Annotated in this window: 51 protein-coding genes (2 of these 51 only partly in view); 25 read left to right on the top strand and 26 right to left on the bottom strand. The window is 75.5% G+C overall.

The features are described from left to right. The 3 genes from AC067J_RS30995 to AC067J_RS30985 form a co-directional block, all read left to right on the top strand. A protein-coding gene (locus AC067J_RS30995) for an ATP-binding cassette domain-containing protein (RefSeq protein WP_478304796.1) crosses the window boundary here: on the top strand, positions 1–319 show its final stretch. 647 nt of this gene lie to the left of the window's left edge; only the last 319 of its 966 coding nucleotides appear in the window; its start codon lies off the left edge, out of view; its stop codon occupies positions 317–319. Positions 320–345: 26 nt separating this feature from the next. Further along, positions 346–1,110, top strand: coding sequence for an ABC transporter permease (locus tag AC067J_RS30990; RefSeq protein ID WP_478304794.1), 765 nt, complete (start codon positions 346–348; stop codon positions 1,108–1,110). A gap of 191 nt (positions 1,111–1,301) precedes the next feature. Next, the gene (locus tag AC067J_RS30985) at positions 1,302–1,697 is read left to right on the top strand and encodes a hypothetical protein (protein WP_478304793.1); all 396 of its coding nucleotides are present in this window, start codon (positions 1,302–1,304) and stop codon (positions 1,695–1,697) included. Between the two features lie 139 nt (positions 1,698–1,836). Here the strand turns inward: AC067J_RS30985 and AC067J_RS30980 are convergent, their stop codons facing one another. The 4 genes from AC067J_RS30980 to AC067J_RS30965 form a co-directional block, all read right to left on the bottom strand. After that, a complete protein-coding gene (locus AC067J_RS30980) occupies positions 1,837–3,192 on the bottom strand; it encodes an aminotransferase-like domain-containing protein (RefSeq protein ID WP_478304791.1) in 1,356 nt (451 codons plus the stop codon). After that, positions 3,189–4,130: an alpha/beta hydrolase gene (locus AC067J_RS30975; RefSeq protein WP_478304789.1), complete on the bottom strand. Its 942-nt coding sequence runs from the start codon at positions 4,128–4,130 to the stop codon at positions 3,189–3,191. The genes AC067J_RS30980 and AC067J_RS30975 overlap by 4 nt, the downstream gene beginning before the upstream one ends. Positions 4,131–4,274: 144 nt before the next feature. Continuing rightward, a complete protein-coding gene (locus AC067J_RS30970) occupies positions 4,275–5,048 on the bottom strand; it encodes a methyltransferase domain-containing protein (protein ID WP_478304787.1) in 774 nt (257 codons plus the stop codon). 207 nt (positions 5,049–5,255) lie between these two features. After that, positions 5,256–6,350, bottom strand: a complete 1,095-nt coding sequence (locus AC067J_RS30965; protein WP_478304785.1) for an alpha-hydroxy acid oxidase — start codon at positions 6,348–6,350, stop codon at positions 5,256–5,258. Positions 6,351–6,538: 188 nt separating this feature from the next. On the opposite strand from AC067J_RS30965, the gene AC067J_RS30960 reads away from it, so the two are divergent. The 11 genes from AC067J_RS30960 (at position 6,539) to AC067J_RS30910 (ending at position 17,592) form a co-directional block, all read left to right on the top strand. Next, positions 6,539–7,963, top strand: a complete 1,425-nt coding sequence (locus tag AC067J_RS30960) for a class I adenylate-forming enzyme family protein (protein WP_478304783.1) — start codon at positions 6,539–6,541, stop codon at positions 7,961–7,963. 254 nt (positions 7,964–8,217) lie between these two features. Beyond that, positions 8,218–8,505 (top strand): phosphopantetheine-binding protein, encoded by a 288-nt coding sequence (locus AC067J_RS30955; RefSeq protein ID WP_478304781.1) that lies wholly within the window; start codon positions 8,218–8,220, stop codon positions 8,503–8,505. Then, positions 8,502–8,834: an acyl carrier protein gene (locus tag AC067J_RS30950; RefSeq protein ID WP_478304780.1), complete on the top strand. Its 333-nt coding sequence runs from the start codon at positions 8,502–8,504 to the stop codon at positions 8,832–8,834. Before AC067J_RS30955 ends, AC067J_RS30950 begins: the two co-directional genes overlap by 4 nt. After that, positions 8,831–9,952, top strand: coding sequence for a beta-ketoacyl synthase N-terminal-like domain-containing protein (locus AC067J_RS30945; protein ID WP_478304778.1), 1,122 nt, complete (start codon positions 8,831–8,833; stop codon positions 9,950–9,952). Before AC067J_RS30950 ends, AC067J_RS30945 begins: the two co-directional genes overlap by 4 nt. Then, positions 9,949–10,464, top strand: coding sequence for a beta-ketoacyl synthase chain length factor (locus AC067J_RS30940; RefSeq protein ID WP_478304776.1), 516 nt, complete (start codon positions 9,949–9,951; stop codon positions 10,462–10,464). The genes AC067J_RS30945 and AC067J_RS30940 overlap by 4 nt, the downstream gene beginning before the upstream one ends. A gap of 165 nt (positions 10,465–10,629) precedes the next feature. Beyond that, complete coding sequence (locus AC067J_RS30935; protein ID WP_478304775.1) at positions 10,630–12,273, top strand: class I adenylate-forming enzyme family protein; 1,644 nt, start codon at positions 10,630–10,632, stop codon at positions 12,271–12,273. After that, entirely contained in the window at positions 12,270–13,586 is a 1,317-nt protein-coding gene (locus AC067J_RS30930; protein WP_478304774.1) for a beta-ketoacyl-[acyl-carrier-protein] synthase family protein, read from the top strand. Before AC067J_RS30935 ends, AC067J_RS30930 begins: the two co-directional genes overlap by 4 nt. A 97-nt stretch (positions 13,587–13,683) precedes the next feature. Continuing rightward, positions 13,684–14,691: a 4-hydroxyphenylpyruvate dioxygenase gene (gene hppD / locus AC067J_RS30925; protein WP_478304772.1), complete on the top strand. Its 1,008-nt coding sequence runs from the start codon at positions 13,684–13,686 to the stop codon at positions 14,689–14,691. A 44-nt stretch (positions 14,692–14,735) separates the two neighbouring features. Beyond that, entirely contained in the window at positions 14,736–15,650 is a 915-nt protein-coding gene (locus AC067J_RS30920) for a phytanoyl-CoA dioxygenase family protein (RefSeq protein WP_478304770.1), read from the top strand. Continuing rightward, positions 15,647–16,633: a thiamine pyrophosphate-dependent dehydrogenase E1 component subunit alpha gene (locus AC067J_RS30915; RefSeq protein ID WP_478304768.1), complete on the top strand. Its 987-nt coding sequence runs from the start codon at positions 15,647–15,649 to the stop codon at positions 16,631–16,633. The genes AC067J_RS30920 and AC067J_RS30915 overlap by 4 nt, the downstream gene beginning before the upstream one ends. Beyond that, entirely contained in the window at positions 16,630–17,592 is a 963-nt protein-coding gene (locus tag AC067J_RS30910; protein ID WP_478304766.1) for an alpha-ketoacid dehydrogenase subunit beta, read from the top strand. The genes AC067J_RS30915 and AC067J_RS30910 overlap by 4 nt, the downstream gene beginning before the upstream one ends. A 144-nt stretch (positions 17,593–17,736) precedes the next feature. Here AC067J_RS30910 and AC067J_RS30905 read toward each other — a convergent pair whose 3' ends face one another. Beyond that, positions 17,737–19,086, bottom strand: a complete 1,350-nt coding sequence (locus AC067J_RS30905; RefSeq protein ID WP_478304764.1) for an acyltransferase — start codon at positions 19,084–19,086, stop codon at positions 17,737–17,739. Positions 19,087–19,352: 266 nt separating this feature from the next. Between AC067J_RS30905 and AC067J_RS30900 the strand changes: the two genes are divergently transcribed. From AC067J_RS30900 to AC067J_RS30890, 3 genes are all read left to right on the top strand, one after another. Then, complete coding sequence (locus tag AC067J_RS30900) at positions 19,353–21,716, top strand: FHA domain-containing protein (protein WP_478304762.1); 2,364 nt, start codon at positions 19,353–19,355, stop codon at positions 21,714–21,716. A 156-nt stretch (positions 21,717–21,872) separates the two neighbouring features. Then, positions 21,873–22,421, top strand: a complete 549-nt coding sequence (locus AC067J_RS30895; protein ID WP_478304761.1) for a hypothetical protein — start codon at positions 21,873–21,875, stop codon at positions 22,419–22,421. Positions 22,422–22,900: 479 nt separating this feature from the next. Further along, entirely contained in the window at positions 22,901–23,923 is a 1,023-nt protein-coding gene (locus AC067J_RS30890) for a serine/threonine-protein kinase (RefSeq protein WP_478304759.1), read from the top strand. Positions 23,924–24,009: 86 nt separating this feature from the next. Here AC067J_RS30890 and AC067J_RS30885 read toward each other — a convergent pair whose 3' ends face one another. Further along, positions 24,010–25,377, bottom strand: coding sequence for a streptophobe family protein (locus tag AC067J_RS30885; RefSeq protein ID WP_478304757.1), 1,368 nt, complete (start codon positions 25,375–25,377; stop codon positions 24,010–24,012). A 324-nt stretch (positions 25,378–25,701) separates the two neighbouring features. On the opposite strand from AC067J_RS30885, the gene AC067J_RS30880 reads away from it, so the two are divergent. Next, complete coding sequence (locus AC067J_RS30880) at positions 25,702–27,297, top strand: DUF6777 domain-containing protein (protein ID WP_478304755.1); 1,596 nt, start codon at positions 25,702–25,704, stop codon at positions 27,295–27,297. A gap of 127 nt (positions 27,298–27,424) precedes the next feature. Here the strand turns inward: AC067J_RS30880 and AC067J_RS30875 are convergent, their stop codons facing one another. Beyond that, positions 27,425–27,868 (bottom strand): winged helix-turn-helix transcriptional regulator, encoded by a 444-nt coding sequence (locus AC067J_RS30875; RefSeq protein ID WP_478304753.1) that lies wholly within the window; start codon positions 27,866–27,868, stop codon positions 27,425–27,427. Between the two features lie 196 nt (positions 27,869–28,064). Between AC067J_RS30875 and AC067J_RS30870 the strand changes: the two genes are divergently transcribed. Next, positions 28,065–29,348 carry an MFS transporter gene (locus tag AC067J_RS30870; RefSeq protein ID WP_478304752.1) on the top strand — a complete coding sequence of 428 codons (1,284 nt, stop codon included), beginning with the start codon at positions 28,065–28,067 and terminating at the stop codon, positions 29,346–29,348. Here AC067J_RS30870 and AC067J_RS30865 read toward each other — a convergent pair. From AC067J_RS30865 to AC067J_RS30855, 3 genes are all read right to left on the bottom strand, one after another. Continuing rightward, positions 29,338–30,324 carry an endonuclease/exonuclease/phosphatase family protein gene (locus AC067J_RS30865; protein WP_478304750.1) on the bottom strand — a complete coding sequence of 329 codons (987 nt, stop codon included), beginning with the start codon at positions 30,322–30,324 and terminating at the stop codon, positions 29,338–29,340. The two genes, AC067J_RS30870 and AC067J_RS30865, sit on opposite strands and share 11 nt — an antisense overlap. Positions 30,325–30,430: 106 nt before the next feature. Then, positions 30,431–32,056 (bottom strand): LCP family protein, encoded by a 1,626-nt coding sequence (locus AC067J_RS30860; RefSeq protein WP_478304749.1) that lies wholly within the window; start codon positions 32,054–32,056, stop codon positions 30,431–30,433. After that, positions 32,049–32,963, bottom strand: a complete 915-nt coding sequence (locus AC067J_RS30855; protein WP_478304747.1) for a DUF6542 domain-containing protein — start codon at positions 32,961–32,963, stop codon at positions 32,049–32,051. The genes AC067J_RS30860 and AC067J_RS30855 overlap by 8 nt, the downstream gene beginning before the upstream one ends. Positions 32,964–33,151: 188 nt before the next feature. Between AC067J_RS30855 and AC067J_RS30850 the strand changes: the two genes are divergently transcribed. Continuing rightward, positions 33,152–33,358: an antitoxin gene (locus AC067J_RS30850; RefSeq protein ID WP_478304746.1), complete on the top strand. Its 207-nt coding sequence runs from the start codon at positions 33,152–33,154 to the stop codon at positions 33,356–33,358. Positions 33,359–33,453: 95 nt separating this feature from the next. Here the strand turns inward: AC067J_RS30850 and galE are convergent, their stop codons facing one another. The 5 genes from galE to AC067J_RS30825 form a co-directional block, all read right to left on the bottom strand. Continuing rightward, positions 33,454–34,470 carry a UDP-glucose 4-epimerase GalE gene (gene galE, locus AC067J_RS30845; RefSeq protein ID WP_478304744.1) on the bottom strand — a complete coding sequence of 339 codons (1,017 nt, stop codon included), beginning with the start codon at positions 34,468–34,470 and terminating at the stop codon, positions 33,454–33,456. 165 nt (positions 34,471–34,635) lie between these two features. After that, entirely contained in the window at positions 34,636–35,367 is a 732-nt protein-coding gene (locus AC067J_RS30840) for a hypothetical protein (RefSeq protein WP_478304742.1), read from the bottom strand. A gap of 188 nt (positions 35,368–35,555) precedes the next feature. Beyond that, on the bottom strand, positions 35,556–37,964 hold the full coding sequence (locus AC067J_RS30835) for an RICIN domain-containing protein (protein WP_478304741.1): 2,409 nt from the start codon (positions 37,962–37,964) through the stop codon (positions 35,556–35,558). Positions 37,965–38,902: 938 nt separating this feature from the next. After that, a complete protein-coding gene (locus AC067J_RS30830; protein ID WP_478304739.1) occupies positions 38,903–39,553 on the bottom strand; it encodes a hypothetical protein in 651 nt (216 codons plus the stop codon). A 79-nt stretch (positions 39,554–39,632) separates the two neighbouring features. Then, complete coding sequence (locus tag AC067J_RS30825; RefSeq protein WP_478304737.1) at positions 39,633–40,412, bottom strand: sigma 54 modulation/S30EA ribosomal C-terminal domain-containing protein; 780 nt, start codon at positions 40,410–40,412, stop codon at positions 39,633–39,635. Positions 40,413–40,830: 418 nt separating this feature from the next. On the opposite strand from AC067J_RS30825, the gene AC067J_RS30820 reads away from it, so the two are divergent. Then, positions 40,831–43,695 (top strand): cytochrome P450, encoded by a 2,865-nt coding sequence (locus tag AC067J_RS30820; protein WP_478304735.1) that lies wholly within the window; start codon positions 40,831–40,833, stop codon positions 43,693–43,695. 111 nt (positions 43,696–43,806) lie between these two features. Here the strand turns inward: AC067J_RS30820 and AC067J_RS30815 are convergent, their stop codons facing one another. From AC067J_RS30815 to AC067J_RS30795, 5 genes are all read right to left on the bottom strand, one after another. Next, positions 43,807–43,950, bottom strand: coding sequence for a DUF6126 family protein (locus tag AC067J_RS30815; RefSeq protein ID WP_478304733.1), 144 nt, complete (start codon positions 43,948–43,950; stop codon positions 43,807–43,809). Positions 43,951–44,003: 53 nt separating this feature from the next. Further along, positions 44,004–44,360, bottom strand: coding sequence for an ArsR/SmtB family transcription factor (locus AC067J_RS30810; protein WP_478304732.1), 357 nt, complete (start codon positions 44,358–44,360; stop codon positions 44,004–44,006). Between the two features lie 155 nt (positions 44,361–44,515). Further along, entirely contained in the window at positions 44,516–45,544 is a 1,029-nt protein-coding gene (locus AC067J_RS30805; RefSeq protein WP_478304730.1) for a hypothetical protein, read from the bottom strand. Positions 45,545–45,655: 111 nt separating this feature from the next. Continuing rightward, positions 45,656–46,120: a hypothetical protein gene (locus AC067J_RS30800; protein ID WP_478304729.1), complete on the bottom strand. Its 465-nt coding sequence runs from the start codon at positions 46,118–46,120 to the stop codon at positions 45,656–45,658. Between the two features lie 306 nt (positions 46,121–46,426). Further along, positions 46,427–47,269 (bottom strand): nucleotidyltransferase domain-containing protein, encoded by an 843-nt coding sequence (locus AC067J_RS30795; protein WP_478304727.1) that lies wholly within the window; start codon positions 47,267–47,269, stop codon positions 46,427–46,429. Between the two features lie 75 nt (positions 47,270–47,344). Between AC067J_RS30795 and AC067J_RS30790 the strand changes: the two genes are divergently transcribed. After that, positions 47,345–48,100 (top strand): polysaccharide deacetylase family protein, encoded by a 756-nt coding sequence (locus tag AC067J_RS30790; protein WP_478304726.1) that lies wholly within the window; start codon positions 47,345–47,347, stop codon positions 48,098–48,100. Between the two features lie 190 nt (positions 48,101–48,290). On the opposite strand, the gene AC067J_RS30785 is transcribed toward AC067J_RS30790, so the two are convergent. Together AC067J_RS30785 and AC067J_RS30780 are read right to left on the bottom strand one after the other, a co-directional pair. Further along, positions 48,291–49,310, bottom strand: coding sequence for a glycoside hydrolase family 3 N-terminal domain-containing protein (locus AC067J_RS30785; RefSeq protein WP_478304724.1), 1,020 nt, complete (start codon positions 49,308–49,310; stop codon positions 48,291–48,293). A 517-nt stretch (positions 49,311–49,827) separates the two neighbouring features. Next, positions 49,828–51,504 carry an aminotransferase-like domain-containing protein gene (locus AC067J_RS30780; protein WP_478304722.1) on the bottom strand — a complete coding sequence of 559 codons (1,677 nt, stop codon included), beginning with the start codon at positions 51,502–51,504 and terminating at the stop codon, positions 49,828–49,830. A gap of 28 nt (positions 51,505–51,532) precedes the next feature. Here AC067J_RS30780 and AC067J_RS30775 point away from each other — a divergent pair, with 28 nt between their 5' ends. Beyond that, positions 51,533–52,417, top strand: coding sequence for a methyltransferase domain-containing protein (locus AC067J_RS30775; protein WP_478304720.1), 885 nt, complete (start codon positions 51,533–51,535; stop codon positions 52,415–52,417). A gap of 119 nt (positions 52,418–52,536) precedes the next feature. On the opposite strand, the gene AC067J_RS30770 is transcribed toward AC067J_RS30775, so the two are convergent. Further along, positions 52,537–53,070: a MarR family winged helix-turn-helix transcriptional regulator gene (locus tag AC067J_RS30770; protein WP_478304718.1), complete on the bottom strand. Its 534-nt coding sequence runs from the start codon at positions 53,068–53,070 to the stop codon at positions 52,537–52,539. Between the two features lie 99 nt (positions 53,071–53,169). On the opposite strand from AC067J_RS30770, the gene AC067J_RS30765 reads away from it, so the two are divergent. Further along, on the top strand, positions 53,170–54,153 hold the full coding sequence (locus tag AC067J_RS30765; protein ID WP_478304716.1) for an EamA family transporter: 984 nt from the start codon (positions 53,170–53,172) through the stop codon (positions 54,151–54,153). A gap of 100 nt (positions 54,154–54,253) precedes the next feature. After that, entirely contained in the window at positions 54,254–54,892 is a 639-nt protein-coding gene (locus AC067J_RS30760) for an NAD(P)-dependent oxidoreductase (RefSeq protein ID WP_478304714.1), read from the top strand. 149 nt (positions 54,893–55,041) lie between these two features. On the opposite strand, the gene AC067J_RS30755 is transcribed toward AC067J_RS30760, so the two are convergent. From AC067J_RS30755 to ypfJ, 3 genes are all read right to left on the bottom strand, one after another. Continuing rightward, positions 55,042–55,773, bottom strand: a complete 732-nt coding sequence (locus AC067J_RS30755; RefSeq protein WP_478304712.1) for an SAVMC3_10250 family protein — start codon at positions 55,771–55,773, stop codon at positions 55,042–55,044. 163 nt (positions 55,774–55,936) lie between these two features. After that, positions 55,937–56,302: a hypothetical protein gene (locus AC067J_RS30750; RefSeq protein ID WP_478304710.1), complete on the bottom strand. Its 366-nt coding sequence runs from the start codon at positions 56,300–56,302 to the stop codon at positions 55,937–55,939. Between the two features lie 150 nt (positions 56,303–56,452). Next, positions 56,453–57,047: the 3' portion of a KPN_02809 family neutral zinc metallopeptidase gene (gene ypfJ, locus AC067J_RS30745; protein WP_478304708.1), read on the bottom strand. 299 nt of this gene lie beyond the right edge of the window; only the last 595 of its 894 coding nucleotides appear in the window; the start codon falls outside the window, past its right edge; the stop codon is at positions 56,453–56,455.

Raw genomic sequence — 57,047 nt, 5'->3', positions numbered from 1 at the left:
GATCGTCGCCGAAGGCACGCCCGAGACCCTCAAGCGCGAGATCTCCGGCGACGTCGTCCTGCTCGGCCTGGCCGCCGGGGAGGCCGAGCAGGCCGCCACGGCGCTGCGCGAACAGCCCGACCTGCCGGTCCTGCACCGGCTGGAGCTGCGCGGCGACGACGGCCTCCGGCTCTACCTGGACGACGGCGCGGCGGCCATCCCCCGGCTGCTGCGCGCGCTCGACGCGGCCGGTGTGGCCTCCGGCACCGTGCAGCTGCAACGCCCCAGCCTGGACGACGTGTTCCTGGCCCGCACCGGCCGCTCCATCGAGCAGTCCTGACCTCAGATCCCCGAGGAGGGGCTCCCATGAAGCTCGCCCGCGACACCTGGCTGGTCTTCCAGCGCCAGCTGCTGCTGATGTGGCGAACGCCGGTCTGGATCGCCGTCGGAGTGATCCAGCCGATCTTCTACCTGCTGCTGTTCGCGCCGCTGCTCAAGAAGGTCCTGGAACCGATGGGCGCGAACACCTACGCCCAGGCCTACCAGATATACGTGCCGGGCCTGTTGGCGGTGCTCTGCATCTTCGGCGGCCTGTACACGGGCTTCAGCCTGCTCGGCGAACTGAAGGCCGGCATCATCGAACGGGCCCGGGTGACGCCGGTCAGCCGGCTGGCCCTGCTGCTCGGCCGGGCCCTGCGCGAGACGGTGGCACTGCTCGTCCAGGCGGTGATCATCACGCTGATCGCGCTGCCGTTCGGCCTGCGGGTGGGCCCGGTGAACCTGCTGCTCGCCTACCTGCTGCTCGGCCTGCTGGCCCTGATGACCTCGGCCATCTCCTACGGCATCGCCCTGCTGCTGCCAGCCGACGAGGCGATGGCCCCGGTGGTGAACACCCTCGCGCAGCCGATCGCGCTGCTCTCCGGGGTGCTGCTGCCGCTGGCGCTGGCGCCGATGTGGCTCCAGTCGATGGCCAAGTGGAACCCCTTCTACTGGGCCGTGGAGGGCATGCGGGCGCTGTTCTCGGGCCACGTCGGGGACAGCGTGGTCTGGCAGGGACTGCTGGTCGTCGTGGTGATGACGGTGGCCGCCGTGTACTGGTCGGCGCGGCTGTTCTCGACCCGGGTGCGCTGAGGCCGCGGCGGTTGCCGGAGCGGTGGGGGTGGGACGTGCGGACGTGTCCGCACGTCCCACCCCCGGTTCCCGGCGCGGGTCACCGGTGTGGCGTCAAACCGCTTGTGGGGCCGGACGGTTGGTTGTCCGCCCAACGCGACGGCCCTATCGTCGGGGGCAGTCGACCGACTCCGCACGCCGAGGGGAACCCCATGAGCGCTCGCTCCGAGAACACACCGGCCACCGACCGGGACGGTGCCGTGCCCGCGCGCGGGCGGCGCACCCGCCTGGCCCTCGCGGGCGGGGCGATCGCCGCGCTGCCCGTGGTCGGCCTGCTCGGCGCGGGTCAGGCCTCCGCCGAACCCGCCGCCGCCGTCCAGGTGGTGGGCAAGAAGCCGCCGGCCAAGGTGGTCGCGGCGAAGCCCCCGGCCAAGGTGGCGGCCGCCAAGCCCCCGGTCAAGGCCGTCGCGGAGAAGCCCCCCGTCAAGGCCGTCGCCGCGAAGCCCCCCGTCAAGGTCACCGCGGCCAAGCCCCCCGTCAAGGCCGTCGCCGCCAAGCCGCCGATGAAGGCCACCGCCGCCGATCCGCGGGCGCACGGCGCACGCTGACACCCGTCACACCGAGCGCTGAGCACCGCACACCGAGCACCGCAGACCGAGCACCGCAGACCGAGCACCGTACGACGACGGCGGCGCCCCTCCGCAGGGGCGCCGCCGTCGTCCGTCCTGGCGCTGTCGGCCGGCGGGCCTACCGCGCGCTCTCCGCACGGACATCCTCCGCGCGGGCACCCTCCGCGCGGACGAAGGCGGCCAGCTGCGCGACGCCGTCCACGATCTGGGCGGCCGTCAGCGAGGAGATGGAGAGCCTGAGACGGCGCTCTCCCCCGCCCGCCGGGTAGAACGGCGCCATGGGCGTCCAGAGCACGCCGTGGTCCCGGGCGCAGCGCTCCATGGCGGCGTCGTCCGCCGCGAACGGCACGTCCAGGACGGCGAAGAAACCGCCCTCCGGGACGTTCCAGGACAGGCCCAGGCGGGCCCGTTCGGCCGCCGGGAACCGCCGCTCCAGCTCGGCCAGCAGGGTGGCCATGCCGGCCGCGTAGTGGGCCGTGGCGGGGGCGTTGGCGGCCCGGAGCCGGCAGTCGTGGGTCAGCAGCATGCCGCCGATCACGGCCTGGCTGAGCGCCGGCGTGTTGACCGTCGTCATGCTCTTCAGCTTGGCCAGTTGGTCGGCGAGCAGGGTGCGCCGCCCGTCCGGGCCGGTCACCTCCTGGTCGGCGACGACGTAGCCGAGCCGGGCGCCGGGGAAGCAGGTCTTCGCGAAGGAGCCCAGGTAGACGACCTGGCGGTGGCGGTCCAGCGCCTTGAGGGTGGGCCGCTCGCCGGGGTCGCGGGCGAAGAACCCGTACGGGTTGTCCTCGATGACCAGCAGCCCCTCCTCGGCGGCCGTCTCCAGCAGCCGGGCGCGGGCCGGTACGGGCATCGAGGTGCCGGAGGGGTTGGCGAAGTCCGGGACGACGTACAGGGCGCGCGGGCGCCGCCCGTCGGCGCGGACGGCCCGGGCGGCGGCGCGGACGGCCGCCGGGTCGGGGCCGCCGTCCGCGCCCTCGGGGACGGGGACGGTGGTCAGGTCGAGCAGCCTGGCGGCGCCGGTGACGCCGACGTAGCAGGGCGAGCTGACCAGCACCACGTCGTCCGGGCCGGCGCAGAGGGCGCGCAGCGTCAGCAGCATGCCCTCCTGGGCGCCGACGGTCAGCACCAGGGACTCGGGCGCGACGGTGAGTCCCTCGTCGTTGGCGAGGGTGCGGGCCACCAGGTCGGCGATGACGCCCTTGGTGGGCCCGTACTGGAAGAGCGTGGTGCGGATCGCGTCGCGGCCCAGGCCGCGGGCGGCCAGGTGGTCGAGGTACGCGTCCAGGTAGGTGGCGACGTCCTCGGGTTCGAAGAAGCCCTCGTAGGGGCGGCCGGGGGCGAAGGAGACGGCGCCGGGGTAGCGGGTGGTGACCTCGTTCAGGAAGGTCATCGCGTCCAGCAGCGGGTCGGAGAGCGAGCCGTGCAGGTCGGCGAGGTCCAGGGACACGGCCGGGGCGGCCGTCGGCGCGCTCACCGGAGGGCCTCGCGCAGCCGGTCGGCGGCGTACTGCTGCGCCTCGGCGGCGGCGTCCAGGGTGCCCGTCATCGCGAAGAAGCCGTGCGGGACGCCGTCGAAGCGGCGGGTCTCGGCCGGGACGCCGGCGGCCCGCAGTGCGTCGGCGTACTGCTCGCCCTCGTCGCGCAGCGGGTCGTACTCGGCGGTGAGGACGGTGGCGGGCGGCAGGCCGGCCAGGCTGGGGGCGCGCAGCGGGGAGGCGTGCGGGTGGTCGCCGTCGTCCGGTCCGGCCAGGTAGTGGCCCCGGTACCAGGCGACCGAGCGGCGGTTGAACAGCGCCGGGTCGTCGTGCTCGCGCAGCGAGGCGGTGTCCGCGCGCTGGTCGGTGTTGGGGTAGACGAGCAGCTGGTGGCGGATGGCCGGGCCGCCCTCGTCGCGGGCGATCAGGGTGAGCGCGGCGGCCAGGTTGCCCCCGGCGCTGTCTCCGCCGACGGCGAGCCGGTCCGGGTCGAGGCCGAGGGTGTCGGCCTCCGCGGCCAGCCAGCGGGCGGCGGCGCGGGAGTCGTGGACGGCGGCGGGGAAGGGGTGCTCGGGGGCGAGGCGGTAGCCGACCGAGGCCGTGACGCAGCCGACCGCGTTGGTCAGGGCGCGGCAGATGGCGTCGCTGGTGTCGGGCGAGCCGAGCGTCCAGCCGCCGCCGAACAGGTAGAGCAGGACGGGCAGCCGGTGGCCGGGCGCCTGCGGCTCGGGCCGGTAGAGGCGGAGCGGGAGCTCGCCGCCGGGGCCGGGGATGCGGTGCTCCTCGACGGCGGCGACGGGCTCGGGCGTGCCGGCGGCGGCGCGGATGTCGGCGAGGTCGGCGGCGCGGGCCTCGGCGAGGGTGAGGGTGTAGAGCGGGGGTGTGCCGGAGCTCGCGCGGCGGTCGCGCAGCGCCTGGGCCTGGGGGTGCAGTGGCATCGGGTGTCCCGGGGGTCTGGGGTCCGGTCTCTGTGGTCGCTGGGGTCCGGGCCCGGTGGTCGCTGAGGTCCGGACTCAGTGGTCGCTGGGGTCCGGGCCCGGTGGTCGCTGAGGTCCGGACTCAGTGGTCGCTGGGGTCCGGACTCAGCGGTCGGCCTCGACGTAGACGGTCTCGTCGGTGCGGAAGGCGGTGTCGAGGTCGGCTACGTCGGCGCGTACGCCCTGACGGTAGGCGCAGGGGCGGATCTGCCCGGGTTCGAAGCCGGCCCGGGTGAGGACGTGCCGCAGCTCGTCGAGGTCGTAGATCCACTGGTGACCGTAGTAGCGGAAGATCTGGTTGACCAGGAAGGCGGGGCGCTGCGGCATCGGGGGGCCGAAGCCGAGGGTGGTGAGCCGGCGGCGGTGCTTGGCCAGGAAGCCGTCGTCGGTGGCGTAGCCGTTCAGGTAGCGGGCGAGGTCGGGGGTGGTGATCCGCAGGACGCCGCCGGGGCGCAGCACGCGCCGGGCCTCGCGCAGCCAGCCGACCGCGACCGGCATGGTGACGTGCTCGATCAGGTGCTCGGCGTAGACCCAGTCGACGCTGGCGTCGGCGAAGGGCAGCGGCTTCGAGATGTCGAGCTGGGTGAACCAGCGGTCGCCGTCGACCCGGTAGAGGGTGCCGGGTTCGGTGCCGGTCGCGGGGCTGCGCAGCGCGGTGAGGTCGGTGCCGAGGCCGGCCGGGTGGGCGGTGCGGAAGGCGGCGAACTCGATGCCGGTGAGGCCGAGGCCGGTGAAGTCCTGGTGGTCGTACGGGAGTCCGCCGGGGGACGGTTCGAGCGTGCGGCAGGTGGCGACGTCGGCGCTGAACCGGTCGAGCTGCTCGTCGAGGCCGTCGGGGTCGTCCCAGTCCCAGCCGGGGAAGGCGTCCTGCTCGGTCATGGTGTCGGTCTTTCCGTCGTTCTTGTCGGGGCTGTCGAGGAGGTGTGCGGGGGTGTGCGGGGGTGTGTCGAAAAGGGCTCGGGTGGTTGCCCGATGGTGCCGTTGCCGGGGGCCGGGTGACTGCGTCAAAGGGCGGTTCACGGGGGTGTCAAACGGCCACGGGTGCGTCGGACGGTCCCCGTGCGGGCCGCGGCGCGGGGGCCGGGGTCAGCCGGCGGGCCAGGGGGCGAGGGCGGTGCGGTCCAGGTCCGCGAGCCGGGGGCGGCCCAGCAGGGCCATGGTGTGCTCCAGTTCGTCGCGCAGCAGGTCGAGGACCCGGGTGACGCCCTCCGCGCCGCCGGTGGCGAGTCCCCAGAACGCCGGGCGGCCGACCAGGACGGCCCGGGCGCCGAGGGCGAGGGCCACGGCGATGTCGGCGCCGCCGCGCACACCGCCGTCGAGCAGGGCGGGGATGTCCGGCGGGAGGGCGTCGACCACCTCGGGCAGGGCGGCGAGCGCGGGCAGGGCGCCGTCCAGTTGACGGCCGCCGTGGTTGGAGACGACGACGGCGTCGACGCCGTGCTCGGCGGCGAGCCGGGCGTCCTCGGCGGTCAGGATGCCCTTGAGGACCAGCGGCAGCCGGCTGCGTTCGCGCAGCCAGGCCAGGTCGGCCCAGGTCAGGGTGGGGTCGAACTGCTCGCGGGCGTGGTCGGCGATGCCCGAACTGCCTTCGGCCGCACGGTGGCTGGCGGCCATCAGGGCAGGGTCGAGGTTGACCGCGCGGATCTCCGGCGGGACGGCGAAGCCGTTGCGCAGGTCGCGCAGGCGGCGGCCGATCCGGGGGGCGTCGACGGTGAGCATCAGGGCGGTGAAACCGGCCGCCTCGGCCCGTTCGACCAGGGCGGCGAGGGCGTCGCGGCGGCGCAGCCAGTACAGCTGGAGCCAGAGCGGGCCGGTCGCGGCGGCGGCGATCTCCTCCAGGGTGCGGCTGGCGAAGATTCCGGCGACCAGCAGGGCGCCGGCCTCTCCGGCCGCCCGGGCGGTCGCGGTCTCACCGTCCGGATGGACCAGTCGGTGGTAGGCCATCGGGGCAATTCCGAGCGGCAGTCGGAGCGGTGAGCCGAGCAGCTTGACGGCCGTCGAGCAGTCGGAGACGTCGACCATCGTCCGGGGGCGGAACGCGTGGTGTCCGAACAATTCCCGGTTGGCCGCGGCGGTGCGTTCGGCACCGCTGCCACCCTCGATGAAGTCCCAGATTTCTGGGGTGAGTTGCTCGCGCGCCGCGCGTTCGATCCCGGCCAGCGTGAGTGGTGCCACGGGCATCCTCGTTCCCGGACGGCCGCGCTCGGACCAGTCCACGGGTCGGCAGCGTAGGAGGTCTGGACCTGATTGGTATAGACCTTGATTTGACCAAACGTCTGTGCAATGGTCTGGCAACGGAATTGACCGTATTGCTTGTGATTACCTGCACACGGCGTTCATGACAAATCTCCTCACTGTGTGGAGTGGCGTTGACCCGCATTTCCCCTTCTGTACCGCCGCCCTCTTCACCCCCGCACGCCGATGCCCCCGACGACTGGGTCGAACGGGTGCTGCTGGCCGGCCCCGGGGGTGAGGAGTGCCTCCGCTTCGGCACACCCGTCGACCGCGACGCCCTGCGCGCGCTGGTCGCCGAGCAGGCCGAACGGCTCACCGCCGCCGGCCTCGGCCCGGGCGGCACCGCCGCGCTGCGCCTGCCGCCCTCGCTGGGCTTCGTCGCCGCGCTCCTGGCCTGCTGGCAACTGCGGGCCCAGGTGGCCCTGCTGGACCACCGGCTGACCGACCACGAGATCGAGCGGGCGGTCGAACGGCTGGCCCCGCAGGTGCTGGTGGGCTCCGCCCAGCGGTCCTCGGCGGCCGCGCTGCGCGGCTACTCCGTGGTCGACCCGGTCGCCGTCCGGCTGCCCGCCGGCCGACCGGCCCGGACCGGGCACGCCCTGGTCCAGCTCAGCTCCGGGTCCACCGGCCCGGCCAAGGTCATCGCCCGCACCGCGGGCGACCTGATCCGTGAACTCGACTGCTACCGAGGGCTCGCGGGCTTCCCCGGCGAGGGCGAGCGGGTCGTCCTGCTCTCCTCCGTGGTGCACGTCCTCGGCCTGGTCGGCGGGCTGCTCAACAGCCTGCACGCCCACGCCCCGCTGACCGTGCCGGACCGGATGACGGCGGCGGGTATCCTCGCCACCGTCGCCGACGACGACCGCCCGACCACGGTGATCGGGGTCCCGTTCCACGCCGAACTGCTGGCCGGCTCGGCCGGACCGCCGGCGCTGCCCCAGCTGCGCCGGATGGTCGTGGCCGGCGAACTGGTCCGCCCGGGCCTGCCCGCCGCGTTCACCGCACGGTACGGCGTCCCGCTCGGCACCATGTACGGAATGACCGAACTCGGGGTGATCGCCACCGATCTGGACGGCACCCTGCACCCGGCCAAGCAACCCGTCGAGGGCATGGAACTGCGCCTCGTCAACGGTGAGTTGCAGCTCCGCACGGCCGCCTCGCCGTACCCCGGACTGGACGACCCGACCCGCTGGGCGGACGGCTGGCTGCACACCCGCGACGCCGCCGTGCTCGACGGGGACACCGGTCTCGTCACCGTGCTCGGCCGACGGGACTCGCAGGTCTCGATCGGCGGGCTCAAGGTCGACCTCACCGAGGTCGAGCAGACCCTCGCCGCTCTGCCGCAGGTCCGGGAGGCCGTCGTCGTCTTCGACGAGGGCTCCATCGAGGCCTACCTCTCCGCGGAGGAGGGCGCCGACCAGGCCCTCGTCCGGGACGGGCTCGCCCGGGAGCTCGCCGCCTACAAGCGGCCGCGCCGGCTCGCCTTCCTCCCGCAACTCCCCCGCACCGCCACCGGAAAGCTGCTGCGCGACCCGGTCGCGCTGCGCGCCGCCGCCGGCTGAACCGGACCCGGGGCCCTCCCCGGCCGGACGATCCACCGCACCACCCCGAACCGCAGGACCTCGCAGCACCACCGCATGACCACGCAGCACCACCCGCAGGACCACGCACCGCCGGACCGCCCCACGGCCCCCGCCGGGCCCCGACAGGCAGCCACCACCGCCCCGTCGGCCCCGGCCCGACCGCCGGACGGGCCGTGTCCGATCCCCCGACGACCCCGCGCGCACCGCATGCGCCCGGGCACAAGGAGCACACCATGCAGGACCGCATCCGCGAGTTCGTCCTCGCCGCACTGGCCGAGATGCAGTACGACGTCTCCGAGGTCACCGGCGACACCGACCTCGGCCCGGCCGGCCTGGACCTCGAATCGCTCGCCCTCGCCGACCTCTCGGTCCAGGTCGAGGACGAGTACGGGGTCAAGTTCGACCTCGACGAGATGGAGACCACCGCGCTGATGACGCTCGACCAGTTCACCGCCGACGTCGCCGCCCGGATCGCCGCCGCCGGCACCGCCGCCACCGCCACCTCGGGCAGCCCGGCGTGACCCAGCTCGCCGGCCCCGACCGGGCCGAGGTCCTGGAGATGCTGGCGGCGTTCGGGCAGCGCGCCGTCGAGAGCGTCCCCGAAGAGCTGGGCTCACTCGAACTCACCTGGCTGATAGCCGAGTTCGAGCAGCGCTACGGCATCGAGCCGGACCTCGACGACGACCACTTCGAGGCCGTCCGGACGGTGGACGACGCCGTCGCGGTGTTCCGAGCGGCGGTCCTCGCGGCCGCCGCCGACGGCTCCCTCCCGACCGGCAGCACCGCCACGACCGCCGACAGCGCCACGACCGCCGGCACCGCGACGACCGTCGGAGCCCTGCGGCCATGACCCGCCACGCCCCACCCGCCGTCCGCCCCGTGGTGACCGGCGTCGGCGTGCTCAGTGCGGCCGGCACCGGACCGGCCGCACTCGCCGAGGCCACCGCCCACGGCAAGGCCGCCTTCGCCGCCGTCACCCGGTTCGACGTCTCCGCACGCCGCACCACCCGCGCCGCGCTGCTGCCCGAACCGCGCCCGCTCGCCGACGCGGTGCTCGCCGCCGTCGACCAGGCCTGCCGCCAGGCGGGCCTGCCGCCGGCACCCGGCGACGGAGGCCCACCGGTGCTGCTCGCCCTCCACAGCGACCTGCACACCCGGACCGCCGTCACCGCGGTCGCCGCCGGGACGGCCGCCGGCTGGGGCACCGACGGAGTCACCCGCACCTACACCGGCGCCTGCGTCGCGGCCGGCACCGCCGTGGCGGACGCCGCCGCACTGGTCGCCGCGGGTCGGCACCCCCGGGTCCTGGTGGCGGCCGGCCACCTGGTCGAGCCGGGCGTCTTCGCGGCCTTCGACGCCGGCCGGGCGCTGGCCCGCGACGGCGAGCTGCGCCCGTTCAGCGCCGGGCGGACCGGCACCCTGCTCGGCGACGCGGCGGCCGCCGTGCTCGTCGAGGCCGAGCCGGAGGCCGAACGGCGCGGCGCACCCGTGCTAGCCCGGCTGGCCGGCTGGGGCCGGACCGGGGACGCCCACCACGTCTGCCGCCCCGAACCGGAGGGCGAGGGCGCGGCCCGCGCGATCGAGGCGGCGCTCGGCAGGGCCGGGGTCGCCCCGGCCGAGATCGGCTACGTCAACGCCAACGGCACCGGCTCGCCACTGGCCGACCGGGCCGAGGCGAGCGCGCTGCGCAAGGTCTTCGGCGAGCACGCCGCACGCCTGCCGGTCAGCTCCAGCAAGGCCGTCCACGGGCACGCCCTGGAGGCCTCCGCCCTGCTCGAACTCGTCGTCACCATCGGCGCGTTGAACGAGGGTCTGCTCCCGGTCAACGCCGGCTGGCTGGGCCCGGACCCGGACCTCGGACTGGACCTCGTCCTGGACGGACCGCGCGCCGCCCGGCCGGACTACGCGCTCACCCTCAACTCCGCCTTCGGCGGCGCCAACACCGCACTCCTGGTGGCCGCCCGATGACCGCGCTGCGCATCCTCGCCGAGGCCGCCTGGCCCGACCCGCAGGCCGGGACGCCCGAGCCGCTCCCCCCGCTGCCCGGCTTCTCCGCCTCCACGTTCAACCCGCTGGTCGCCGAGACGGCCGAGCGCTGCCTGCGCGCCCGCCACGGAGCGGCCCCGGCCCCCGGCCGGACCGCCCTGCTGCTGGCCAGCACCGGCGGCGACCGCGCCACCGCCCGCGCGATCGACGAGGCCGCCGCCTCCGGGCGGCGGATGCCCCCGCTGCTCTTCTTCCAGTCCAACCCGAACGCCGTCCTCGGCCACATCGCCGCCCGCTGGGGCCTCACCGGCCCGGTGGTGGCGATCAGCCCGGCCGAGACCCCACCCGGCGAGGTCCCGCAGGACGCGCTCGACCTGGCCGGGCTGCTCCTCGCGGACGGCGACGCCGAGCAGGTCCTCGTCATCGCCGCCGAACAGGCCGACGGCCCGGGCGGGACGGACCGAGCGGTGGCGCTGCTGGTCACCGGCGCCTGAGCACGCCCCCTGGCACACCCCCGCACCCGCCCCTCGAACCCGTCCCCCGCACCCACCCCCGCACGCCTGCGCTCCACCGGCGCGAACGGTCCCCCACCCGCCGCGTCCCGCCGCAGCACGCCCAGCACGTTCAGCACGCCCAGCACCTCGGGAGGGATCCACCCCGTGAGCATCCGCAGTATTCGCACCCTTCTGGCGGACGACCCGGCCGTCGGCGCCGGCAACGTCCTCACCAGCCGGCTCGCCCTCGGCCTCGGCCTGGACGAGCCGCTGCTGACCTTCGACACCCCGGTGGACGACCACGCCGCCTGGCAGCCCTTCAGCGTCGCCGAGCTGGACCGCGCCGTCCGCGCCCGGGCCGCCGCCCTGCACGCGCTCGGCGTCGGCCGGCGCGACCCGGTGGTGGTGTACGCGAGCGACGCCGCCGACCACGTGCTCTCCTTCCTCGCGCTGGCGCGGCTCGGCGCCGTCCCCGCGCTGCTCAACCCCAACCTTCCCGGCGAGCGGGCCGCCCGCTACATCGCCAAGCTGGGCCCGGTCGGCATCCTCGCCGACGAGCCGCACCTCGCCGCACTGGCCGGCCACGACCCGGGCGCGCCCGCGTTCCCGGAGATCTCCACCCTCGGGAGCGGCGACCCGCAGGCCGCCCCGGCGCCGTACCGGCACTGGGCCGGCGACCCGGTGGCGATCACGCACTCGTCCGGCACCACCGGCATGCCGAAGGCCGTCGTCCACTCGCACGCGAGCCTGTACGCGGCGATCCGCCACCGCGCCCGGCTGCCCCGCCCGCAGGGCCAGGAGCGGATGCTGAGCGCACTGCCCGCCCCGCACGCCGCCACGCTGATCGCGGTCAACCTCGCGCTCGCCTCGCACACCCAACTCGCCGTGCTCTCCAGCCAGTCCGGCGCCGGGGTGCTGGACGCGATCGAGAGCTGGCGGCCCAGCGGCGTCGTCGGCTTCGCCGCGACCTGGGCCGATCTCGCCCACCACGACCTGTCCGCACGGGAGTTGGACTCGGTCGCGCTCTGGTGGAACACCGGCGACTGCGCCCACGAGGTGCACATCCGCCGGCTCGTCGCCACCGGCAGCCGCGAGTCGGTGACCCGCGAGGGACGGGTCCGGGTGCCCGGTTCGCTGTTCGTGGACGGCCTCGGCTCCACCGAGATGGGCCACTCGCACTTCTTCATCACCCACGGTCCCGGCACCGAGCGGTACGGCCGCTGCGTCGGCCGCCCGCACGCCTTCGTCGACTGCGAGCTGGTCGGCCCGGACGGCGAGCCGCTCGGCCCCGGCGAGGTCGGCGAACTCGCCACCACCTCACCGACCCTGGCGCTCGGCTACTGGAACGACTCCGCCACCACCTACCGCACCCGGCTGCGCGGCCGGTTCCTCACCGGCGATCTGATGTACCGGGACGAGGAGGGCTACTACTACCACGTCGACCGGGCCGTCGACTCGGTCGAACTCGGCGACGGCAAGCGGCTGTTCACCGCCATGTCGGAGGAGCGGGTGCTGGCCGCCTGCCCCGACGTGCTGGACTGCACCGTGGTCGCGGTCCGCGACGGCGGGCAGGTCGTCACCGACGTGCTGCTGATCCTGGCCGCCGGCGCCGACCCGGACGCCGACCGGACCAAGGCCGTCACCGCCGCCCTCGACGAGGCCGCCGCGGCCACCGTCCGCCAGGTCGTGGTGGTCGCCGGCGACGCCATCCCGCTCGGCCCGACCGGCAAGGTCCGCAAGGTGCTGCTGCGCCAGCGCTACCTCGACTCGGTCGCGGCCGCCGCCCCGGCAGAGGCGAGCGCCCGATGAGCGCCGGCGACACGGACCGCACCGCCGCCCGCACCGCCGCCCGCACCGGCGGCCGCACCGGCGGCCGCCCGGGCGCCGTGGTCACCGGCATCGGCCTGGTCACCCCCGTCGGCCGCAAGCCCGCCGAGGTCTTCGACGCGCTCACCGCCGGCCGCTCCGGCATCCGCGCGCTCCCCGAGGGCCACGCCGCGCACGGCTGGCTGAGCGCCGCCGGCGTCGCCCCGGCCATCGACGGCCGGGAGGTGCTGCCGCCCACCGAGACCCGCTGCGTGGACCGGTTCGTGCTGCTCGCCCTCGCCGCCGCCGACGACGCGCTCGCCGACGCCGGCCTGGTCGTCGGCCAGGACTCCGACCCGCACCGCACCGCCGTGGTGCTGGCCACCGGCGGCGGCGGACTGGAGACCTTCGAGCAGCAGTCGCACCGCCGCCTCGACCGCGGCCGGCCCGGCGTCAGCCCGTACCTGCTGCCCGGCATGCTCTCCAACATGGCCACCGCCCGGATCGCCATCAAGCACGGCATCCGGGGCTTCAGTTCGGCCATCGTGACGGCGTGCGCGGCCGGCGCCCAGGCCGTCGCCGAGGGGCTGCGGCTGATCCGAGCCGGCGACGCGGACGTGGTGGTGTGCGGCGGCAGTGAGTCCTCACTGCACCCGACCATCGCCGCCGCGTTCACCAACGCCCGCGCCCTGGCGTCCGGTTGGGAAGATCCGGGGCAGGCCAGCCGGCCGTTCGACAGCCGCCGCAACGGCTTCGTGCTCGGCGAGGGCAGCGCCGTCCTGGTGCTGGAGAGCGCCGAGCACGCGAACGCCCGCGGCGCGGCCGGCTACGCCGACCTCACCGGGTGGGGGGCCTCCACCGACGCCCACCACCCGACCATGCCGCGTCCGGACGGCGCCGGCGCCGCCGACGCGATGCGCGCCGCAATCGCCAACGCGGGCCTGGCGCCGTCCGACATCGGCTACGTCAACGCCCACGGCACCGGCACCAAGCTGGGCGACGTCGCCGAGACCGCCGCGCTGCGCGCCGTCTTCGGCGAGCAGGGCCCCGCGGTCAGCTCCACCAAGGGCGCCACCGGCCATCTGCTGGGCGCCGCGGGCGCGTTGGAGGCAGCGGTCACCGCACTCGCGGTGGCCCGGGGGACGCTGCCGCCGACCGTCAACCTCGCCGAGCCGGACCCCGCCTGCGCACTGGACCACGTCCGGGGCGCGGCCCGCGCCGTCCCGCTCGGCGCCGCCCTGAGCAACGCCTTCGCCTTCGGCGGGCACAACCTCAGCCTGGTGTTCGAGCCCGCCTCCACCCGGTCCGCCCGGTAGGGCCTGTCAGACGAGCCCTGACGCGGCAGCGTCGCCGCGCCGCCCGACCCGCGCCGGACCACTCGCCAACTCGCCACCCCCCGGGGGGAGATCCCGAATGTCCATCCAGTCCATCACCCACGTCGAGTACCACTGCGCCGACGCCGACGCCACCGCGGCCGGCTTCTGCGCCGACTACGGCTTCACCAGCGTCCCGCCCGAGCCCGAACACCTCGCGACCGCCGAGTCCCAGGGCGCCCGCACCGTCCTGATCCGCCAGGGCAGCATCCGCTTCCTGCTGCGCTCCGCCACCGACCCGGCCCACCCGGTCGCCCGGTACGTGGACCGGCACGGCGAGGGCGTCGCGGTCCTCGCGCTGGGCTGCACCGACCCGCAGGCCGCCCTGGAGCGCGCCGAGCGCCACGGCGCCCGCGTCCTGGACCGGGCCGGCGGCCTGGTGGCCGGCTTCGGCGACACCGCCCTGCGGTTCGTGCCGGAGTCCGCGACCGACCCCGACGAGCCCGCCGGGCGGCTGCTGGACGCCCTCGACCACGCCGCGATCTGCGTCCCGGCCGGCGAACTGGCCCCCGCGGTGCGGTTCTGCGAGGCCGCCCTCGGCATGCACCGGATCTTCGGCGAGTACATCGAGGTCGGCGAGCAGGCGATGGACTCCAGCGTGGTGCAGAGCGCCTCCGGCGAGGTCACCTTCACCCTGATCGAACCCGACACCAGCCGCCGCCCCGGCCAGATCGACACCTTCCTGGCCGACCACGAGGGCGCCGGCGTCCAGCACCTGGCCTTCCGCACCGGGGACATCGCCACCGCCGTGCGGACCGTCCGGGGCCGGGGCGTCGAGTTCCTCACCACCCCCGGCACCTACTACGACGCGCTCGCCGAACGGCTCGGCGGCACCGCCATCCCGGTCGACACCCTGCGCGAACTCGACATCCTCGTCGACCAGGACCACGGCGGGCAGCTGTTCCAGCTCTTCGCCCGCTCCACCCACCCGCGCCGGACGTTCTTCCTGGAGCTGATCGAGCGCCAGGGCGCCGGCACGTTCGGCACCGCCAACATCAAGGCCCTGTACGAGGCCGTCGAACGGCAGCGCGCCGCCGCCTCCGTCTGAATCCGTACGAGCAGCCGACACGAGAGAAAGAGGAGGCCCGAACCGTGACCACCGCACCCGAGTTCCACCTCACCGAGGCCGAACGCGCGCTGCTGCCCACCCCCGAGGAGGTGGCCGGCTACCTGGAGCACGGCTGGTACCTGTCCCGCCGGCTGTTCAGCGACGAGGAGCTGGACACCCTGCAGGACGCCACCGAGAAGTACTACGAGGGCCACCGCGACCGCGCCCTCCCGGTCCGCCCGCCGAAGCTCGCCTCCTGGGAGCCCTCGCACGGGCCCGTCCAGCGGCACAACGACTACGTGCACTTCGAGAGCGACGCGATCGGCGCCGTCCTGCGCAAGCCGCTGCTCGGCGCCGTCGCCGCGCTGCTCGCCCAGGCCGAGGAGGTCCGGGTCTTCCAGGCCACCCTGATCTACAAGCCCCCGGTGCCGGGCGAGCCCAGCAACCAGGTGCCGTGGCACTTCGACAAGCACTACTGGCAGACCTCGACCTCCGACCGGATGCTCACCGCCTTCCTGCCGTTCCACGACTGCGGCGAGGAGAACGGCACCATCACCATGGTCGACGGCAGCCACCGCTGGCAGGAGCTGCCCTCCGGCGAGGACTCCACCCGGCACTTCGCCGACCGCGACCGCTCCGAGCTTGACGCGATCCTCGACGCCAACGCCGCCCACAACGGGCAGACGGTGCGCAAGGTCCCGATGGTCATCCCGCGCGGGCACGTCAGCTTCCACCACTGCCGCACCTACCACGGCAGCGGCCCCAACCTGGCCTCCTTCCCGCGCCGGGCCGTCTCGCTGCACCTCCAGGACGGCGGCAACGAGTACCGCGCCGCCACCAAGCCGGACGGCGGCACCGTGGTCTACAACCACGACGTGGTGGTCCGCCGGACCCCCGACGGCCGGCCCGACTACGCCGACCCGGACATCTGCCCGACGGTCTGGCGGGGAGACCTGTGACGGAGACCGCCGCCCTCGACACCCCCGAGCAGCGGTACCGGATGCTGCGCCTGATCCGCTCCTTCGAGGAGCAGGCGCTCGGTCTGGTGAAGTCCGGCGTGATCACCGGCGGCATCCACCCGTACATCGGACAGGAGGCCGTCGCGGTCGGCGTCTGCGCCGCGCTGACGCCCGGCGACCGGCTCACCTCGACCCACCGCGGCCACGGCCACGTGCTGGCCCGGGGCCTCGACCCGGCCCGGCTGCTGGCCGAACTGGCCGGCCGGGTGGGCGGGTCGAACCGGGGCCGGGGCGGCTCGATGCACGCCGCCGACCTGCGGCTCGGCATCCTCGGTGCCAACGGCATCGTCGGCGCCGGGGCCCCGATCGCGGTCGGCGCGGCCTGGGCCGCCCGGCAGGCCGGCGAGCCGACGGTGGCGGTCGCCTTCTTCGGCGACGGCGCGCTCAACCAGGGTGTGCTGCTGGAGTCGTTCAACCTGGCCGCGATGTGGCGCCTGCCGGTGCTCTTCGTGTGCGAGAACAACGGCTACGCCACCACCCTGCCCGCCGAGACCGCGGTGGCCGGCAGTGCGACCGGCCGGGCCGCCGCCTTCGGCATCCCGGCCGCCGAGGTGGACGGCATGGACACCGAGGCGGTCCGGACAGCCGCCGAACAGGCCGTGGCCCGGGCCCGGGAGGGCGGCGGACCGGGGTTCCTGGAGTGCCGCACCTACCGGTTCGAGGGCCACCACACCATGGAACGCCGGATGAAGCTGAACTACCGCTCCGCCGAGGAGGTCGCCGCCTGGCGCGAACGCGACCCGGTCCCCCGGGCCGCCGCCGCGATCGGCGCCGACCGGGCGGCCGCGCTGGACGCCGAGGTGGCCGCCGAACTGGCGGCGGCCGAGCGGTTCGCGCTCGCCTCGCCGCACCCGGACCCGGCCGGCGCGACCGACCACCTGTACGCCTCCGGGCTGCGTCCGCGGGCGGGGGCGGTCGCATGACCCGGCTCTCCTACACCAAGGCGCTCAACCGGGCGCTGGCCGACGAGTTGGCCGGGGACCCGGCGGTCTGCGTGTTCGGCGAGGACATCGGCGCCGGGATGGCCGGACCGACCCTCGGGCTGCTGGACCGGTTCGGACCGGAGCGGATCGTCGACACCCCGCTCTCCGAACAGGCGTTCACCGCGATGGCGGTCGGCGCGGCACTGGCCGGGCGGCGGCCGGTGCTGGAGTTCCAGATCCCCTCGCTGCTGTTCCTGGTCTTCGAGCAGATCGTCAACCAGGCCCACAAGTTCTCGCTGATGTCCGGCGGCCAGGCGGGTGTCCCGCTGACCTGCCTGGTCCCCGGCTCCGGCTCCCGGGACGGCTGGGCCGGCCAGCACTCGGACCACCCGTACAGCCTGTTCGCGCACGCCGGGGTGAAGACCGTGGTGCCCGCCACCCCGACCGACGCCTACGGGCTGCTGCGTTCGGCGGTCCGGGACCCGGACCCGGTGGTGGTCTTCGCGCCCGCCGCCGCCCTGCCGGTCCGGGAGACCGTCACCTGGGAGCTGGCGCCGATCCCGCTCGGCAGCGCCCGGGTGCACCGGCCCGGCACGGACGTCACCCTGGTCGCCGTCGGCCACCTGGTGCACGACGCGCTGGCGGTCGCCGAGGAACTGTCCGACGAGATCTCGGTCGAGGTCCTCGACCCGCGCACGCTGTACCCCTTCGACTGGCCCGCGCTGGGCGAGTCGCTGGAGCGCACCGGGCGGCTGGTCGTGATCGACGACTCCAACCGCAGCTGCGGCATCGGCGCGGAGGTCCTGGCCACCGCCGCCGAGGAGTTCAGGCTGATCGCCCCGCCGCGCCGGGTCACCCGCCCGGACGGCACCGTGCTGCCGTTCGCCCCCGCCCTCGACCGGGCCCTCCAGCCCGGCCGCGAGCAGCTGCGGCACGCGCTGCGGGCCGTCATGAAGTAGCCCGGACGGGCGGGACCGGACCTCCGGGACCGGAACAGGCACAACAGGAAGAGCCGGCGGGACCGGCAGGACAGGCAGGACAGGCAGGACAGGCAGGACCAGGCAGGACCAGCGGGGGCGGCCAGGGCGGCCGCCCCCGCTTCGTCACAGCACCTTGGGCACCGCCGCGAGCAGCGCCGGCAGCTCGTCCGCCGGGTCGCGGAAGCGGTGCAGCGCGGCCCGCCCGGCGGCGCCGCGCAGCTTCGCGGCCAGCCGGGCCGGGACCACCGCCGTGGTGAGCAGCCCGGTGCCCTCGAACCCCTCCACGCTCCAGGAGACCCACGGCAGCGGGTAGTTGGCCGTCGGACTGAAGAACACCGGCCGCTGCCCCTGGAACCTCGCCTCGTACAGGCCGAAGCGGCTCCAGTTCGAGAAGCTGAAGCGGCGGTGCTCGGGGTCGAAGCCGAGCGGGACGCACTCGCCCAGCCGGGGGCGGCCCAGCTCCTCCAGGAAGCGCAGGTTGGACCGCAGGTTGAGGTGGCCGTCGGCGTAGTCCAGCACGGCCGTGCGCAGCGCCCCGGCGAGCACCGCCGGGCCGTCCGCGGGCGCGTACGGCAGGTGGATGTCCCCGAGCAGGTTGCCGATCAGGCTGTCCGGCAGGCCGAGCGGCCGCCGCACGTTGACCGGGACGGTCAGCCAGCGGCGCTCCTCGTCCCCGTCCAACTCCCGTACGGTGTGCAGGACCTGGGCGCAGACGGCGTCGCCGGCCGAGACCCGGACGCCGGCCGCGACGCTGAACTCCGCGCGCATCCGGGCGATCTCGGCGTCGCCGAAGTACAGCTGGACGGTGCGGTTGGCACGCGGCCCGGCCGCCACCTCGCGGGCCAGCAGCTCGCGTTCGGCCGGGTCGGGCAGCCGGAAGCCGGGCCGTCCGCAGTCCTCGGCGGGCAGCACCTTGTCGAGCAACGCGTCCTGGTCCTCGACCAGTTCGGCGAGGGGCAGGTCGTCGCCCTCGACCGCCGCCGACCAGGCTCGCAGGAGCAGTGCGAAGCTCTGCAGGTCGCCGATCGCGTGGTGCCAGGAGCAGCCGAGCACCGTGCCGCCGTCGGCGGTCCGGGTGACCCGGACGGTCAGCAGCGGCCCGGCGCCGGTGCGGGCGGCCGGGGCGTCGACCGGGTCGGCCAGGTCGGCGCCGGGCGAGGCGACCCGGCCCATCGCCTCGGCGAGCGTGCCGTCGACGCGGTAACTCTCCAGGGGGACACCGGAGTCGTCGCAGACCGCCGTCAACACGCCGTCGACGGTGCGGAGTCGGCCCGCGAAGACCGGGATCCGCGCCAGCGCGCGGGCCAGTCCGGCGGCGAGCCGGTCCTCGTCCAGCGCCCGTTCGAAGAAGAAGACGACGGAGACCGAGAGGTCGGCGAGCATGGTGTCGGCCAGTCCGCAGCGCAGCACCGTGCCGGGGGCCGAACCGGCTCTGACCAGACGGGAGTCGCGCAACTGCGGCCAGACGCTCATGGGTCCATCCCGGGGCTCGCTGGGACAGCCGTGCGGACCACCCGGACGACCGTGCAGATCACCCCGAACGATAGGGCAGCGCCCCGCTGCCGATCCAGTGGTCCAGTCCAATTGGTGATACCGCGCCCGGTCCGTCCGGGGCCGGCGCCCGCACGCGGGGACCGTGGGGACGGGGAGGCCGGGGCGACCGGGGCGACGGGGAGTCCGGGGGGACCGCCGATCCGGTGGCCGGGCCGGGGACGGCACCCAGGACTAGAATCCGAACCATGGGAGACCGCCCAGGCGCCCCCGCGGCGCCGCCCCTGGTCATCGTCACCGGCACGGACTCGCAACTGCTCGACCCGCGCCGGGCGTACCACGTCGGCCGCGACCCGACCAGCGAGATCGTCCTCGACGACCCGCGGGTCTCGTGGCACCACGCGGTACTGAGCGTCATCACCGGCCGCTGGCGGCTGGAGGACGTCGGCAGCACCAACGGCACCTACACCGGCGACCGCCGGATCCAGAGCGAGGACGTCGGCCCCGGCACCCGGCTGCGGTTCGGCAACGCCGCCGACGGCCCGTCCGCCACCTTCGCGGGCCTCCCCGAGCCCGCGGCCGGCGACCGCCCCTCGCTGATCGCCCCGCAGGCCTCCGGCACCTTCCGCCGGCCCAGCGCCGTCCTGCGGCTCCCCGACCGCACCGTACGGATCGGCCGGGCCGACGACAACGACCTCGTCCTCGACGACCTGGTGGTCTCCCGCCACCACGCCGAGCTGCGCACCCTGCCGGGCGGCGGCCACGAGATCGTCGACCTCGGCAGCCACAACGGCACCTACCTCAACGGCCGCCCGATCGGCCGCGCCCCGGTCGGCCCCACCGACATCGTCGGCATCGGCCACTCCGCACTCTGCCTGTCCGGCGACGAACTGGTCGAGTACACCGACACCGGCGAGGTCTCGCTCAACGTGCAGGGCCTGGTGGTCCGGGTCGGCCCCGACCGGCGGGTGCTGCTGGACGGCGTCACCTTCCCGCTCGCCGAGAAGGCCCTGCTCGCGGTGGCCGGCCCGAGCGGCGCCGGCAAGTCCACCCTGCTCAACGCCCTCACCGGGCTGCGGCCCGCCGACGAGGGCAGCGTCCTCTACGACGGCCGCGACCTCTACCGCGACTACGCGGAGCTGCGCCGACGGATCGGCCTGGTCCCGCAGGACGACATCCTGCACACCCAGCTGACCGTCCGCCGCGCCCTGTCCTACGCCGCCGAACTGCGCTTCCCCGGCGACACCGCGAAGGAGGAGCGGGAGGCCCGGGTCTCCGAGGTGATCCACGAACTCGGTCTGGACAGCCGCGCCGACCTGGTCATCTCCAGCCTCTCCGGCGGCCAGCGCAAACGCGTCAGCGTCGCCCTCGAACTGCTCACCAAGCCCTCGCTGCTCTTCCTCGACGAGCCCACCTCGGGCCTCGACCCGGGCATGGAGCGCTCGGTCATGCAGATGCTGCGCGGCCTCGCCGACGACGGGCGCACCGTCGTCGTGGTCACCCACAGCGTGCTCAGCCTCGGTGTCTGCGACCGGCTGCTGGTGCTCGCCCCCGGCGGCCGGACCGCCTACTACGGCCCGCCGGACGAAGCGCTCGCCTTCTTCGGGTTCACCGAATGGCCGGAGGCCTTCGAGGCCTTCGAGAACGAGGACCACCAGACCTGGCAGCGCCGGTTCCGCGACTCGCCGCTGTACCAGCGGTACGTCGCCGCCGACGCGCTGCCCGCCGCCTGGCCGGCGCCGCAGGAGCCGCAGGGCGGACACGCCGGGCCGGAGCCCCCGCAGGGCTGGTTCTCCCAGCTGGGGACACTGATCCGCCGCTACACGGCGGTGCTCTCCGCCGACCGGCTGTTCCTCACCGTCATGATCGCCCTGCCGTTCCTGATCGGCGGGATGTGCCGGGCGATGGCCGGCACCCGCATCACCCCGGACAACGCGCTCAACTGCCTGCTCACGCTCTGCATCGGCGGCCTGCTCACCGGATCCGCCAACGCCGTCCGCGAGATCGTCAAGGAACGCCCGATCTACCAGCGGGAACGGGTGGTCGGGCTGTCCCGCTCCGCCTACCTGGTCTCCAAGGTGGTGGTGCTCGGCACGGTCACGGTGGGGCAGGCCGCCGTCCTCACGATGGTCGGGCTGGCCGGGGTCGACCTCAGCCCGACGCTGCCCAACGGCGTACAGGTGCAGACCGGCGTGGTGCTGCCACCGCTGGTCGAGCTGATCATCGCCGTCGCCCTGCTCTCCTTCTCCGCCATGATGCTCGGCCTGCTGGTCTCGGCCATGGTCCGCAAGGAGGAGGCCACCATGCCGCTGCTGGTGCTGCTCTCCGTGGTGCAGATCGTCTTCAGCGGCGCCATGCTGAAGCTGTACGCGGTACCCGGCCTGGAACAGTTCGCCTGGCTGGTCCCCTCCCGCTGGGGCCTGTCCGCGATGGCCAGGACCATCGACCTGCACGCCGTCTTCCCGACCACGATCACGGCCGACCCGATGTTCCGGTACGACCGGAACGGCTGGCTGTTCGCGCTGGTCATGCTGGTGGCGCTGTCGGCGGCGCTGGCCGTCGCCGTACTCGCCCTGCTGCGCCGGCAGGAGCCGACGATCATGCGGAAGTGACGGAAGCCCGCACGGGCGGCCGGACGACCGGAACGGCCGGCGCAGGCAAGGCGGACGGAGCAGGGCGGGCCGGACGGAGGTGACGGGCAGCAGCACCGGGAAGCAACGGAAAGCGGCGGAAGCAGCCGGGAGACGGACAGAGACGGACGAGAGCCCATGGACGAGTTCGCGTTCCGCCCCACCCATGTCGCGCCACCGGGCGGCCTGGCGAGCTGGGCCGCCCCCGACCCCGAACAGCCGACCGCGCGGCTCGACCCGCTGCTGCCCGTCCGGCTGATCTCCCGCGAGGGCGACTGGGCCCAGGTCCTCTGCTCCAACGGCTGGACCACCTGGGTGGACGGCCGGCTGCTGGTCTCGCTCCCCGGCGTCCCGCCCACCGCGACCGGCCCGCCCGCCCGCACCGCCGACCCGCGCCCCGCGCTCGCCGAGGTGGAGGGCACGCTGGCCCGCTACCGCTCGATGCTGGAGGACCTCGCGGCCGGCAGCGCCGACCTGGCGGCCTTCCAGGACCGCGCGCGGGGCCTGCGGGTCGGCCTGGTCATCGACGGCGAGGCGCTCTGGGTGTTCGACCCGGTGCACGACCGCTGGTGCTACTGCGACGGCCTCCAGCTCCGGACGTACGCCGCCACCGGCCGCCCGCACCCGGGGAACCCGGTGTCGCCGGCGAACAGTGCGTACGAACCCACCCGGGCGGTCGAACTGTGATCCCCCCGGGCGGCCGGTCCTCACCCCCACCGGGCGGGCCCGAACGGGATGCCCAGCAGGATGCCGAGCGCGGGCCCGAACGGGATGCCCAGCGGGATGCCGAGCGCGGGCCCGAACGGGATGCCCAGCGGGATGCCGAGCGCGGGCCGGCCACCTCGCCGGGCCGCGAACCACCGGGCGAGCCGTCCCCCGCGCCCACGCCTAAGCCCGCACCGGAAGCACCGCCCGCGCCCGCGCCGGAAGCGCCGCCCGCGCCACCGCCCCCGACGGCCGTCGTCGGCCCTCCCGCCGGCCCTCCCGCCGGCCGTACCGGTGACGCCGACCCCGAGGCCCCCGCCGACGGCCCCTCCGCCGCTCCCGGTGACGACCCCGCCGACGCGCGCATCGACGCCCCCCTTGACACCCCCCGTGACGCCCCCCTTGACGTCCTCGGCGACGACCCCGGTGACGACCTCGGGCCGCCCAGCCTGCCGGCCGGCTTGGTCGGACGCCGGGTCGCCGGCTACCGGCTGGAGTCGGAGATCGGCCACGGCGGCATGGCCGTCGTCTACCGGGCGAAGGACCTGCGGCTCGGCCGCACCGTGGCCGTCAAGCTGCTCGCCCCCGAACTGGCCCGCAACGAGGTGTTCCGGCAGCGGTTCATCCACGAGTCCCGGGTCGCCGCCGCGATCGACCACCCGCACATCATCCCCGTGTTCGAGGCGGGCGAGGCCGACGGCATCCTGTTCATCGCGATGCGCTACGTCGAGGGCGGCGACCTGCGCGGCCTGATCCGGCGGGGCGGCCCGTTCCCCGTCGACCGGGCGGCCGGGCTCGCCCTGCAGATCGCCTCCGCGCTGGACGCCGCGCACGACCACGACCTGGTCCACCGGGACGTCAAGCCGGGAAACGTCCTGGTCGCCGCCGGCACCGACAGCGAGCACCCGGAGCACCTCTACCTGGCCGACTTCGGCCTCACCAAGAAGTCGCTCTCGCTGAGCGGGCTGACCGGGGTCGGCCAGATCGTCGGGACGCTCGACTACGCCGCGCCCGAGCAGATCTCCGGCCGGCCGCTCGACGGCCGCTGCGACCAGTACGGCCTCGGCTGCGTGGTCTTCGAAATGCTCGCCGGGCTGCCGCCGTTCCGCCGGGAGAGTGACCTCGCCCTTCTGTGGGCCCACCTCAACGACCCGCCGCCGGCCGTGCGCGAGCACCGGCCCGACCTGCCGCCCGCCGTGGACGCGGTGGTGTCCCGGTCGCTCGCCAAGTCGCCCGACGACCGGTACGAGAGCTGCCTGCAGTTCGTGGCCGAGCTGCGGGCCGCGGCCACCGTGGTCTCCGGGGCGGGCCCGGCGGGCGGGCAGTGGGGGGCGGCCGGACCGCCGACCCAGGTCGTCCCGGCCCACGGCGGCACGGCCGGATACGGCGGCCCCTCGTACGGCGGCCCCGCGTACGGCGGGCCCGCCCCCGGCGTCCCCGATCCTCCCGCCTGGGCCGCCCCGGTCGTCCACCCGCCCCACTGACCCGGTCGCGAACGCGCCGGGCGGGCCGGTGGCCGAACGGCCGGGCCCGGCCGGCCAGAGGCGGAACGGGCGCAGGCGACCGGCCGCTAGTCGGGCAGCTCGCCCCGGCGCCGGAACCGAGAGGCCACGAGGCCACCGAGCCAGCCGGCGACCAGTCCCCACCCGGCGGCCAGCGGCACCGCCGCCCACAGCTTGGGGCTGAGCGTGAGCGTCCCGCCGGTCAGGGCGGCGGCCGGTCCGGCCGGTTCGAGCGCGGGTCCGAGGACGTCGCTCAGCAGGTCGCCCAGGCCGCCCTCGCCGAGGCCGACGCCCAGCACGGAGAGCCCGTAGTCGGCCGAGACCCGCGTCCAGACGCCGACCAGCAGCATGGTGACGGCGGCCGCCACGGCCAGCCGGACGGCGTGCTGCCAGAGCCGGACGCCGCGCGGCGAGCGGTAGGCGGCGAGCAGACCGGCCGCGAGCATCAGGACGGCGGCGAGCGGGAGCAGCCACCACGCCCGGGTGTCCTGTTCGGCGAGCGTGCCGAGGCTCACCGTGCCGTCCTGCCCCTCCGGGGTGCGCAGCACGGCGGACAGCGACTCGGGTACCGGCAGGCCGACCGCCCCGCTCAGGTGGCCGTCCCACTCGGCGCCGAGGCCGACGCCGAAGGCCAGCCAGACCAGGTTGGGCAGGGCGAGCAGCACGAGGCCGAGGGTCTGCCGGGCGTTGCCGTTCACGGCGACGGTTCCGACGGCGGCCACCACGCCGAGCACGACGTACCCGAGCAGTACCGCCAGCATCGCGAACGCGGCCGGGCGGACCGCCTGTTGGAACGGGACGAGGGCGCGCGGCAGCGGTGCCCGGCGGGAGACGGCGAAGGTGACGGCGAGTACGACGAGCAGCCAGAGCAGGCCCAGGCCGAGCGTGGAGACCGGGTCGGCGTGGAAGCCGACCTCGGGGGACACGCCGAGCGCGCCGCCGAGCTCCGCGATGAGGTCGTTGCCGAGCGGGACGGCGAAGGTGTGCCGGGCAACGGCGGTGAGCAGCGCGAGGGCGGCCAGCCAGACCACGGCCGTCCGGACCGCCCGGCCGACGAGTTCGCGGCCGCCCGCCACCGCGCGGAACCGCAGTTGGCGCAGGAACACCTCGGACACGGCCAGCGCGCCGACCAGGCCGACCGAGAGCGGCATGGCGGTGATTCCGGCGTCCACCGACGCGAAGAACCCGGCGCCGCCGTCGAGTTCGACCGATCCGCCGACCGCGAGCGCCAGCGTGGCGGCCAGCACGTACGGGAAGCCGCCGCCCGGCAGCGAGTCGGCTCCGGACGCCCAGAGGCCGAGCGCGGCCACCACGGCCATCGCGGCGAAGCCAGCGACGACCACCGCGAGCGCGTCCAGCCATCCGCGCACCCCGCCGGGCGGTCCGGCCGCCCCGGCGGGGTGCTTCGGGTGCTGCTGGCGGGCCTGCTGCTGCATGCGGCCTCCTGAGGGCTCGGTTCCCCCCGCGCGTGCGATTCCGGCCCCCCTCGTGCCTGGCTCCAGAGTGGCCCAGGACCGGCCGGACCGCCCGGCCGCGCCGCGGTCCGCTGCTCCGTACGCCACCGTTCCCCCTGCCGCTTCCCCTGCCGCTTCCCCTGCCGCCGCCTCTGCCGCCGCCCCGGGTGCGGCGCGGGTGCGGGTGCGGGTGGGGCTACCGCTTGCTGTTGCGACGGATCGGGAGCCGGGGGAGAAATGGATCCCAGTGGCAGGAGCCTCCTGCGCCGGCCGGGTTCGCCGGCCGCCTGCGAAACGGAGCCCTCGATGAGTTCCCAACCACCTCCGTCCGGACCGCCCTCGGGTCCGCCCTCCGGTCCTCCGTCCGGGCCGCTCTCCGGACCGCCGTCGGGCGGCCGCTCCGGGCCGCCCGGCCCCCCGTCCGGCCCGTCCTCCGGCGCCTCCGGCGGGCCCTCCGGGGGCCGTCCGACGCCGTGGTGGCGCTCGGGCCGGAAGGCCGCGCTGGTCGCCGGCACGGCCGTGCTGGCCGTGGTGGCGACGGTGCTGATCGTCAACAGCAACAGCGGCGGCAAGAGCGACGACGCCGTGCCGACCGCCAACGAGGTCGCGCTGCAGTCCCCGCAGGACCCGGGACCGGCGCCGTTCACCCCGTCGGTGGAGACCGAGGGAGTCCAGGCTCCGGCGCCGACCACGGCCCCCGCGCAGCCGACCGCCACCCGAACGGGTGGAGGGCCGGCCACCGGAAACGCCGCCGCGACCCAGGCCGCCATCCACAGCGTCGAGGGGACGTCGTCCGGCCTCTACGGCGGGACGCAGTCCAAGCCGAACTGCGACGTGGAGAAGCTGGTCTCGATGACGTCGACCGGCGACAGCGGCCGGGCGTGGGCGTCCGCGCAGGGCATCGAGCAGTCCCAGACCCCGGGCTACCTGCGGTCGCTCACGCCCGCTTACCTGCGGGTGGACACCCGGGTGACCAACCACGCCTACAAGGGCGGTGCGGCGGTCGGCTACCAGTCCGTGCTCCAGGCGGGCACGTCGGTCCTGGTGGACGCGCAGGGCGTGCCCCGGGTGCGCTGCGGCTGCGGCAACCCGTTGAAGCCGCCGACCCTGGTGTCGGACGCCAAGTACACCGGCAAGGCCTGGACGGGCTTCCAGCCGAGCTCCACGGTCGTGGTGGTGCCGGCGCCCAAGCCGGCGAAGGAGATCGTGCTGGTGAACGTCGTGACCGGCGGCTGGTTCATCCGGGTGACCGGGCAGATCGAGATCGTCGACAAGACGGTGCCGGCACCGCGCGGGCCGCTGGCCCCGGGGGTTCCGCCGCCGGCGCCGATGAAGCCGACGACGCCGTCGGGCTCCGGCTCGACGTCGACCTCGCCCCGCGCCTCGGGGTCCACCTCGGGCTCCGGTTCGGCGACCACCTCGGGTGCCACGTCGGGGACGCCGTCGGGTTCGGCCTCGGGCTCGACGTCCGGGTCCACCGGTCCGTCCAGCGGTTCTGCGACGGCCTCCACGGGGACGCCGTCCTCGGGTTCGGCGACCACCTCGACCTCCGGGGCCACCTCGTCCGGAGCCACTACGTCCGGAGCCACTTCGGCGGGCGCCACCTCGGCCGGCGCCACCGCGGCGACCCCGACGTCCGCGCCGCCGAGCTCCGCGGGTCCGGCGACCGCGACCCCGCCGGCGGTGACGTCCAACGCCGCCACCGCGACCACGGCGACGACCCCGGCGGTGGCCACGGCCAGTACGCCGAGCGCTTCCGTCCGGTCGGCGACCGGCGCGAACACCGCGACCGCCACGGCACCGGCCGCCACGACCGCGACCGCGCCGCAGACCACGGCGGTCGCGCCGACCTGCTCCACCGTCCAGCCGTCCACCCTCCCGCCGTGTCCGACGACCGAGTGAGCGACCGCCGGCCGAGCCGGCCGGCCGTCTGAGGGCCCGCCGTCACCGCCCGTCACCCGGGCGGCGCCGGCGGGCCCAGGCCTTCCCCGGCCTTCCCCGGTCTGTCCCGGCCTTCCCCGGCCTGTCCCTACGGCAGCAACACCTCGGCGTCGGCCGGCCCCAGCCGCCGGCCGTCGGCGGCGTGGACCTCGATCGGGGCGACCGGCGCGCCGTCGACCCGGTCCACCAGGCGGGCCCGGGGCTCGTCCTCCTCGAAGAAGTACCGTTCGCCCCACTGGCGCAGCGCGGTGACGACGGGGAAGAGCGCGCGCCCCTTCTCGGTGAGCACGTACTCCTGGTAGGGGCTGCCGTCGGCGGCCGGGGCCGTCTCGAAGACCCCGTTGGCGACCAGGTTGGCGAGGCGGGTGGAGAGGATGTTCTTCGCCAGCCCGAGGTTCCGCTGGAACTGGCCGAAGCGGCGCAGTCCGTCGAAGGCGTCACGGACGATCAGCAGCGTCCAGCCGTCGCCGATGACGTCGAGCGGCCGGGCGACCGGGCAGGCCGACTCCTCGTGCGTGGTGCGCTTCGGCATGCGCCCCTCCTCTCACCTGCGGATTCCGCCGTCCGGAACCCGGGGTTTCACCTTGCAACCCTACCGTGCGGCCCTCAACCCGAGCCGTGGTTGCTTTATGAAACCTCGATGTGCCAGGGTGTCGTGGTAGCACTTTGAAACCATCGTGCGCCCGGCCGTCTCCCGGGCTGCCGCCCGCCCGAAGGAGTCCGCCCCCGTGGTCCCTCCCGACCCCACCCGCACCGCCGAACCGGCCCGCACGACCGCGCCGACCGCGCCGACCGCGCCGACCGCGCCGACCGCCGCCACCGTGCCCCGGCGCCTCTCCCCCGGCCTCGCCTGGCTGTTCTCCGTCACCGGCGGCCTCGCCGTCGCCAACGTCTACTACTCCCAGCCGCTGCTCGACCTGATCGCCGACGACCTCGGCATCGGCCGCTCCACGGTCGGTCTGGTCGGCACCCTCACCCAGGTCGGGTACGCCGTCGGCCTGCTGCTGCTCGTCCCGCTCGGCGACCACGTCGACCGGCGGACCCTGATCGTCGCCCAGCTCGGACTCTCCGTCGCGGCACTCGGCGCCGTCGCCCTCGCCCCCTCCGCCCCGCTGATGCTGCTCGCGACGGCGGCGGTCGGCCTGCTCGCCGTGGTCGCCCAGGTGGTGGTCGCCTACTCCGCCTCACTCGCCGATCCGGCCGACCAGGGCCGCGCCGTCGGCACCGTGACCAGCGGCATCGTGGTCGGCATCCTGCTCGCCCGCACCGTCGCCGGCGCGATCGGCGACCTGGCCGGCTGGCGCGCCGTGTACGTGGTGTCCGCCGGCGCCACCGCGGTCATGGCGGGTGTGCTGGCGGCCGTCGTCCCGGCCGAGCGGCGCCGCCCGGAACGGATCCGCTACCTGCGGCTGGTCGGGTCGGTCTTCACCCTGTTCGTCCGGGAGCCGGTGCTCCGGGCCGGGGCCGGGCTCGCGCTGCTGGTCTTCACGGCCGTCACCGTGCTGCTCACCCCGATGGTGCTGCCGCTCGCCGCCCCGCCGTTCAGCCTCAGCCACACCCAGATCGGACTGCTCGGCCTGGCCGGCGCGGCCGGCGCACTCGGTGCGGGCCGCGCCGGACGCCAGGCCGACCGGGGCCGCGCCGAGCGCACCCTGGCGATCGGACTCACCGCCATGCTGGCCGCCTGGCCGCTGGCCGCGCTGCTCCCGCACTCCGTGTGGTGGCTGGTGCTCGCGACGGTGGTCGTCGACTACGGCCTGCAGTCCGTGCACGTGGTCAACCAACACCTGCTCTACCAGGTCCGGCCCGAGGCGCAGAGCCGGCTGACCGCCGGCTACATGCTGCTCTACTCGGTCGGCTGCGGACTGGGCGCGATCGCCTCCACCCTGGTGTACGACCGCTGGGGCTGGACGGCGGTCTGCGCGCTGGGCGGCGCCGTCAGCCTGCTCGCCCTCGTCCACTGGCGGGTCGCCTTCCGACGGCGGCCGGCGGACGGCCGGGTCAGCCCGTGACCGCCAGCTCCGCCACCACCGCGCGGTGGTCCGTCCCCCGGACGGTGTGCTCCGCCACCGACACCGCGCGCAGCCCGTCCCCGTGCAGGACGTGGTCGATCTGGATCACCGGCCACAGGTAGGGGAAGTCCGCGTTGGACTCCGGCCAGGTGGGCGAACCGCCGCGCCCCAGTTCGGCGTGGGTGTCGGTGAGGCCGGTGCCGAGCAGGTCGCGCATCGGCGCGTGGTCGAGGGTCGCGTTGAAGTCGCCCAGCAGGACGGCGTTGCGGGTCGCACCCTCGGCCGCCGCCCGCAGCCCGTCGAAGTCCTGCGCCCAGCGGCCGGCGTCGCCCAGCGGGTAGTAGGTGTGCACCGCCGTCAGCCGGACGGTCCGGCCGCCGACCGCGACGTCGACGGCCACCTGCTCGCGGGCCGCCGCCGAGGCGCCGGCGTCCAGCGGGGCCAGCGGGAGCCGCGAGTAGATGACGGTGTCCCGGCCCGGCCGGGCCTCCCGGTACGGGAGCACCTCGGCGATCCCCGCCCGGTCGAGCCGGGCGGCCGCGCCCGGGCCCAGCTCCTCGACGGCGAGCACGTCGACCCGCTGCTCGCGGACCAGCCCGACCAGCGCGGCGGAGTCGACCTGGCCCATGTAGGCGTTGCTGGTCGCGACCCGCAGCCGCGGCGCGTCCGCCGCCACCGAGCCGCCCTCCGGCACGAACCTCGGCACCAGCCAGCAGAGTTGCACCGCGGCGAGCAGCCCTGCGACGGCCGCCGCCCACCACGAGCGCACCGCCAGCAGTGCGCCCAGCACCACCAGCGTGCCCAGCGCCGCGTACGGCAGCCCGACCACCACGAGCGCCAGCGACGTCCCGTCGTCCCACCCGGCGAGCCGGACCACGACCAGGGCGGCCGGCACCGCCAGCGCGGCCGCGCAGAGCCCTCCCAGCACCCGCCGTACCCGGCCCCACCGGCCCGGACCCGTCACCGGCTGCCCCATCCGTCACTCCCGCCCCTCGACTGCGCCGGAAGACGCCATCGGGCCCGGGGCGGTTCCCCGGACGCCGGGACGGCAGGGCACCGGGGTGCACGGGCGGTGTGCGCGCTCAGTCGACGCAGGGGATGCCGCCGGCCTTGACGGCGGGGCCCTGCATCGGGAGCGCGGGGGCCGGTTCGGCGGTCGCGCCGCCCCCGGGGCCCGACGCGGCGGGCGTACCGGGAGTCGTCGCACCGGGCACGGCGGAGGCGCCGGGCGTGCGGGCGAGGGTGACGACCACGTGCCCGGCCGGCGCGGCGGCGGAGGCGGTGGGGGTGACGCCGTAGCGGGCCGCGATCTGCTCGGCGTCGGCCTTCGCGCCGGTGCCGTAGCCGACCGTGGTGGCCTTCGTCCGGCCGGCGGCCGCCGTCCCGGCCGACTTCCCCGCCGGGTAACCGAGTTCGGCGAGCGCCCTGGACTCGTCGGCCGCCGCCGAGGCCGTCGCGCCGTAGACGTCGACGGTGGACCGCTGCTTCGCGGGCGTCACGGCGGGTGCGGTGGCAGGCGGAGTGGCGGGCGTCGTGGCGGCCGTCTCCGACGCGGCCGGCGTGCCGGCCGGATCGGCGGTCCCCGCGGTGTCCGCCGGGGCGGGTGGCGGCGGCTCGTGGCCGAACAGCTGCTTGACGATCCGCCTGATCTGCTCCGGGTTGACGGTGTTGACCTCCTGGCCGCCGATGGTCTTGAACCCGGTGATCGGCAGGGTGTTGAACTCGACGTTGCCGCCGGTCAGGTTGGGCGCCTGCTGGGCGAAGTCCAGCAGGTTCCACCGGTCGTCGATGACGACGTCCTTCTTCACCACGTCGAACAGCCGCTGGAGCTGCCCGAGGTCGCCGAAGACGCCCTGCTGCTTGAGCTTGTAGACGACGGAGGAGAGGAAGGCCTGCTGGCGGTGGGTCCGGTCGAGGTCGCCGTTGGTCAGGTTGTGACGCTGGCGGACGAAGGAGAGCGCCTGCCTGGCGTCGAGCGTGCTGACGCCGGCCGGGAGCTTCAGCCCGGTGCCGCCGCCCTCGCGGGTGGCGGTGCGGGCCACGATCGGGTCGTCGACCGGGTTGTTGAGGCAGACCTGGATCGGTTCGACCGCCTTGGCGATGTCGTAGAAGCCGATCAGGTTGACCTCGGCGAAGTGGTCGATCGGGATGTCCAGGAAGGCCTGCACGGTCTGGATGGTGGCGGACCGGCCGGCCTCCCGGCTCTGCCGCTCCAGTTCGGCCCTGGACAGCCCCTTGCCACCGAGCCGCTGCTCGGCGGCCTCCTTGGCGATGCCGTACGCCTCCTTGACCTTGTGCATCTTCCCGTCCGCGCCGACGGTCTGCACGTAGTCGTCGCGCGGGACGGAGAGCGCCGTCACCTTCCCGCCGTTGGCCGGTATGTGCAGGACTATCAGGGCGTTGGTGTTGTACCCGCCGATCTCGCTCGACCCGGCGTGCAGTTCCTCCTCGACGAACTCCTTGGGGAGGTCGTTGCCGTCCATGTCCTTGCGGCTGTCGAGGCCGATGAGCAGCAGGTTGACGGACTTGTCGAGGTGTGGCGGCGCGTTCTTCCGCGCCTCCTCCAGCGCGCCCGACTTGACCATGCCGCCGTCGAGCTGCCGGTACTCGTACCAGACGAGGCCGCTCGCGCCGAGGACGGCCGCGGAGACGGTGCAGGCGAGCAGACGGCCGACGATCGTCAGCGGCCTGGTGCGGGGGTCAGCCACGGCGGCTCCTCCGGTTCGGGGTCCGGGTGTCCTGGACGCGGGCCTCGCGGGTCTCGCGGGTCTCGCGGGCCTCGCGGGTCTCGCGGGTCTCGCGGGTCTCGGAGGTGCGGGGCGCGGGGATGCCGGCGTCACCGGCCCGGGCGTCACCGGCCCGGGCTCCTCTGGCGCGGCGGGCACCGACGCGCCGGCCGGCCTGGTGACCCTCGCCGCCCCGGCTGCCATCGCCGCGCTGATCCCCGGGGCCGCTGGGGCCGCCGTGGCCGCCCCGGCCGTCCGCAGCCAGGCGGGTCCGCCGGGCGTGGACCATCCGCGCGGCGAGGACCAGGAGCGCGGCCAGGACGGCCGCTCCCATCACCGGGAACGCGCCGACCACCCAGCGCACCGCCGCCGAGGCCGGCGCCTTCCCCTGGTGGGCGTCCCGGTCGGCCAGGTAGGCCGTGGACGCCCGGGCCGCCAGCACCACCGGCGACACGGCCGTGACGACCCACCAGCCCCCGGCCCGGCTGCACAGTGCGGCCGCGACCGAGGCGCCCAGCACCGCGCCGACCGCGAACAGCGGGCCGCTGCCGTGGCCGGTGAGTTCGGCCGCCGCGGCGCCGAGCAGCGGCAGTCCGACCACCGCGGCCGCGGATGCGGCGGTGCCGCGACCGTCCGGCCGTCGCGACGCCGCCCGCCGTGCCCCGCGCCGCGAGGCCGCGCGGTGGCCGCCGCCGGAGCGGCCGGCCGCCGCGCGGGGCGCACGGAGCGCACGGGGCGCAACGGATGCGCCGGGCCCGGCGGACGCGCCGGACGGACCGCGGTCCGCGCCCTCCGCGCCGTCCCCGCCCGGGCGCCGGACCGGCCCGGGGGCCCCGGCGGCGTGCGGCCCAGCCTCCCGGTACGACGTTCCCGCCCTTTCTCCGGCCATGCCCCACACCCCTTCCACCAGGCCCCCACGTCAACTTCTACAATCCTGTAGAACAGACATGGAGCATACAAACCCACCCCCGCAAAGTCATCCGCACACCTCCTACCCGGCCGCCGAAACCGACGAAACACCAGGTCAGCGGCGGCTAGGATGAGCACGAACCGCGCTGAAGGAGCAGAAACGCCATCATGTTCGAGAGCCTGAAGAACATCGCCGACAAGGCCACCGACCTCGCCCGGGAGCACAGCGGCGCCATCGGCCAGGGCCTGGACAAGGTCGCCGACGTCATCGACGGGAAGACCGACGGCAAGTACAGCGACCGGATCGACACCGCGACCGGCAAGGCCAAGGACTTCATCCGCGGCCTCGACGAGTCCAAGAAGGCCGCCGAGTAAGGGCGCGGGTACACGGGCCGACACGGTCCGGGCCGGGACCCCGAGGCGGGTCCCGGCCCGGGGCACGTCAGCCCGGCCGCGTCGGACGGACCGCGTCAGGCGGAGGCCTGCCGGGTGATCCACTGGGCGCGCCAGGCGAGCGCGTCCGCGACGCCCTCGGCGATGGTCCGGCGCGCCGTCCAGCCGAGCAGTTCGCGCGCCGCCGTCACGTCGCTGTAGCAGCCGAGCACGTCGCCGGGGCGCGGGTCGGCCTCGCGCACGTCCAGCGCGACGCCCACGGCCTGCTCGAAGGCGGTGACCAGTTCACGGACGGTGGTGCCGTCGCCGGTGCCGACGTTGATGACCCGGTAGCGGTCGTCGGAGCTGGGCTTGATCACCTCGTCGAAGTGCGTGAGCGCCGCGACGTGGGCCTCGGCGAGGTCCTGGACGTGGATGTAGTCACGGATCCCGGAGCCGTCCCGGGTGTCCCACTCCACCCCGGTGATGGTGAACGGGGTGCCGTCGGCGTGGGCCTCGATCAGCTTGCCGAGCGCATGGGTCGGGTGCAGGTCCTGCAGGCCGGTGCGCAGCTGCGGGTCGGCGCCGATCGGGTTGAAGTAGCGCAGCGCGATGACCCGCGTCTCCTCGCTGCCCGCGCCGCGCGTCCAGTCCTGGAGGACCTGCTCCATCATCTGCTTGGTCCGCGCGTAGGGGCTGCTCGCGTCGACCGGGCAGCTCTCGTCGACCCGGCCGTCCGGGGTGGGCGCGTAGATCGAGGCGGAGCTGCTGAACACCACCCGGGTACAGCCGTTGCGCTGGAGCGACTCCAGCAGCTCCACGGTCTTGGCCACGTTCTCGCGGTAGTAGAAGAGCGGCCTGGAGACCGACTCGGGCACCACGATGCGGGCGGCGCAGTGCACGACGGCGTCGATGTCGGGGTGGTCGGCGAAGATCCGGTCGACCAGCTCTGGGTCGGCGATGTCACCCCGGTAGAAGTCCCGGCCCTCGACGAACTCGGCCCTCCCCTTGGAGAGGTCGTCGAGGACGACCGGCGTGATCCCCTGGTCGAGCAGCGCGGACGCCACCGTGCTCCCGATGAAGCCCGCACCGCCGGTGATCAGAACCTTCCGCATGGACGAACGCTCCCTGGCTCTCGTTCGGGCACCCCGTCGGCGCCCCGCTGGGAGTGGGGACGGCCGGTTCGCACCCGGTGGTTCCCGCGGGGGACGGCACGTCTTCCGGCGCCCGGGTCCGGCCCGGCGCCCGCCGGAGGCCCGGGAGCGACGGGGTCCGGGCGCTCAGGAGTGGCGGGTGCGGCGGCGCAGCCAGAAGCCGGTGGCGACCAGGACGACGGCCGCGGCGGCGGTGCCGACGGCGGCCCAGGCCGCGGCGTCGGAGGTCTCGGCGGCGTCCGCGGCGTCCGCGGCGCGGCGCTCCGGCAGGACGGCGGCGGCCACCGGCGTGGCACTCGCCGGCGCGCCGGGCACGGGCCCGGCGGACGTGGGGACGGCGGGCCCGGCGGACGTGGGCACGGTCGGGACCGCGGGCCCGGTGCCCGCCGCGGTGGGGGCGGTCGGGACGGCGGGCACGGTCGTCGCGGTGGGCCTGCCGGCCGCCGTCGGCGCCGCGGTGGGCCCCGGCAGGGGCGGGTCGGTGATCACCGCCGCGTCGACGTCGAGTTCGCGCTCGCCGTGCCCCAGCGAGGGGAAGGCGCAGTCCACGGTGATCCGCCAGTGCCCGGCCGGCAGCAGCTCCCGCGTGGTGTAGGCCCCGGGGCGGCCCGCGACGGCGACCAGTCTCCACGGACCGGCGCTCCGTCCGTCGGCGGAGGTCGCGGAGAGCGTGCCGGCGAACTCCTCGGTGACCGGGTCGTGGTCGTTCTCCCAGGTCGCCACGGTGGTGACGTGCCCGTTCTCCTGGCCGGCGACCTCCAGGTGGACGGTGTCGCCGTGAGCGGCGGCGGGGACGGCGGCGGAAGCGAGCACGGCCGCCGTCGCGAGGGCGACGGCGGCGAACGGGCGGGTGCGCATGGCGGGTTCCTCGTGGGGGGACGGCCCGGGTCCGGCCGCCGCCGTGCTGGTGGCGGCCGGACCCGGGGTGGGTGGGGCGGGGCGGACCGGCGGTGGGCCGGTCACCGGACGGGCTGCTCCGTCCGGACGCCGGCCCCGGTGGGGGCCGGCTCCGTCAGGAGGTCCGTTCCGTCAGGAGACCTGTTCCGTCAGGAGGTCTTCTGCAGCGTCCAGGACTGGTAGGCCTGGCCGTTCGGCTTCTGCAGCTCCAGCAGCCAACCGCCGTAGTACCAGCGGTTGCTGACACCGAGGACCAGCGTCGAGCCCTCGGCGCTCAGGGTGAACCCGCCACCCGACGGGGTGAACCGCCACTTCTGGCCGGCCGCGTCCGAGCAGGGCCGCTGCGCGAGGTACTGGCCTGCCACCGGGTCGCCGCCGAGCTGCAGGCACTTGTCGGAGCGGGCCGACTTGATCCGCAGCGCGCCGGAGCCCGCGTCCTCGAAGGTCCACTTCTGGTTGGCGTAGCCGGTGCGCTGGTAGGCGATGGCCACGGTGCCGTCGTTGAGCGAGCTGCCCCACAGGTCGGCGGCCTGGCCGGTGAGCCCGTTCACCATCGTGTAGCGGGTGCCCGGCTGCGGCCGGCCGGCGTCGGCCGGGGTGCGGAAGGTGACCGGGCGGCCGGGCTTGGAGACCGCGCCGCCGGCGTCCCGCACGGCCACGGCGACGGTGTACGAGGTGCCGGGCGCGAGGCGGACCAGGCCGACCACGGTGGAGCGGACGGTGCCGATCGTCCGGCCGTCGAGCAGCACGTCGTAGCCGCTCGCGGAGGCCGCCGCGGGCCAGCTCAGCATCACCGAGGACTGGGTGACCTGACTGACCGTCACATCAGGACCGGTGGTGCCGGCGGTGGGCGACGCGGTCGCGGTCGGCGTCGCCGTGCCGGTCGGGCTCGGGGTCCCGGTGGGGCTCGGGGTGCCGGTCGCGGTCGGCGAGGCGCTGCCGGTGGGCGACCCGGTCGGGGTCGGGCCGGAGGTCGGGGTCGGGCCGGAGGTCGGGCTCGCGGTCGGCGTACCGGTGCCGGTCGGGGTGCCGGTGGGGCTCGGCGAACCGGTCGGCGAAGCCGTCGGGGAGCCGGTCGGCGAGGCCGTCGGGGACGGGCTGCGGGTAGGCGAGGCCGTCGCGGTGGGCGTGGCCGTCGGGGTGGGCGTGCGGGTCGGGCCCGGACCGGGGTCCGGGTTCGGACCGGTCGAGCCGCCGGCGATCAGGAAGCGGTTGTTGGCGACGTTCCAGTGCGTGGCGAGGTAGCTGCCGGCCGCCGGATTGGTGTGGTAGTAGTCGTCGTGCCGGCAGTCCAGCCGCATGTCACTGGCGTTGTCCGGGCAGACCGTCCGCATCGTCGGGTAGTACGGGGTGTCCGAGTAGCACATCAGGTCCCACTCGTCGACGCAGTGGCCGCCCTTGCTGGAGTTGGGCGCGCTGTTGCTCACCGCGCCCAGGTTGTGGCCGAGTTCGTGCGCGGCGGTGTGGCCGCCCCAGCAGCCCGAGTCGGTCCGGCCGTACGAGGGGCCGAAGTTGCTCAGGTTGTCCTGGCCGGGCCGCTCGTCGCCGGCGAAGGTGCCGATGCCGCAGTAGACCTTGGCGTCGGCGAAGACCATGTACTTGCGGTCCTTGCGGTTGAGCCCCTGGGCCGACAGCGCGCGGTTGCTGGTGTTGAAGTCCGCCATCTCGGCGTCGGAGATCTGCACGTTCAGCACCGAGGCGGAGCAGTCGGGTTCGGTGACGAACCGGACGTGCCGGACGCCACCGGTCTCCTGGGCGCTCGCGTTGTAGATGACGTCGACGTCGGCGGCCCACTTCTTGAAGGAGGCCAGGTACTGCGCGAACCGGTCGTTGCCCGGCGTGTGGACGTACACCACCTGGACGCGGTTGCCGGCGGCGCCGTCGCCCTCGCAGACCAGGCCCCCGCCGGCCGCGGGCGTGCCCGCCGCAGCCGTGCCGTCGCCGGCCGCGGCCGTGCCCGCGTCGCCCAGCAGGGCCTTCTGGGTGGCGTCCAGGACCGGCGCCGCGCCCTTCAACAGGTCGGCGGCGGCGGGCGGCTGGGCGTCCGGGGCCGGGGTGAGCACCGGCGCCTGGGCGGCCGCGGCGGCCACCGGCGGGACGTCCTTGCGGATGTCCACGTCCTTCGGCGGCGCGTCCGGGCCGTGGCTGCAGAGCTCACCGCCGGACACCTCCAGCGAGCCGGCGCAGCGGTCGCCGCTGGGCAGGGTCAGACCGGCGTAGACCAGACCGCGCTCCGGCTGGTCCTTGGGTATCTCGTGCAGCGGCGCGGCCTTCTGCTCGCGCTTCGGGCCGGGCGCCCTGGTCGCACCCTCGGCGGTGCCGGTCTCGCCCGGGTTCCCGTCGTCGGTGATCACCCCGGCCATGGCCCCCGCCACCCTGTCGGCCGAGTCCGCCACCGCCACGGCGGCGGTGTCACGGGCGGCCTCCGGCGCCATCGCCGTCCGGATGCCCAGCGCGCCCGCGACCAGGCCGGCCGTGACCGCCACGGCGACCAGCGCCGTCTGCTTCCCCGTCCGCCGACGCCGTCGACGGCGGAGCTCCGTACTCCGGTGCCCCATCGCGTGTCTCCTCTCCTCGTGTGCGACGGCCCGGCCGCCGCGTGGGGCGGCGGCCCGGGCCTTCCGACACTCCGGAGACCGCAACGGGCGGACGGGATAACAGAAACCTTCTTTCGAAATTCGCGCGGACGGCCGGTGCCCGGCCGCACGTGTACGACCCGGAGGAGACTGCGGGAGGGCTCCAGGAGACGTCCCGACGCCGCCCCGCGCCGTCGGGACGTCGGGACGTCGGGACGTCGGACACCCGACCGACCCTCCGGCCTTCCGACCTTCCGACCGGCCGCCAGCCCGACCGACGGACTGGCGGACTGGCGGACCGACGGGCCGGCAGAGCCCCGGGTCGGCCGACGGGTTGACGACCGGCGGGTCGGCGGACCTACGGGCCGAGCACCCGGGCGGAGCGGGGTTCTCATGAGGCGCGGGAGGCGGACACCGCGCTTCGGCGGCGCCGGGGAGCGCATTCGGGGGGTATGCGCTCCCCGGCGCAGGGTGGTGGCGGCCATCCCTGCCGGTCGTCCGCGGGTGCGGGCTCCGGCTGCCGTGACCGGAATGCTAGACCCGTCCGGAGTCTCTGGCCAGAGCCCTGACCAGCAAATTTCCCGTCCAGGACATGCCACTTGACCCGTGCGCACGACCTCGGCCGCGCGCCGCCCGACGGCCCGTCGACCGGCAGGACGGGCCCGTTCCGACAGGCATCGCACGGCCCGTCGCACCGCAGTGGACGAGCCGGCCGCGACGGTTCCCGGAACGGCCGTGATCGGCCGGATCCGACCGGTCGGCCGGTTCGCCGGCCGGCGCCGACCCCGCCGACACTCCCGCCGACAGGCCCACCGACGGAACTGTCGGCGGAGGAACTGCCGCCGGAGGAACTGCCGACGGGCCCGGCAGCGCGCCCGGACCACGCCGCAGGCGGGATCCGGAACGCCCGACGGGCGGGGTCAGGCCGCCACGCCGAGCCGCTGCGCCGCGTACCCGGGAACGCCCTGGCGGTGCAGGGTGGCCAGGTTGGCCGCGAGCCGGGCCGGGTCGCCGGCCAGCCAGAGCCGGAGCGCGGCGGCCAGCGCCGCACTGGCCGGGCCGACCCGCAACCCGCTGACCAGGGTGACCCGCTCGCCGACCAGCGGGAGCAGGTCGGCGACGGGGCCCGGCAGCCAGAGCGTGACCGCGCAGGGGGCGGGGCGGGAGAGCACCCGCAGCAGAGCGGGAAGGGCGGGCGAAGCGGGCGGAGCAGGAAGGGCGGGCAGGGCGGGCAGGGTAGGCAGGGCGGGCTCTGCCGGAAGGGCGGGGAAGGCGGGCGGAGCGACCGGGTCGGCCGGGGCTCTGGAGGCGACCGGGACGCTCGGCGGTGCGCTCGGCGCAGGCGGTTCGGCCGGCTCGGACAGCGCGGGGACACCGGGCCGCAGGAGCGGGTCGGGACGGGCGGCGTGCGCCGGAAGGGCGGGAAGGGCGTGCAGGCTCGGGATGATGTCGAGCAGGCCGTCCACCACGACGTCCGACACGTCGGTTCCGTGCCCGCGCACCAGCGCGCGCAGCAGGGCCCGCTCGGCGGCCGTGATCCGGACGGTGAGCATGACTTCTTCGCAGTCCATGGTCCCAGTTCCCGTCTTGAGCTTCGTGGGTGCTCTTCGGTCGCGTACAGGTCAGCCGTTGCCGATCACTACCTGCCCGTCAACGGGCCTCCGCTATCGGCGTGATCAAGCCATAGTGGCCGTCGTAGCGGCGGTACAGCACCCGGCCGCGGCCGTCGCCGGGGTCGACGTGGAAGACGAACGGCCAGCAGGTGAGCCAGAGTTGGCGGGCGGCCTCCAGCAGGTCGAGCCGGGGCGCCGGGTGCGGGCTCTCGGTCAGCGGCAGCCCGGTGCTCCCCAGCCGGGCCGTGGAGTGCGCCCGGACCAGCCGGAACCCGCCGTTGGCGGGGCGGCGGTGAACCACGCTGTCCTGGCCGGTCAGCGCGTCGGAGAAGAGGTGGAAGCGGTGGTCCAGGGCGAGCATCTCGCGGGCCGCCTGCTCGGGGGTCCGGCGGGCGAGCGGCACCGACTTCCGCCGGACGATCCGCCGTTCGGCGAGCGGGCGCGGCGCGTACTGCGGGCGGTAGGCGCTCTCGTAGGCCTCGGCGAGCCCGATCCACCCCTGTTCGCGCAGCCGCCCGGCCCGGCCGGCGAGCGTGCCGAGCGCCAGGTCGACCGCCTCCCTCGCGGTCACGGCGGCGAGCTCCACCCGGACCCGGCCGGCGTCGGCCAGTTCGACGGAGGCCTGGGCGACGGCCGGCCTGGTCACCTCCCGGTCGCGCGGCCGGGTGAGCCTGAGGCGGGCGGCGTGCGCGTCCGGTCCGAGGTCGGCGAGCAGCGCCAGCGACCGCGACCGCGCGTACTCGGCGTCCTCGCGCGGCAGTTCGCCGCGGATCTCCACGCGGACGTCGAGGGCGGGCCGGTGGCGCAGACGGTTCATCAGGGGTCCTCCTTGGCTCCGCACCATGCTGGACCTGCGCGCCCCCTCGCGCCGAGGGCCGAAAGGCCCTGCCTGTGAGGCAAGGCGGCCCGGGCCCGGCAGGCCCGTCGGGGCGGGTCGGGGCGGGGTTCCGCGCGGGCCGGTGGACCGCCCCGCCGACCTCGCGCCACTGCGCCGGCACTCCACCGAAGGGGTGATCCACCGGGGTACGGCGCAACGCTCGCGGGACCGGCGCGTTTCCCATGACGTGCGCCCTCTCGCAGGGGCGCGCGCGGGAGCCTGCGCTGTCGGCCCCCGGATCCCGGCCGTCGCGGCGGCGGCTCCGGTGGTACCGCAGCGCCGGGCCGGCCCGCCGGGCCGGCACCACGGTCGGTCGCGCCGGTCCGTCCCGCCGGTCCATCTGGTGAGAGGTGATGTCATGATCCTGATGAACGAGACCCGCAGACCGCCCGTTCCGCCCAGAACCTCGCCACCGGGAACGCGTCCCGCCGTTCCCCCGCTCGCCCCCGGCGCACTGCCCGGCCTCGGGCACGCCCCCGCCCTGCTGCGCGACCCGCTCGGCTTCCTCGGCTCGCTCGCCCGGTACGGGGACGTGGTGCGGATCCGGCTCGGGCCGCGCACCGTCTGCGTCGTCACCGACACCCGGCTGGTCCACACCCTGCTGGTGGCGCTCGCCCACGACTGCCCGCGCGGCGCCGTCCAGGACACCCTCAAGACGGCGTTCGGCGACGGCCTGCTGATGTCCGAGGGGCGCGCCCACCGCGACCGCCGCCGGACCATCCAGCCCGCCTTCGGCCCGGACCGGATGGGCGAGTACCTCGCGGTGATGCACCAGGTCACCGAGGAGCGGGCCGGGCGCTGGCGGCCGGGCCAGGTCCTCGACGTGGCCAAGGAGATGAACCACCTCGCGCTGGAGATCGTCACCCGGGCGCTGTTCGACGCGCGACTGAGCGAGGACGCCACGCTCGCCTTCCACCGGGCGCTGCCCGACATGGTGAAGGGTCAGATCGTCCAGTCGCTCTACCCGCACCCGTCGCTCGCCCGGCTGCCACTGCCGGTCAACCGGCGCTTCGACGCCGCCGTCCGGGTGCTCAACCGGGTGGTCGACCAGGCGATCGGCGGCACCGCCCGGAGCGAGGCCGCCCCGAACGGCACCGCGCACCGCGGTTCCGCGCGCCGCGGCTCCGCCCACGACGGCTGCCCGGTGGGCCGGGCCACCGGCGGGCGCGAGACCCTGCCCGCACTGCTGCGCGCCGCCGTCGACCCGGCGACCGGGCGACCGCTCACCGAGGCGGACGTGCGCTCCGAGGCGATCACCATGTTCGGCGCCGGCACCGAGACCGTCTCCACCACGCTCACCTGGCTGCTCGACGAACTGGTCCGGCACCCCCGGGTCGAGGCCCGCGTCCTCGCCGAACTGGACGAGCACCTCCCGGCCGGCGCCGTCCCCACCCCCGAGGCGCTCGCCCGGCTCGGCTACACCCGGGCGGTCACCCAGGAGGTGGTGCGGCTGCACGCGCCCAACGCCTTCCTGATGCGCACCGCGAGCGTGCCGGTCGAGCTGGGCCGGTACCGGATCCCGGCCGGCACCGAACTGCTGTACAGCCTCACCGCGCTGCACCGCGATCCGGCGCTCCACCCGGAGCCCCTCACCTTCCGGCCCGGACGCTGGCACCAGGACGGCGGCACCGCCCCCGGCGGAACGGCCGGGCGCCAGGCGTTCCTGCCGTTCGGCGCGGGCAAGCACAAGTGCATCGGCGAGGCCTTCGCCTGGGCCGAACTGACCGTGGCCGCCGCGGCGATCCTCCGCCGCTGGCGACCGACGGCCGTCCCGGGTTCCCGGGCCCGCGAGGTGGTCTGGACCACCGTCCAGGCCCAGGGGCTCCGCGTCCGGCTCGCCCCGCGCGGCGGCCCCGCCCCGCACACCCCCGGCGGCCACCGCACGCCCCCGACCCGCGAGGAGTCCCCCGCCCGGTGTCACCTCCCGGGAACGATGCCGGGAGCGGGGACGGCGACAGGGACGGTGACCGGGGCGCTCACCGCCCCGGCGACGGAACCGGGTACGGGCACGGGCACGGAACCGGGTACGGGTACGACCGCACGCCCGGGGTCCGGCCCGCGCCCGGGCGGACGCGCCACCGGCCTGCCCGCCCCCGCCGCCGGCCGGGGAGCCGCCCCGCCCCACACCGCACCCGCCGGGACCACCAGGACCGCACCCCGCACCGCACCCGCCGGGACCGCACCCGCCGGCCACGCCAGGCCCCCGGCCCGCACCGCACCCGTACTGACCCTCGTCGCCCCCGCCACCGCCGTCCCCCGGCCCGCCCCGCCCGCGCGTCCGGGAGCATCGCCCACCCCGGCGGCGGCCCCGGCCGCCCACCGCACCCCCGGCGAGCTGCGCACCGCCGCCGCCCGGCACACCGACTGGGCCCTCGCCCACGGCCTGCTCACCCCGACCGGCCTCCCCCGCTACCAGACCTACGCGCTACCGGAGTTGATCGGCCACTCCTACCCGCGCGCCCGGGGTGCCGAGCTGGACCTGCTGGTCGACGTCCTCGGCTGGTTCACCATCCTCGACGACCGGTTCGACGGCCCTCCCGGCCGCCACCCGGCCGGGGCCCGCGCCATCGTGGACCCGCTGCTCGCCGTCCTGGAGGGCCGCCCCACGCCGGCCGGCGTCCCGCAGCCCCCGCTGCTCGACGCCTGGCGGGAGCTCTGGGAGCGCCAGGCCTCACCCATGCCGCAGGGCTGGCGCGACCGGACCGCCGCCGAGTGGCGGGCCTGCCTGGAGACCTTCCTCGCCGAGACCGCCCACCGGGCCGCGCGCACCGTCCCCGACCTCGCCGAGACCGTCCGCCTGCGCCGCCACGCCAGCTGCCTCTACCCGTTCATGTGCATACTGGAGCGCGTCCACGGCGCCGAGGCGCCCGCCGGGCTGCTCGCCGAGCCCGAACTCCACCGCCTCCGCGCGCACACCGCCGACATCGCGACGCTGATCAACGACCTGTACTCGGCGGACCGCGAGGAGCGCCAGAACGCCGCCGCGTTCAACACCGTGCTCACCCTGCAACGGGTCCGCGGCTGCACCCGCAGCCGGGCCGCGACCGCGGTCCGCGACCGGATCGCCCGGCTGACCGCCGAGAGCGAGATCCTGCGCCGCCGACTGCTGCGCCGCCATCCGGCGGGCCACTGGTACCTGGACGGCACCCGGGAGCTGGTCGAGGGCGTCTACGCCTGGACCAGTACCAGCCGCCGCTACGGCGGGGAGGGCAGCGCCCGGTGACCTCCGGCGGCCGGCCGGCGGCTCCGCGGGGTCAGGACCCGCCCGCGGAGCCGGAGCCGGCCCCGGAGTCGGAACCGGAGTCGGGGCCGGCCGCCGACGGCCGGCCCCGGGTCACTTCCGGCCGCCGAGGGCGAACAGCAGCAGCACGAAGCCCGCGAAGAGGTGCGTGGCGAAGATGTAGATGCCCGCGCGGATCAGCATGGCCTTGCGCCGGGTCTTCTCCTCGACGGTGGCGTCGCCGGTGCTCTCGCCCATGGCGGGGTTCTCCTTCGGTCGGGTGGGCCGGTCGGACCGCGCGGACCCGCCGCTCATCCGTTCCCCACCGGTTCCTCGCGGGACTCGGGCGCCCGCAGCTCGGTGAGCAGCGCCCCCTGGTCGGTGATCAGCTCGGTGAGGATGCGCCGGGCGGCGCGCAGCAGCTCGGCGACGTCCGGGGTGCTCAGCGCGTAGACGACCGTGTTGCCCTCGCGGGTGGCCGTGACCAGCTGGGTCCGGCGCAGCACGGCGAGCTGCTGGGAGAGGTTGGACGGCTCGACCTCGATCGCGGCCAGCAGCTCGCGCACCGGTCGCGGCCCGTCCTGGAGCAGTTCGAGGACGCGGATCCGGACGGGGTGCCCGAGGGTTCGGAAGAACTCCGCCTTGGCCTGGTACAGCGGGACCGGCATCGTCCGCCCTTCCTGCGGGTCGGTGGGTGGTTCGTTTCGCCGACGACCCCGGGCCCGGCCTGGAGCCGGGCGGGGCGGGAGCGGGCCGGGGCGGCCGGAAGCATCATCCTCGTGGATGAAGAATTCTTCAAGTCGTCATGGCTTCCGGCCGTGACTCAGCGGGCCGCGGTGGTCGCCGTCGCCCTCAGCGTCGCCCCGCCCTGACCCGGTCCCACCGAGGAGGGGGACGGCGTCATCGACGGCGCGAGCGGCGGGGCGGACGACGGCGCGCGCGTCGACGCCGCGGACGACCCCGAGGCGGAGGCGGTGGCAGCGGCGGACGCGGCGGCCCCCTTCGTTGCGGCCCCCTTCGTCGCGGGCGGCGCGGACGCGGACGGCTTCGCCGTCGGCGGCTTCCCGGCGCAGACCGCCGTCGGGAACTGCGGTTCGGTGCGCTGCACGGCGGCGCAGCCGGCCTCGGAGGAGGTGGCGATCACGGACCAGCCGGAAGGCCCGGCCCGGAAGAACCAGCGCGTCCCGCTGCCGTGGCTGTCGCAGCCCGGCCCTGGGTCGCCGCAGACCGGCCCGGTCGGGTAGGAGATGTCCAGCGCGAGCCACTTCCCGTCGCAGCCGACCTCGCCCCACATCGCGTGCTTCGGCGAGTCGGCGGCGCTCAGCGCCTGGTGGTAGGACTCCGGAGTGCAGCCGGTCGGCGCGGGGTCGCAGCCGAGCTGTCCGCAACGCCGCAGCGCCGGCGCGGTGGCTCCCTTGGCGGTGAACGTGTACGTGGAGTTGATGCTCACCCGCTGCTCGCCGAGCGGGCCGGGCAGGGGCACGGTGGTGGTGGCGGGCTCGGAGCCGGTGCAGCCCGAGTCGCGGTTCATCGAGCGGCTCTCGTAGGTGATCCGGACGGAGACCGTGCCGCTCTCGACGGTGTCCACCTCGCCCTTGACCGCGCGCGAGCAGTTCGGCGCGCCGGCCGCCACCGGGAAGTCGACCGAGAGCGCGCGGCCGTCGTCGGCCAGTCGGACGGCGGTGATGTCGGACGGGCCGTTGACCGTCCACTCGGAGGCCTGCGCGCCGCCGGCGTCGCCGCCGCCCCCGTCCGTGGCGGGGCGGCTGCCGCAGCCGGCCGCCAGCAGGATCGCCGCGAGCACGGCCGCCGCCACGGCGGCGGGTCGTCGCGTGCGCGGGTGAAAGGTCATCGTGCCCCCCGGTGTGTCGTCAGCCGACCCACCGTACCCGGCACCCGTCCGCCCGAACGGGACGGGCCCGAGGTCACCGACCCCGGGCCCGCACCTGCCGCTACGGCCTCATCAACAAGGCACCACGACGTCGACGGTCACCGGGGACGGACCCCACGGGTAACCGGCCACGCTGAAGCTGCCGTGCACGATGGACCCGCACGGCGCGGTGCCGCTGACACCGTTGACCTGCACGGTGCTGGCGGTGAAGCGGGTGTAGCCGCTGACCGAGCCGAGCGACGCGCCGCCCACGACCTGGCCGGAGAGGCCGGTGATCAGCTCACGGGTCTCCAGCGGCGGGCTGCCCGGGCTCGGCGGCCCGGCCAGCGAGATCCGCCCGTACAGCGTCACGCTGCTGCCCGTCACATCGGCGCACACCGTGGTCCACACGCCGGCCTGCAGGCCGCCGTAGCCACAGGTGGTGACCGGCCCCGGCGGGGTGGTGGTCTGCGCCGCGCTCGCCTGGGTCGGAACCGCCAGCAGGGCCGCCGCACCGGCAGCACCGGCGGCTATTCGGGTGAGTCGGTTCATCCGCATGTTTCCGCTCCTCCTCAATTCCTCAGTTCGTCTCTGCACTGCAGAGCATCCAAGATCCGCATGTGACATTTCACATGTGGCATGCCGCAACCCTGGCACAGGATTCGAATGCCCCGCAGCCCTTCAGGCCTGAAGATCACCTTTCAGACCGGAAACCGGCCTTCGATGGCGTGATCACAGCCCCACCATCAGCCCCACCACCAGCATCGACACCAGCACCGGCGCGGGCTCCGGCACCGGCTCGCGAGGGACCCCGGCAGGGCCGGCCGCCGCCGTCCGGCGCAGCCGCTCACGCCGGACGGCGGTTCACGGCAGGGGCGGCCACTCGCGCAGCGGCAGCCGCCCGGCGCCCAGCCCCCGCGCGCTCTCGATCGCCATGTCCATGAACGCGAGGGCGTGCGCCCGCCGGACGAACGGGTTCGGGTAGAGCGAGCGGCGCCGGCGGCCGTCACGGATCCGCAGCGACTCGTCGACGATCCGGTGCCACCGGCCGTCGAAGGCCGCCCGGGCGTGGTCGCCCGCACCCCGCTTGGAGGTGATCCGCCCCGTCGCCAGCGTGTAGTGGAGCCGGCTCACCCCCAGCACGCCCCAGGCCGGAGCCTGCCCGCCTAGGCAGGCCAGCCCCGCCCGCGAGGCCAGCCGGGACGACCGCCGCCACCACGGACGCCAGTACTCGTCCAGGTTGCCGACCGACCAGCCGGCCAGCTCCACCGGGTCGGTGTCGACCATCAGCTCCTGGGCCCGCGGCCCGCAGAGCGTGACGCCGTGGTGCGCGAGCGTCTGCCAGAGCACCGGGTTCCGGCCGGACCGCACCCGGTGACGGACCTTCCCCTCGAAGGCGTGCGGTCCCGGCGCGGCCTGCGAGGGCGCGCCCGCCAGCTCGTCCCAGGTCAGATAGGGCCCGTCGAAGTGCGGCCGCGGGTACCGGGCCGCGAGCTGGGCGTGCGCCCGCTCCAGCCCGGCGAGCTGATCCACCCTCACCGGATCGGCGGACACCGCCACGAAGTCGATGTCGCTCCGCTCGGGGTGGAAGTCGCCCAGGGCGATCGAGCCGGTCAGGTAGAGGCCCTCGACCAGCCCGGGCGCGGCCGCGTCGACCAGGGACAGGTAGGCGTCGGCGATCTCGTGTACGAGTGGGTGCACAGTCACGGCCGCAAGCCTGCCATCCGGTTGACCCTCCGTGTCCGTTCGTTTCCGCTTTGGGTCGGCGCGTGTTGATCGGTCGTGCACCGTCTTCGCGCCACCCTCACCACCTTTCGCGCCACCCTTCTCGCCACCCTCGCCACCTTCGCCACCCTGGCGACGATGGCGGCCGCCCCGGTCCCGCCGTCGCTCCTCGGCGACGAGATCCGCCGGCTCCCGGTCGAGGAACGGGTCGTCGCGCTGACCTTCAACGCCGCCTGGGACGAGACCGGGCTCGCCGACGTCCTCGGCACGCTCCGCGACCGGTCGGCCCCCGCGGCCTTCTTCCCCACCGGCCGGTACGCCGAGGAGCATCCCGAGGCCGTACGCGCCATCGCCGAGGCGGGCCACGGCCTCGGCAACCACTCCTACAGCCACCCGTACTTCACCGGGCTCCGGCCCGGCCAGGCCCGCTCCGAGGTGCTGCGCGCCGACGCCGCGATCCGCGCCGCCGCCGGGGTCGAGCCGCTGCCCTTCTTCCGCTTCCCCTACAGCGAGACCACTCCCGAGGCGGTTGCCCTGGTCAACGACCTCGGCTTCGCCGACCTGGAGTTCACCGCCGACACCAACGGCTATCTCGGCGAGTCGGGCGGCATGACGATCAGCCGGGTGGTCGAGCGCGCCATGGCGGCTCTCACGCCGGGTGCTCTGCTCCAGCTCCACGTCGGCAGTTCGGAGGACGCGCCCGCCGCCGACCGCCGCTGCCTGGACGCCGAAGCCCTCCCCCTGATCATCGACGAGGTCCGCAGCCGCGGGTACCGCATCCTGGACCTGCGCGAGCTGCTGGAGGAGGAGTGAAGCCGGTCCGGCCGTGGTCCGGCGTGGGTTCGGCCGTGGGTTCGGCCGTAGTCCGGCCGCCCCGACCGGACGGGACCGGTGCGGGGCCGGTGGGGACCCGGTGCGGGGCCGCCGCTCGGCACGCCTCAGAGCCACGGCTCAGAAGCGCGGCTCGGAGGCGCGGCTCGGAGGCGCGGCTCAGGCGCGGACCTCACGGACCGGCGAGCGAGGTGCGGAGGGCGTCGACCCGGTCGACGGCCTCGGTGAAGGCGGCGCGGTCGAGCCGGCCGCCGTCGAGTGCGGTGGCGAGTGCCTGGGCGGCGGCGTCGCCCTGCTGGACGTCGCGGGCGGAGCAGAGGAGGAGGTCCATCCCGGCGTCGGCGGACGCGAGGGCCCGGGCCGCGGTGTCGCCGAAGGCGGCGAGGGCCCCGGCTTCGAGCGCGTCGGTGACGGTGACGCCCTCGAAGCCGAGGCCGGCGCGCAGTTCCTCCTGCACGACGACGGGCGAGAGGCCGGCCGGACGAACGGGGTCGAGCGCGGGGTAGACGGCCCAGGAGGTCATCACCAGGCGGACCCCGGCGGCTATCGCCGCCCGGTACGGCGCCAGCCCGCGCTCCCGGAGTTCGGCGAGCGGGACGGAGACGGTCACGGGGCGTTCGTCGGTGTTCTCGGCCTGGGCGGCGGCGCCCAGGCCGGGGAAGTGCTTGGCGGTGGCGGCCACCCCGAGGGCCTGCTGCGCGGCGAGGTACGCCGCTCCCAGCTCGGCCACCACTTCGGGCTTCTGGCTGTAGGAGCGCTCGTGGTGGTCGATGAAGTTGTCGGGGGCGTCGTAGACGTCGAGGACGGGCGCGAGGTTCACGTTCAGACCTGCGGCGGCCAGCGTCTGCGCGGCGCCGGCACCCGAGCGGGCGGCCTCGCCGGGCGGGTCGGCGGCCAATCCGGTGCGGCGGGCGGAGAGTTCGGGCGCTCCGGGGAGCCGGCGGATCTTGCCGCCCTCCTGGTCGGTCATCAGCAGGAGCGGTGCCCCGGTCGGGGACTCGGCCGCCGCCTGGCTCATCTGCTCTACTGCGAGCTGGAGTTGGGCCGGTGAGACGGCGTTCTCCTTGAACAGGATGACCCCGGCGGCCCGGCCCTCGCGGATGGTCCGGAGCAGGGCGGGCGGCGGGGTAGGTCCGGGGTAGGAGTAGACGATCCGGCGGCCGGCGAGTTGGCGGGAGTCGGTGATGGGCACTGGCGTGGTCCTCTCCGTGGGGGCCGGCTCCCCAGCGGTCGTCGCTGAGAGTGCCGCCCGGTCTGCGGCTGGGGTCGGCGGCTGCGCGCTGCCGACCGGTCCGGGCCGGACGGCGGGCACCGTCGGGGACAGTGCGGTCAGCAGCAGAGCCAGGACCGTGACGCGGACCGTACTGCGGGGCGTCGACATCCGGCCTCCCTAGGTCAGGGGTTCGGCGGTGGGGTGCGAAGGGCGGGGTCCGCGTGACCGCGGACGTCCGGGTGTCCGGTGCGTCGGGCGGTGCGTCGGGCGGTGCGTCCGGTGCAGCCGAACCGGCCGGTGCGGCCGACGGGAGCGCCGGGTACCCGGCGGGTCCGCCCGGTACCGGACACGGCCGGCGTGGACCGGACCGGTGCGGACCGGCCCGGACCGGACCGAACCGGACCGGGTCGGCCGTCCGCCCCGCGCCGGAGGCACGTGGCCCGGCCCGCACCGCGGCGGACCCGGCGCGACACCAGCAGCCTCCCCCCGGAAGCGGTCACTCCGCCTCCCGGAGCAGCCGTCCGAGGACGGCGATCCCCTCCTCGATCTCCCCGGGTGCGCAGGCCGCGTAGCCGAGGACCAGCCCCGGCGGGTGCGGCAGCCGGGCGTGCCAGGAGAGCGGCTGCACCTTGACCCCGTGGGCGAGCGCCGCCGTCGCCAACTCGGTGTCGGTGCAGGCGAGTCCGCCGGGGAAGGTGAGCATCAGGTGCAGGCCCGCGGCGGTGCCGTGCACGACCGCGCCCGGGAGCCCGGCGCCGATGGCGGCGATCATCGCGTCGCGCCGCCGCCGGTGGCGCGGGCGCAGCAGCCGGAGGTGTCGCTCCAGCGCGCCCGATTCCATCATCCGGGCGAGGACGAGTTGCGGGAGTGCGGCGTTTCCGAGGTCCGCGAGGCGCTTGGCGTCGATCAGGCGGTCCCGGTACCGGGCGGGGGCGAGCATCCAGCCGGTCCGCAGTGCGGGGGCGAGGAGCTTGGACACGCTGCCCAGGTAGAGGACCTGCTCGGGGAGGACGCCGCGGAGCGCCGGCACGGGCGGGCGGTCGTAGCGGTGCTCGGCGTCGTAGTCGTCCTCGATGACGAGCCCGCCCTCCGCCGCCCACTGGAGCAGTTCCCGCCGCCGGGCCCCGCCGAGCACCACCCCGGTCGGGAACTGGTGGGCGGGCGTGAGCAGGACGGCGGGCGCGCCGGTGGCGCGCAGCGCGTCGACCCGGATGCCCTCGGCGTCGACCGGGACGGGCGGGGTGGCGGTGATCCGGTGGCCGAGGTGCTGGCGGGTGCCGAGCGAACCCGGGTCCTCGACGGCGACGACGTCGAGGCCGTCCGCCCGGAGCACCTCACCCGCCAGCGCGAGCGCCTGGGCGGCGCCGGCCACGACGAGGACGTCGTCGGGGTCGGCCTGGATGCCCCGGTTGCGGGCCAGCCAGTGGGCGACGGCGTGGCGGAGCGCGGGGGTGCCGCGCGGGTCGCCGTAGCCGAACTCGTGGGCGGCGAGGCCGGTGAGGGTGGCTCGCTCGGCGCGGAGCCAGGCGGTGCGGGGGAAGGCCGCGAGGTCGGGGACACCGGGTGAGAGGTCGATCCGGGCGGGTGCGGCGCGCAGGGCGTCGAAGCTGGCGGGGACGGGCGCGTCGTCGAACAGGCGGGTGTGCCCGGGGCGGCTCACCGACGTCGCCCCCGACGTCGTCCCGGGCGGCCTCCCGGGCGCCTTCCCGATCGGCGTCCCGTCAGGCACCCCCGGCGACTTCCCGCCGGGCGCCACCGGCGGCGTCCCGGCGGGCCGGACGGGCGGCGTCCCGGCGGGCCGGACGGGCGGCGCCGCGGCCGGGTGGGCGGCCGGCGCCGCGTGCGGCACCGCCTCCCCCGTGCGCGCCGCCGGGGCGAGCGGATCGACCACGACCGTGCCGCCCCTCCCCCGCCCCGCGGTCCGGCCCTCCTCCGCGAGGCGGCGGTAGGCGTCGGTGACGACGCCCCGCGAGACCCGCAGGTCGACCGCTAGCACGCGGGTGGCGGGCAGCCGGCTGCCGACGGGCAGCCGGCCGTCCGCGATGGCCCCGCGCAGCCGGGCGGCCAGCCAGTCGGCGATTCCGCCGGCCGGGGCCTCCCGCGAGTCGAGCTGGAGGAAGTCGGCGCCCCCCGTTTTGGACCTGTCGAACAGCTGATCATTGGACCTGTTCACGGGTCCATTGTGCAGCGAGGGTGAGGACATGACGACGACTCGCAGCACGCCGACCACCGTTACGACGCCTCCGACCCCGACCGCCGGCGACACCCGCGCCACCGCCGACCAGGCCTACGTCCACGGCTACTCACCCACCGAGGCACGGCGCCTCGGCGACCAGGCCGACTCCCTCGCCGCCCTGCTCCACGCCGGCACCGCCTATCCGCCGGGCAGCCGCGTGCTGGAGGCCGGGTGCGGCGTCGGGGCGCAGACGGTGCACCTGCTGGCCTCCAGCCCGGACGCGCGGCTGACGGCCACCGACCTGTCGGCGGACTCGCTCGCCCAGGCGCGCGCCCGCGTGGCGGAGGCCGCGCCGGACGCGCACGTCACGTGGCACCACGGCGACCTGCACCGGCTGCCGTTCGCCGACGGATCCTTCGACCACCTCTTCGTCTGCTTCGTCCTGGAGCACCTCGCGGACCCGGCGGCCGCGCTGACGGCGCTGCGTCGCGTCCTGCGCCCCGGCGGCACGATCACGGTGATCGAGGGCGACCACGGCTCCGCGTTCTTCCACCCCAGGAGTGCCGCGGCCGAGGCGGTCGTCGGCCACCTGGTCCGGCTCCAGGCGGACGCGGGCGGGGACGGCCTGCTCGGCCGGCGGCTGTACCCCCTGCTGACCGGGGCCGGGTTCCGGGAGGTCACGGTCGGCCCCCGCACCGTCTACGCCGACGGCGGCCGCCCGGAGCTGGTCGAGGGGTTCACCCGGCGCACCTTCGTCGCGATGGTCGAGTCGGTGCGCGACGAGGCGGTCGCGGCGGGCCTCACCACGGCCGACGCGTTCGACCGGGGCGTCGCCGAACTCCGCCGGACGGCCGAGCCCGGCGGGACGTTCCACTACACCTTCTTCAAGGCGGTGGCGGTCAACCCCTGACGCCGCCACGCCTCCTGCAGCCCCCGGCAGCCCTCAGGCGCCGAGCGCCGACCGCCTGGCGCCAGGCGGTTGGCATCAGGCATCTCGCATCGGGCGTCAGGCACCGACCGGACGGCGCCTCACTCCGGGTGGTCGCCGAGGGTCGCGAGCAGGGTGCGCAGGGCGTCGATCAGCGCGACGGTCTGCGTCTCGTCCAGTCCGGCGAGGATGCGGCGCTCGGTGGCGAGGTGGTCGGGGAGGGCACGGTCGATCAGGGCGGAGCCCTCCTCCGTGAGCGCCACCTCGCGGCTGCGCCCGTCCGACCCGCTGGGGGTCCGGGTGACGAGCCCCCGGGCCTCCAGGCGGTCGAGCCGCTGGCTGATGGCGCCCGAGGTGACCATCGCGCACTGCATCAGACCGGTCGGCGTGAGCCGGTAGGGCGGGCCGCTGCGCCGGAGGGTGGCGAGGACGTCGAAGGAGGCGAAGTCCAGGCCGTGCAGGGCGAAGGTGCGCTTCAGCTCGGCGTCGACCAGACGGGAGAGCCGGTTGAGGCGACCGATCACCGCCATCGGCGAGACGTCGAGGTCGGGCCGCTCCGCGCCCCACTGCCCCACCACCCGGTCCACGTGATCGGACTGCTGTGCGTGTTCTGCGTGTTCTGCGTGCTCTGCCACGGTCCCAGCCTAAGCGATGCCTTAGTGGTGAGATAGCTCACAGCCATCCGACGACTCCAACCCTCCCCAGATGTCTTAGCGCTGAGATATGTTTGCTTAGTGCTAAGGAATCGACTCGCCATCGTGCTGATCACCGCCCTCGCCCCTGCCATCTGGGGCTCCACCTACCTCGTCACGACCGAACTCCTCCCGCCCGACCGCCCCCTCCTCGCCGGGGTACTCCGCGCCCTGCCCGCCGGACTGCTGCTCATGGCCCTCACCCGACGGCTCCCGAAGGGCAGTTGGTGGTGGCGCTCACTGGTCCTGGGCGCACTCAACATCGGCGCCTTCTTCGCACTGCTCTTCGTCGCCGCCTACCGGCTGCCCGGCGGGGTCGCCGCCACCGTAGGCGCCGTCCAGCCGCTGATCGCCGCCGGCCTCTCGGCCGTACTGCTCGGCGACCGCCTCTCGCTGCGCACCCTGCTCTCCGGCATCGCCGGCGTGGCGGGCGTCAGCCTGCTGGTCCTGCGGGCCAACGCCGAACTGGACGCCCTCGGCATCGCCGCCGCGCTCGGCGGCGCAGTGGTCATGGCCACCGGCGTCGTCCTCTCCAAGCGCTGGACCTCGCCGGCCCCGCTGCTCGCCACCACCGGCTGGCAGCTCACCGCGGGTGGACTGCTGCTGCTCCCGGTCGCCCTGTTCGTCGAGGGCGCGCCGCCGTCCCACCTCACCGGCGCCAACCTGCTCGGCTACGGCTACCTGAGCCTGATCGGCGCGGCCGTCGCGTACGCACTCTGGTTCCGGGGCATCCGCGCCCTGCCGCCCACCTCGGTCACCTTCCTCGGCCTGCTCAGCCCGGTGGTCGCCACCGCGCTCGGCTGGCTCGTCCTCGGCCAGGACCTCTCGCCCGTCCAGGCCCTCGGCGCACTGATCGTGCTCGGCTCACTGGTCGCCGCGCAGACCCAGCGGCCGCGCACCGGGTCGAAGGTCGTGGCGGAGGCCCCGTCGGCTCCGTCGGCCCCGTCGGCTCCGGCCGGGAACGACCCCGCCGCACCGGCAGGCGCGGACCGCACCGCCGCCCGGGCCCACCGTCAGAACGCCTGAGCGCCGGCGCCCCCGCCTGACCGCCTGACTGCCTGACCGGTCCAACCGGTCCGACCGCTCGCCCCCCAGCCCTGCCCCGACCTTCCGAGGAGAACCACCCATGCGCATCACCGTGTTCGGCGCCAACGGCAACGTCGGCAGCCGGGTCGTGACCGAGGCACTCGCCCGTGGCCACCAGGTCACCGCCGTCCTGCGGGACCCCGCCCGCCCGCACCGGCTCCCGTCCACGGCCGCCGTCACCGCCGGCGACGCCCGCGACCCCGAGGACGTCCGCCGTCTCGCCGCCGGCCAGGACGTGCTGATCACCGCCACCCGCCCGGCCCCCGGCCACGAGCACGAACTGGCCCTCGCCACCAAGGGCCTGCTCGCCGGCCTGACCGGAACGGGCGTGCGACTGCTGGTCGTCGGCGGCGCCGGCAGCCTCACCCTGCCCGGCGGCGACGGCAGGACCGTCGTCGACGACCCGGACTTCCCCGCCGCCTGGCGGCCCATCGCCGACGCCTGCCGCGAGCAGCTCGACCTGTACCTCGCCGACGCCGAGGTCGACTGGACCTACCTCAGCCCCGCCGCCCTCCTCGAACCCGGCGAACGCACCGGCCGCTACCGCCTGGGCCGGGACGAGCTCGTGGTCGACGCCTCCGGCACCTCCGCCATCTCGATGGAGGACCTCGCCGTCGCCCTCCTCGACGAGGCCGAGCGCCCCGCCCACCCCCGCAGCCGGTTCACCGTGGCCTACTGACGCCGCCCCGGCCCCCGGTTCGCCCCGGCCCGCCCGAGCCCACCCCTCGGCGCGAGCCGGGGCGGTCGGCGGTCGGCCGTCGGCCGGGGCCGTCGAACGGGCAGGCCGCCAGGCGGGCGACGGGGACGGCAGGGCCGGGGCCGGGCCCGTCAGCGCCGGCCGTCGTGGTACTCCACACCGAGCGGGCTGGCGACGAGACAGCGCGGGGCGTCGTCCGTCTCCGGGAGCACAGCGGTCACCCGAGCGAAACCGGACAGCCTCGCAGCGGTGGAGACCTCCGGCCCGGCCCGGTCGAGCGCGCTCAGCAGGGCCCGCACCCCGGTGCCCGGCAGGGCGGCGGGCCCGGCGGCGGCGTCGGCGGACGGGCCGTTCTCCAGTTCCAGGGCCTGGACGACCTCGCCGACCACGGTCAGGACGAACGGGCCGCCGTCGCTGCTGCCGCCGCCCCCGTAGAAGCCCAGCGGGGGTCCGGCGACGGCCGGCGGCACGCTGCCGAAGAGGTGGCGCGCGGAGCCGTGCAACAGCAGCCGGCCGCCGGACTCGCGGTCGTACTCCGGGTCCTCTCCGGGCACCGCGTCGACGAACAGGACCAGGTCCCGGTGCGAGTCCCGGAGGGTGACCATGCGCAGCGGCGCCTCGTAGCGGACCCACCGGCCGGGCCGGAGGTCGGGCGCGGTGAACCAGTCGGCGCGCGCGTCCAGGTACTTCTCCACCTGCCTCAGCTTCCGCCGCCGGGCCCGGTCGGCGTCCGGGGCCGGCCGGGTGAACTCGACGCCGCCGAGCGGCGTGGTCAGGCCGACCGCTTCGGGCACCGGTGCCGGGACCCGCTCCGACTGGAACTGCCCCAGCTTGGTCTCCGACAGGTAGACGAACTCACGCACCCGATGCCCCCTGGCCCACCGGCCGTCACTCACAGCCGTGCTGAATGTCCGCTCCATGCTGCCACCGCGGAACGCGCGGCGGTGGCCGCCGGAGGAAGTCCGGCGGCCACCGTGGCGGAGCTGGTAGGGGCGCGGCGGGCGCGGACCCGCCGCCGGTCGGGGATCAGGGGCGGTCGAGGGTGATGGAGTTGATCGGGGTGAGGTCCGCGTAGACGCCGGCCTGCGCGGCGATGTCGTAGCCGCACCCGGCACCGTTGTAGCCGGTGCACAGGTGGGAGTGCGCGCCGCCGGACTGGTTGTTGAGCACCCAGTGCCAGCCGGTCTGGTTGCTGAGGTTGTGGGCGCCGTAGCTGTAGAAGACGTGGGTCGGCGGGGTGCTGGTGCTGGCGCCCTCCCCGTAGATGCAGACCGCCCCGTAGGGACAGCCGTCCCACGAACCGTCGGCGGCCTGGGCGCCGGAGCTGCCCACGGTGGTGGCGGCGGCGGCCGCGAGGGCGAGGGCGGCGAAGGCGTGCAGGATCTTGCGCATGGTGGATCTCCCTCTGGTGTGGCCGGTGTGGCCGGTCCGGCCGGGGCTCGACCGGTGCTCAGCAGCGTAGGAAGGGAGCCCGGGGCAGCGGTCCCTGACGGATGACAGGGTGACGCCGGCGGAGAACCCGCAGGTCGGCACCGGAACGGGCTACGCGGCGAAGGTGTCGCAGCGGGCCGGGTCGCCGGTGCGGTAGCCGGTGGTGAACCAGGCCTTGCGCTGGGCGGCGGACCCGTGGGTCCAGCTCTCGGGGTCGATCCGGCCGGTCGCCTGCTGCTGGATCCGGTCGTCGCCGACGGCCGCCGCCGCGTCCAGCCCCTGCGCGATGTCCTGGTCGGTGAGCGTGCTGATCAGCGGCCGCCCGGTGGAGGCCTGCGGGGTGGTGGTGGCGTGGTGGGCCCAGACCCCGGCGTAGCAGTCGGCCTGGAGTTCGAGCTTGACGGAGCCGCTGTTCTCGCCCTGCCGGTCCCGGCCGACCCGCTGCATCGTCCCGGTGAGGTTCTGGATGTGGTGGCCGTACTCGTGGGCCACCACGTACGACTCGGCGAACGGGCCGCCGCGGGCGCCGAAGCGGGTGGAGAGGTCGGAGAAGAACCCGAGGTCGAAGTAGGCGCGCCGGTCCGCCGGGCAGTAGAACGGCCCGACGGCCGAGCTCGCCGCCCCGCACGCGGTGGAGACGCGGTCGGTGAACAGCACCGTCTCGGCGGGCCGGTAGGCGGTGCCGCGTCGGGGCAGTTCGCCGCCC

It is taken from the genome of Kitasatospora sp. NPDC042419 (assembly GCF_056437345.1).
The sequence above is the reverse complement of the archived record's forward strand: the minus strand, read 5'-3'. Positions and strand labels throughout refer to the sequence as shown.

Coding starts and splice junctions, on each gene's coding strand:
- AC067J_RS30990 (WP_478304794.1), top strand. CDS start 346: ATGAAGCTCGCCCGCGACACCTGGCTGGTCTTCCAGCGCCAGCTGCTG.
- AC067J_RS30985 (WP_478304793.1), top strand. CDS start 1,302: ATGAGCGCTCGCTCCGAGAACACACCGGCCACCGACCGGGACGGTGCC.
- AC067J_RS30975 (WP_478304789.1), bottom strand. CDS start 4,130: ATGCCACTGCACCCCCAGGCCCAGGCGCTGCGCGACCGCCGCGCGAGC.
- AC067J_RS30970 (WP_478304787.1), bottom strand. CDS start 5,048: ATGACCGAGCAGGACGCCTTCCCCGGCTGGGACTGGGACGACCCCGAC.
- AC067J_RS30965 (WP_478304785.1), bottom strand. CDS start 6,350: ATGCCCGTGGCACCACTCACGCTGGCCGGGATCGAACGCGCGGCGCGC.
- AC067J_RS30955 (WP_478304781.1), top strand. CDS start 8,218: ATGCAGGACCGCATCCGCGAGTTCGTCCTCGCCGCACTGGCCGAGATG.
- AC067J_RS30945 (WP_478304778.1), top strand. CDS start 8,831: ATGACCCGCCACGCCCCACCCGCCGTCCGCCCCGTGGTGACCGGCGTC.
- AC067J_RS30940 (WP_478304776.1), top strand. CDS start 9,949: ATGACCGCGCTGCGCATCCTCGCCGAGGCCGCCTGGCCCGACCCGCAG.
- AC067J_RS30930 (WP_478304774.1), top strand. CDS start 12,270: ATGAGCGCCGGCGACACGGACCGCACCGCCGCCCGCACCGCCGCCCGC.
- hppD (WP_478304772.1), top strand. CDS start 13,684: ATGTCCATCCAGTCCATCACCCACGTCGAGTACCACTGCGCCGACGCC.
- AC067J_RS30910 (WP_478304766.1), top strand. CDS start 16,630: ATGACCCGGCTCTCCTACACCAAGGCGCTCAACCGGGCGCTGGCCGAC.
- AC067J_RS30905 (WP_478304764.1), bottom strand. CDS start 19,086: ATGAGCGTCTGGCCGCAGTTGCGCGACTCCCGTCTGGTCAGAGCCGGT.
- AC067J_RS30900 (WP_478304762.1), top strand. CDS start 19,353: ATGGGAGACCGCCCAGGCGCCCCCGCGGCGCCGCCCCTGGTCATCGTC.
- AC067J_RS30895 (WP_478304761.1), top strand. CDS start 21,873: ATGGACGAGTTCGCGTTCCGCCCCACCCATGTCGCGCCACCGGGCGGC.
- AC067J_RS30885 (WP_478304757.1), bottom strand. CDS start 25,377: ATGCAGCAGCAGGCCCGCCAGCAGCACCCGAAGCACCCCGCCGGGGCG.
- AC067J_RS30880 (WP_478304755.1), top strand. CDS start 25,702: ATGAGTTCCCAACCACCTCCGTCCGGACCGCCCTCGGGTCCGCCCTCC.
- AC067J_RS30875 (WP_478304753.1), bottom strand. CDS start 27,868: ATGCCGAAGCGCACCACGCACGAGGAGTCGGCCTGCCCGGTCGCCCGG.
- AC067J_RS30865 (WP_478304750.1), bottom strand. CDS start 30,324: ATGGGGCAGCCGGTGACGGGTCCGGGCCGGTGGGGCCGGGTACGGCGG.
- AC067J_RS30855 (WP_478304747.1), bottom strand. CDS start 32,963: ATGGCCGGAGAAAGGGCGGGAACGTCGTACCGGGAGGCTGGGCCGCAC.
- AC067J_RS30850 (WP_478304746.1), top strand. CDS start 33,152: ATGTTCGAGAGCCTGAAGAACATCGCCGACAAGGCCACCGACCTCGCC.
- galE (WP_478304744.1), bottom strand. CDS start 34,470: ATGCGGAAGGTTCTGATCACCGGCGGTGCGGGCTTCATCGGGAGCACG.
- AC067J_RS30840 (WP_478304742.1), bottom strand. CDS start 35,367: ATGCGCACCCGCCCGTTCGCCGCCGTCGCCCTCGCGACGGCGGCCGTG.
- AC067J_RS30835 (WP_478304741.1), bottom strand. CDS start 37,964: ATGGGGCACCGGAGTACGGAGCTCCGCCGTCGACGGCGTCGGCGGACG.
- AC067J_RS30830 (WP_478304739.1), bottom strand. CDS start 39,553: ATGGACTGCGAAGAAGTCATGCTCACCGTCCGGATCACGGCCGCCGAG.
- AC067J_RS30825 (WP_478304737.1), bottom strand. CDS start 40,412: ATGAACCGTCTGCGCCACCGGCCCGCCCTCGACGTCCGCGTGGAGATC.
- AC067J_RS30820 (WP_478304735.1), top strand. CDS start 40,831: ATGATCCTGATGAACGAGACCCGCAGACCGCCCGTTCCGCCCAGAACC.
- AC067J_RS30815 (WP_478304733.1), bottom strand. CDS start 43,950: ATGGGCGAGAGCACCGGCGACGCCACCGTCGAGGAGAAGACCCGGCGC.
- AC067J_RS30810 (WP_478304732.1), bottom strand. CDS start 44,360: ATGCCGGTCCCGCTGTACCAGGCCAAGGCGGAGTTCTTCCGAACCCTC.
- AC067J_RS30805 (WP_478304730.1), bottom strand. CDS start 45,544: ATGACCTTTCACCCGCGCACGCGACGACCCGCCGCCGTGGCGGCGGCC.
- AC067J_RS30800 (WP_478304729.1), bottom strand. CDS start 46,120: ATGCGGATGAACCGACTCACCCGAATAGCCGCCGGTGCTGCCGGTGCG.
- AC067J_RS30775 (WP_478304720.1), top strand. CDS start 51,533: ATGACGACGACTCGCAGCACGCCGACCACCGTTACGACGCCTCCGACC.
- AC067J_RS30760 (WP_478304714.1), top strand. CDS start 54,254: ATGCGCATCACCGTGTTCGGCGCCAACGGCAACGTCGGCAGCCGGGTC.
- AC067J_RS30750 (WP_478304710.1), bottom strand. CDS start 56,302: ATGCGCAAGATCCTGCACGCCTTCGCCGCCCTCGCCCTCGCGGCCGCC.